Origin of the sequence: Nakamurella endophytica, assembly GCF_014646215.1 — a bacterium.
In the GTDB taxonomy this organism is placed as follows: Bacteria; Actinomycetota; Actinomycetes; order Mycobacteriales; family Nakamurellaceae; genus Nakamurella; species Nakamurella endophytica.
This window is the reverse complement of record NZ_BMNA01000015.1, coordinates 1-57,671: the sequence shown is the minus strand read 5'-3', so window position 1 is coordinate 57,671 and position 57,671 is coordinate 1. Positions and strand designations below refer to the sequence as shown.

The 57,671-nt window shown below is 67.8% G+C and carries 44 protein-coding genes (1 of these 44 running past the window's edge); 27 read left to right on the top strand and 17 right to left on the bottom strand.

What is annotated here, in order from left to right; all coding sequences use genetic code 11:
- From IEY37_RS19750 to IEY37_RS19740, 3 genes are all read left to right on the top strand, one after another.
- On the top strand, positions 1-54 hold the final stretch of the coding sequence (locus IEY37_RS19750) for a DUF5655 domain-containing protein (RefSeq protein ID WP_188944647.1). 1,308 nt of this gene lie to the left of the window's left edge; 54 of the gene's 1,362 nt are visible here — the last part of the coding sequence; its start codon lies beyond the left edge, outside the window; the stop codon is at positions 52-54.
- A gap of 261 nt (positions 55-315) precedes the next feature.
- Positions 316-720: a hypothetical protein gene (locus IEY37_RS19745; protein WP_188944646.1), complete on the top strand. Its 405-nt coding sequence runs from the start codon at positions 316-318 to the stop codon at positions 718-720.
- A 475-nt stretch (positions 721-1,195) separates the two neighbouring features.
- A complete protein-coding gene (locus tag IEY37_RS19740) occupies positions 1,196-2,038 on the top strand; it encodes a DUF7019 family protein (RefSeq protein ID WP_188944645.1) in 843 nt (280 codons plus the stop codon).
- 257 nt (positions 2,039-2,295) lie between these two features.
- Here IEY37_RS19740 and IEY37_RS19735 read toward each other — a convergent pair whose 3' ends face one another.
- Together IEY37_RS19735 and IEY37_RS19730 are read right to left on the bottom strand one after the other, a co-directional pair.
- Positions 2,296-3,504, bottom strand: a complete 1,209-nt coding sequence (locus IEY37_RS19735) for a hypothetical protein (protein WP_188944644.1) — start codon at positions 3,502-3,504, stop codon at positions 2,296-2,298.
- Between the two features lie 1,187 nt (positions 3,505-4,691).
- Positions 4,692-5,654: a hypothetical protein gene (locus IEY37_RS19730; RefSeq protein WP_188944643.1), complete on the bottom strand. Its 963-nt coding sequence runs from the start codon at positions 5,652-5,654 to the stop codon at positions 4,692-4,694.
- Positions 5,655-5,854: 200 nt separating this feature from the next.
- Here IEY37_RS19730 and IEY37_RS19725 point away from each other — a divergent pair, with 200 nt between their 5' ends.
- A complete protein-coding gene (locus tag IEY37_RS19725) occupies positions 5,855-6,385 on the top strand; it encodes a hypothetical protein (protein ID WP_188944642.1) in 531 nt (176 codons plus the stop codon).
- A 278-nt stretch (positions 6,386-6,663) separates the two neighbouring features.
- Here IEY37_RS19725 and IEY37_RS19720 read toward each other — a convergent pair whose 3' ends face one another.
- The 5 genes from IEY37_RS19720 to IEY37_RS19700 form a co-directional block, all read right to left on the bottom strand.
- Positions 6,664-8,550 (bottom strand): hypothetical protein, encoded by a 1,887-nt coding sequence (locus IEY37_RS19720; protein WP_188944641.1) that lies wholly within the window; start codon positions 8,548-8,550, stop codon positions 6,664-6,666.
- 722 nt (positions 8,551-9,272) lie between these two features.
- Positions 9,273-9,881: a phosphatase PAP2 family protein gene (locus tag IEY37_RS19715; RefSeq protein WP_188944640.1), complete on the bottom strand. Its 609-nt coding sequence runs from the start codon at positions 9,879-9,881 to the stop codon at positions 9,273-9,275.
- Complete coding sequence (locus IEY37_RS19710; protein WP_188944639.1) at positions 9,878-10,945, bottom strand: MAB_1171c family putative transporter; 1,068 nt, start codon at positions 10,943-10,945, stop codon at positions 9,878-9,880. Before IEY37_RS19710 ends, IEY37_RS19715 begins: the two co-directional genes overlap by 4 nt.
- On the bottom strand, positions 10,942-11,376 hold the full coding sequence (locus IEY37_RS19705) for a M78 family metallopeptidase domain-containing protein (protein WP_188944638.1): 435 nt from the start codon (positions 11,374-11,376) through the stop codon (positions 10,942-10,944). The genes IEY37_RS19710 and IEY37_RS19705 overlap by 4 nt, the downstream gene beginning before the upstream one ends.
- 147 nt (positions 11,377-11,523) lie before the next feature.
- A complete protein-coding gene (locus tag IEY37_RS19700) occupies positions 11,524-11,982 on the bottom strand; it encodes a helix-turn-helix domain-containing protein (protein WP_229674679.1) in 459 nt (152 codons plus the stop codon).
- A gap of 273 nt (positions 11,983-12,255) precedes the next feature.
- On the opposite strand from IEY37_RS19700, the gene IEY37_RS19695 reads away from it, so the two are divergent.
- From IEY37_RS19695 to IEY37_RS19635, 13 genes are all read left to right on the top strand, one after another.
- A complete protein-coding gene (locus tag IEY37_RS19695) occupies positions 12,256-12,480 on the top strand; it encodes a hypothetical protein (RefSeq protein WP_188944637.1) in 225 nt (74 codons plus the stop codon).
- A gap of 23 nt (positions 12,481-12,503) precedes the next feature.
- Positions 12,504-13,415, top strand: a complete 912-nt coding sequence (locus IEY37_RS19690; protein WP_188944636.1) for a P-loop NTPase family protein — start codon at positions 12,504-12,506, stop codon at positions 13,413-13,415.
- 655 nt (positions 13,416-14,070) lie between these two features.
- Complete coding sequence (locus tag IEY37_RS19685; protein ID WP_188944635.1) at positions 14,071-15,114, top strand: hypothetical protein; 1,044 nt, start codon at positions 14,071-14,073, stop codon at positions 15,112-15,114.
- Between the two features lie 25 nt (positions 15,115-15,139).
- Complete coding sequence (locus tag IEY37_RS19680; protein ID WP_188944634.1) at positions 15,140-15,424, top strand: hypothetical protein; 285 nt, start codon at positions 15,140-15,142, stop codon at positions 15,422-15,424.
- Between the two features lie 7 nt (positions 15,425-15,431).
- Positions 15,432-15,665, top strand: a complete 234-nt coding sequence (locus IEY37_RS19675) for a hypothetical protein (protein WP_188944633.1) — start codon at positions 15,432-15,434, stop codon at positions 15,663-15,665.
- Positions 15,662-16,231: a hypothetical protein gene (locus IEY37_RS19670; protein ID WP_188944632.1), complete on the top strand. Its 570-nt coding sequence runs from the start codon at positions 15,662-15,664 to the stop codon at positions 16,229-16,231. The genes IEY37_RS19675 and IEY37_RS19670 overlap by 4 nt, the downstream gene beginning before the upstream one ends.
- A gap of 50 nt (positions 16,232-16,281) precedes the next feature.
- Positions 16,282-18,723, top strand: coding sequence for an ATP-binding protein (locus IEY37_RS19665; RefSeq protein WP_188944631.1), 2,442 nt, complete (start codon positions 16,282-16,284; stop codon positions 18,721-18,723).
- Positions 18,720-19,166 carry a hypothetical protein gene (locus IEY37_RS19660; protein WP_188944630.1) on the top strand — a complete coding sequence of 149 codons (447 nt, stop codon included), beginning with the start codon at positions 18,720-18,722 and terminating at the stop codon, positions 19,164-19,166. Before IEY37_RS19665 ends, IEY37_RS19660 begins: the two co-directional genes overlap by 4 nt.
- A 212-nt stretch (positions 19,167-19,378) precedes the next feature.
- Positions 19,379-21,691 carry a hypothetical protein gene (locus IEY37_RS19655; RefSeq protein ID WP_188944629.1) on the top strand — a complete coding sequence of 771 codons (2,313 nt, stop codon included), beginning with the start codon at positions 19,379-19,381 and terminating at the stop codon, positions 21,689-21,691.
- The gene (locus IEY37_RS19650) at positions 21,688-22,950 is read left to right on the top strand and encodes a hypothetical protein (RefSeq protein WP_188944628.1); all 1,263 of its coding nucleotides are present in this window, start codon (positions 21,688-21,690) and stop codon (positions 22,948-22,950) included. The genes IEY37_RS19655 and IEY37_RS19650 overlap by 4 nt, the downstream gene beginning before the upstream one ends.
- Before the next feature lie 2 nt (positions 22,951-22,952).
- Positions 22,953-24,800: a C40 family peptidase gene (locus IEY37_RS19645; RefSeq protein ID WP_188944627.1), complete on the top strand. Its 1,848-nt coding sequence runs from the start codon at positions 22,953-22,955 to the stop codon at positions 24,798-24,800.
- 108 nt (positions 24,801-24,908) lie between these two features.
- Positions 24,909-26,906, top strand: coding sequence for a type IV secretory system conjugative DNA transfer family protein (locus IEY37_RS19640; RefSeq protein WP_188944626.1), 1,998 nt, complete (start codon positions 24,909-24,911; stop codon positions 26,904-26,906).
- The gene (locus IEY37_RS19635; protein WP_188944625.1) at positions 26,903-27,373 is read left to right on the top strand and encodes a hypothetical protein; all 471 of its coding nucleotides are present in this window, start codon (positions 26,903-26,905) and stop codon (positions 27,371-27,373) included. The genes IEY37_RS19640 and IEY37_RS19635 overlap by 4 nt, the downstream gene beginning before the upstream one ends.
- A 53-nt stretch (positions 27,374-27,426) precedes the next feature.
- Here the strand turns inward: IEY37_RS19635 and IEY37_RS19630 are convergent, their stop codons facing one another.
- From IEY37_RS19630 to mobF, 3 genes are all read right to left on the bottom strand, one after another.
- Positions 27,427-27,993 carry a hypothetical protein gene (locus IEY37_RS19630; protein WP_188944624.1) on the bottom strand — a complete coding sequence of 189 codons (567 nt, stop codon included), beginning with the start codon at positions 27,991-27,993 and terminating at the stop codon, positions 27,427-27,429.
- 136 nt (positions 27,994-28,129) lie between these two features.
- Positions 28,130-28,660 carry a hypothetical protein gene (locus IEY37_RS19625; RefSeq protein ID WP_188944623.1) on the bottom strand — a complete coding sequence of 177 codons (531 nt, stop codon included), beginning with the start codon at positions 28,658-28,660 and terminating at the stop codon, positions 28,130-28,132.
- Positions 28,661-29,479: 819 nt separating this feature from the next.
- Positions 29,480-36,181 (bottom strand): MobF family relaxase, encoded by a 6,702-nt coding sequence (gene mobF / locus IEY37_RS22595; protein ID WP_268238040.1) that lies wholly within the window; start codon positions 36,179-36,181, stop codon positions 29,480-29,482.
- A gap of 131 nt (positions 36,182-36,312) precedes the next feature.
- Here mobF and IEY37_RS19615 point away from each other — a divergent pair, with 131 nt between their 5' ends.
- Positions 36,313-36,747 carry a hypothetical protein gene (locus IEY37_RS19615; protein WP_188944621.1) on the top strand — a complete coding sequence of 145 codons (435 nt, stop codon included), beginning with the start codon at positions 36,313-36,315 and terminating at the stop codon, positions 36,745-36,747.
- Positions 36,740-37,372, top strand: coding sequence for an HNH endonuclease family protein (locus IEY37_RS19610; protein WP_188944620.1), 633 nt, complete (start codon positions 36,740-36,742; stop codon positions 37,370-37,372). Before IEY37_RS19615 ends, IEY37_RS19610 begins: the two co-directional genes overlap by 8 nt.
- 885 nt (positions 37,373-38,257) lie before the next feature.
- Here IEY37_RS19610 and IEY37_RS19605 read toward each other — a convergent pair.
- Complete coding sequence (locus tag IEY37_RS19605) at positions 38,258-38,998, bottom strand: hypothetical protein (RefSeq protein WP_188944619.1); 741 nt, start codon at positions 38,996-38,998, stop codon at positions 38,258-38,260.
- A gap of 210 nt (positions 38,999-39,208) precedes the next feature.
- Positions 39,209-40,219, bottom strand: a complete 1,011-nt coding sequence (locus IEY37_RS19600) for a DUF932 domain-containing protein (RefSeq protein WP_188944618.1) — start codon at positions 40,217-40,219, stop codon at positions 39,209-39,211.
- A gap of 155 nt (positions 40,220-40,374) precedes the next feature.
- Here IEY37_RS19600 and IEY37_RS19595 point away from each other — a divergent pair, with 155 nt between their 5' ends.
- From IEY37_RS19595 to IEY37_RS19565, 7 genes are all read left to right on the top strand, one after another.
- A complete protein-coding gene (locus IEY37_RS19595) occupies positions 40,375-40,575 on the top strand; it encodes a DNA-binding protein (RefSeq protein WP_188944617.1) in 201 nt (66 codons plus the stop codon).
- A 60-nt stretch (positions 40,576-40,635) separates the two neighbouring features.
- Positions 40,636-41,928 carry a PDDEXK nuclease domain-containing protein gene (locus tag IEY37_RS19590; RefSeq protein ID WP_229674678.1) on the top strand — a complete coding sequence of 431 codons (1,293 nt, stop codon included), beginning with the start codon at positions 40,636-40,638 and terminating at the stop codon, positions 41,926-41,928.
- A 908-nt stretch (positions 41,929-42,836) separates the two neighbouring features.
- A complete protein-coding gene (locus IEY37_RS19585; protein ID WP_188944616.1) occupies positions 42,837-46,859 on the top strand; it encodes an Eco57I restriction-modification methylase domain-containing protein in 4,023 nt (1,340 codons plus the stop codon).
- Complete coding sequence (locus tag IEY37_RS19580; protein WP_229674677.1) at positions 46,856-50,242, top strand: helicase-related protein; 3,387 nt, start codon at positions 46,856-46,858, stop codon at positions 50,240-50,242. The genes IEY37_RS19585 and IEY37_RS19580 overlap by 4 nt, the downstream gene beginning before the upstream one ends.
- Positions 50,243-50,667: 425 nt before the next feature.
- Positions 50,668-51,489, top strand: coding sequence for a hypothetical protein (locus IEY37_RS19575; RefSeq protein WP_229674676.1), 822 nt, complete (start codon positions 50,668-50,670; stop codon positions 51,487-51,489).
- Positions 51,490-51,771: 282 nt separating this feature from the next.
- Positions 51,772-52,152, top strand: a complete 381-nt coding sequence (locus tag IEY37_RS19570) for a histone-like nucleoid-structuring protein Lsr2 (protein WP_188944614.1) — start codon at positions 51,772-51,774, stop codon at positions 52,150-52,152.
- A gap of 256 nt (positions 52,153-52,408) precedes the next feature.
- Positions 52,409-52,648 (top strand): hypothetical protein, encoded by a 240-nt coding sequence (locus IEY37_RS19565; RefSeq protein WP_188944613.1) that lies wholly within the window; start codon positions 52,409-52,411, stop codon positions 52,646-52,648.
- Positions 52,649-52,726: 78 nt separating this feature from the next.
- Here IEY37_RS19565 and IEY37_RS19560 read toward each other — a convergent pair whose 3' ends face one another.
- The 3 genes from IEY37_RS19560 to IEY37_RS19550 all read right to left on the bottom strand — a co-directional run bounded on the left by IEY37_RS19560 (position 52,727) and on the right by IEY37_RS19550 (position 55,183).
- On the bottom strand, positions 52,727-53,833 hold the full coding sequence (locus IEY37_RS19560; RefSeq protein WP_268238039.1) for a MucR family transcriptional regulator: 1,107 nt from the start codon (positions 53,831-53,833) through the stop codon (positions 52,727-52,729).
- Positions 53,834-54,026: 193 nt separating this feature from the next.
- Positions 54,027-54,863 carry an IS3 family transposase gene (locus IEY37_RS19555; RefSeq protein ID WP_229674683.1) on the bottom strand — a complete coding sequence of 279 codons (837 nt, stop codon included), beginning with the start codon at positions 54,861-54,863 and terminating at the stop codon, positions 54,027-54,029.
- Positions 54,864-54,898: 35 nt separating this feature from the next.
- Positions 54,899-55,183, bottom strand: coding sequence for a transposase (locus IEY37_RS19550; protein ID WP_188944610.1), 285 nt, complete (start codon positions 55,181-55,183; stop codon positions 54,899-54,901).
- 895 nt (positions 55,184-56,078) lie between these two features.
- On the opposite strand from IEY37_RS19550, the gene IEY37_RS19545 reads away from it, so the two are divergent.
- The gene (locus IEY37_RS19545; protein ID WP_188944609.1) at positions 56,079-56,387 is read left to right on the top strand and encodes a hypothetical protein; all 309 of its coding nucleotides are present in this window, start codon (positions 56,079-56,081) and stop codon (positions 56,385-56,387) included.
- A gap of 337 nt (positions 56,388-56,724) precedes the next feature.
- Here IEY37_RS19545 and IEY37_RS19540 read toward each other — a convergent pair whose 3' ends face one another.
- Together IEY37_RS19540 and IEY37_RS22890 are read right to left on the bottom strand one after the other, a co-directional pair.
- Positions 56,725-56,937 (bottom strand): hypothetical protein, encoded by a 213-nt coding sequence (locus tag IEY37_RS19540; protein WP_188944675.1) that lies wholly within the window; start codon positions 56,935-56,937, stop codon positions 56,725-56,727.
- A gap of 234 nt (positions 56,938-57,171) precedes the next feature.
- A complete protein-coding gene (locus IEY37_RS22890; protein WP_188944608.1) occupies positions 57,172-57,429 on the bottom strand; it encodes a DUF3892 domain-containing protein in 258 nt (85 codons plus the stop codon).
- Positions 57,430-57,671: the final 242 nt, after the last annotated feature.

The following is a 57,671-nucleotide window of genomic DNA, read 5'->3' as shown; positions in this document are numbered from 1 at the left end:
CTAACCTCACTCAAACCGCTACTAAAGCAGGCTTACCGCCGTGCCAGCGCCTAACACCGGCTAACGAGCTGCTAGCAACCGACTGCCACATTGACGCGCGAGAGGAACAGCCACTAATGCAGCCAAGGCAACCACCACGGCGAGACAGGTACTCCACCGGTGCAGCGGCACCGTCCGCGACGCCTACCTCAGCGGGCACTTCGCCAGTGCCACTCAACCGCGAAGTGGCATCAGCCCCTATACCGCAGTAGCCTGAACACGACGAATGCGCCGCCACCACTGGACGGTCGCCCCACACGCCACTACAGTGCCCCGATGGCCATATTTCGCAAACAAGCGCCCCAAACTCCGCCCCTCCAAATACCCGATCAATTGGCGACAAGAGCACACACTCTCTATACGCAGCACAAGTTCGGCGGCGCCCTAGAACTTTATGCAGAAGCAATAGACAAGATCCACACCATGTGCGTTGTTGCGAAGCCCGAAAGTCGCATCCGGACGCCTTCAGAGTCGGATGCCGCCATCATTGACGGCTTTGTGGACGCTTTGGGTGCAGCGTTGGCCACAAATCAATCAGCGGATGCCGTCTCAATTGCCAGTCGCACTCAGGGATATCTAACACAGATAGGGCAGGAGGCGGCGCGTCAAGGGATCAACGCTACTGTTTACATAGCCGGGTGCGAAAGTATCCGTACGGCACTCGCAGTGGGTGGCGCGTGACTTTGCCGTCTTCCGGAGGAGTTAAGTGGCACTAACCCGATGCCACGAGCGGCGTGGTTGCGCACAGCGGCCCGGTCGGGGGTGATGCAACGACCCGGAGGCGATGGCTCCGGGCAGAGGTCGAGCAGCAGCTTGGTGTACCCAGCCCACGCATGACGGGTTGGCGCTGAACGCGGTGGCCCGACAGGCCCTTGTGCCGCTGCGCACCGCGAGGCACGTGGCCGGCTGCTGCCTACGTGCGGGCAGCCTGCTAACGGATTGGGCGCGCTGACCGTCAAGACCGCGCAATACCGGGTAGCTACGCTTTGCCGCTCGGCGTGTGCGCAGCTCCCTTGCCACTCAGCGCCGGGCCGCTACTCCGAATCCGAGTGTACGACGTAGGCCAGCATCGCCACACTTTGATCCTGGTACAGCGGGGCAACTCCCTGGTAAAACTGCGTCCATGAGCCCGCGGCGGACACGGCGTCGTCCAGTCATGAGGAACTTTCTCTACATTTCGGAGGAGAAGATCGAAAACCTGCATGCTCAGCTAATCGCTCAAAGAAGGCCCTCGCTGAGGGACCGGCTTGCCCCTACCGTTGGCGTTAACACGGGAGTTTTCAGCTTAGGCGTAACCGCCAGACAGATAGATCTCAACCTTTATCACAAGCTCGAACGCGTGTGCCACGAGCTTCAAGTCGATGGCAAGATTCATGACATATCGATTGAACCGGCTGAAGGATATATCCGCGGGACCTGTATAGTCGCCTGGGGATTTTGGCCGCGCCGACTCCATAACTATGCCGAAGTAGCATTCTTTATCGGTTACCCTGATTCCCGCACGATTCTAGGACTTGGCGGTTCGGCTTACCACACGACCGAAAGGCAGGGTGACCGCGGATCAAAATTTGCCAACTCGAGTCAGGGAGCGCTCATGACCTTCTTAAAGGAGCGATCGGAGCCACATGGTGACAGCGCTTCGAATGGCGCGCCCGCCTGGTCCGTCGACATTGGCGAGGCGGACTTTTTCAACCAAGACTTGACGCGCCTGGCTGAGATTGAGTTCGTTGCAAAGGTGCTCGAGTATGAGCCAAGCGATTATACAGGTTATCGATGCATTCTTGCGTCGCCGATTTACATCGCTGAAACAGAGCGTCCCGTTTCCCCGCTCATGAAGATGTCCTTCAACCATCAGCGTGCGTCGTACGCTCGAGCGCACGCTCTTCAGTCGGGCTTCGGGACATTTCGTCATTCGCTTATGCGGAGCCGGTATCAACCATCACTATTGGCGCCGCCATCCGATAAGGTCTGGTTGCCGCCCGAACCAACCGACAAGTAGTTCTCTTGAAAGAGCATCACCAAGCGGACGAACCCGTGTCGGGCGACTGAGCTTGACATCGCCTCATCAGGTCGCCGGTAACGTGGACACCGCCCTGGTCCTGCGGGGCCCCGGCTCCGACGTCCCCACGAGCTCTGGCCGCCACTTTAGCCGACACGCGCCCGTTCCTCCCAGTCACTTCGCTCCCGCAGCACACCCCGACTCCCTGCAGCTAAGCCGCCGCCGTTCCCAGCTCCGAAAACTCGGGTTGCTGACGCCTAACGGGCTCTTCTGAGGGCGGCTAGAAGCTCGTCGTGCGCCGTGACAAGATGCGTCCATACTGGTCCCTTATTGTGCAACTTACCGACCCAGCCTAACTTGTCGTTCCGGCGTAGCAGTGCGTCTACAATCAGCCATGGATCTCGCTTCACCTCAGCTACCAACGGCGAATCATCGTTCTGCAATTCGTACGCCGATTGAGCACCTGGCCCCCGAACAGCCCGGATATCAATCGGTGGCGGGACGGGCAACAGTCCTGTCCGCGACACGAGCATCAAGCCTAGTGCCTGTTGGCGTAGCCGAGGATAGTCGCGAGCAGTCACAAGCGGATGCTGCATCAAGTGCAGGTAGCCGTCGACCAGCGCCAACCACAAGTCGGCCCCCGTCGTCACGTGGCGTATCCCGCCCTGGGTAACGGACCAATCAACATGGGTGATTTGCGCCCGCCAAGCGCGTTCGGTAAACAAGTTGGTCCGTAGACATGCGAGCACGCCGGTGAACGCGCGTAGTTCCAGCAATCGAGTGTTTATCTCCCATAGAGGCACAGCCAGGCGACGCTGCTCGTCCCATCTGTTCGCGGGTAGATTGCTGCCTAGTTGCTCGAACAGTGCAACGGCCGCCGACGCCCAGAGCTGAGCCCTCGCTGCTACTCGGATGATGGGTTCCGGTTGTCTGTCAGGCCACCTTGCGGTGAGGTACTCCTCTAAGCGCGTAACGTAGAATCCTGCGTGCGCGAGATAATCCTGTTGTGCAAGGTCCCAGCCTAGGTCGCCTACGGTACTGAGGATTGCGGGGTCGTTTTGCCAGCGCGCCACAGCTCGCTCGCCGGCATCGCGGGAAGCGCTCAACCAGCTCCGCGGACCTTTTCTGAGGGCTACGGCTAATGCGCGGTCCTTGTCGTCCTGAAGCGATTGGAGGGTGAAGTATTCACGTTTACTTAGGGAGGATCGGTCGACGCGCTCTAACGGACGGAAGTCGGAGAGTTGGCCGAAGAGGGTACTCATTTCAGCCTGTCCATATGTCGTGGCCGCATCCCAAAGCAGTCCTTGACGCTGCACCGCAAGCTCGATTGCCTCGTCCGGGCCGAAGCGCTCGTCCGTTGCAAGTGCATCAGCCTCAGCGAGCCAACTCTTGATGACGTACTGCCGTACCGATGGCTGGGTTCGCGACACCTGCGTGCTGTCCCGAAGACGGGCGAGACGTTCCAAGATGTCACCGCTAGGTCCTCGCGCATCGGGCGTTCGCGCAACTTCGTTACCCAATTGTCGAGCCCCGTCCCGACTCACTACAATAAGCCTTGGGGGCTGCCGGTGGCGTCGATGTCCCATTTGCTCGTCAGTGAGGCCGCTGGTCGCCTCCGTGAGTGCCTTGTTCAGAAACTCGACCCGGTCCCTACCCGCCACGAGCGACCAGAACGTTCGACTAAGTACTGCTGCGGCAATGTCCACCCACGAGTGTCCGACATCATCTAGCGGATCCCCGATATCCACGGTGGCCGGGATGAGCGGGCCCGTGCTTCCCCATTCGGGCAGAATGTACCGAATCAGGCCACCAGCAGAAGCAGCAGCGGCCGGCGACTGAGGATTGGTCAAAAAGTACTCTAGTGCGCGTTCCCCGGCTACTTGCCGGAGCAAGAGCCACGTCAGCTTTGGATCTAGTCCTCTGTTCGTCGCAGTCGTCGATGCAACAATTTTGTTTGAAGCGTCAAGCTGTTGCAGGACACCTTTTGCCGTTGCTGCCAACGGGGGATCGTATTGAATTTGACGATGCCGCGGCTGACCCTGAATTAGCTGCCTGAGCATCATTGCTCGCAGGTCCTGCGGCGGCCACTCAAAACGCAGACGACCTCGGCTAACTCGGGTAGTGTCATTCAAACGCCATGTTGTCCAAGACACAGGCGGGCGGAGCGGAAGGGCCACTGTGGGGCCGCCGTCCGCCCTGATCCATTGTTCCGCAGCGCCAGTCATCCTGGGGGCATACCGCGAAACGTGGCCGCTTAGAGTATCGCTCTTCAAATCCGACTCATACTCCAGCTGATCCCATTGGTGGGGAAAGGCGTTGGTTCCGTAATATTTGGCACATGCTCTAACGACGCGAATGATTGTGGTTGGTTTGTCGCCAACGTGCGGCTCGCCGCCGTAGTGACGTACGTGGAGAACGTCCGTCAAGAACGCATGTAATCTAAGCTCAGCGGTTGGCCTCCAAGTGGCGTGCAATCCGCGTCCGGGCTCAGCGACGACCGAAGCAAGCGGGCCGAGGGCGGCTACAGAGTCCGGGACCACATCTTTGCCCAACACGTGGTCACGGTGCATATTCAGTGCGGCGCGGATATGTTCGCCGGTGACCGTCAATGTCTCCATGTAATTCCCTAGTATGACCGTCGCGCCGGCATGGGTTACCTCAGGACCGCCAGGCTGCTAGTAATCATCGAGCGCAGCTCTTGCAAGTACCAGCTCGGTCCGAAGGATCGCCGGCTGTTAGCTCCCGACTCTGTGCCGTACAGCTCAATGGATAGCTCGCACGGCCGACCGAGAACACGGATGGCGTCCAGCCATTGATATCGATAGATCCTGGATGTGACCAGGAGTATGTGCGCTCCGGAGCCAGGGGAAAGCTCGGCAACTGCCGTGTGGTACGTATCCGCGGTATTTGCAGCACGCTTCTGGGGCTCACTCGAAGCAGAGGCGAACGCATGAACGTTCAGGCCGTGCATCCCTTCAGCCGAAGCCCGAAAGGACGCCCGGCGTGGATCGCTCACCAAATTCCCGGTAAGCTGTTCTGCCCAGTCGGCAGTGTGTAGCCATCGGTCGGACGCTGCCTGGAGCGTGACGACCTCTGTTAACGCTTCAAATGACTCGTCGGACAACGTAGCCAGTTCTTCGTCTTGCAGCTGTCGGAAGGAACCAAGAAGCGCAACACCGTCGACTCTGGTGCCGGCCGTTATGAGGGCGGACAGAGCCTGGACGCGGGACAGGCAGCCCGTAGCTAGACCACCAAGTACGAATGCCCAGTCGTAGCTTCGGCGTTGTAACGGGGGTTGCACCACTAGGCCAAGTTCCTGCGCGGCCTTCAGGACAAGATCGGCAAGCTCAGCACCCTCGACGGCCTCCACGATGTGAAGCCGGCTCGCACCCTGGCGCCGATCCCACACGACGCTGAACTCGTGCAGCGCTTCCAGTCGGTGTACGACGCCGCCTTTGCTCGGCCACGTCCCACCGAATCGCTCGACCAGTAGTCGCAGCGCGGGCCGCTCCAGCCACTCCTCGACGATCCGCGTGGCTGAGTCGCCCGGCTCAAAGACTAGGGGGTCATGTCCGACGTTGGGTTGGGCGCCGGACTCGTCCTCGGGGATGCTCACGCTGCACAGCTTGAGCTACCGACATGCGAGACACCAGCTGGCCCCGCAGACTCGGCAAATCTCTCGCACCGCGGGCCTCTTCCTGCTTCTACCCGTCAAGGTGTGGTCCCCGGTCACACGCCTTGATTGGTTGAGCCTGCCGGTCAGCGCAAGACCGACGGCACGGCCCACCTGGGGCACCTACCTGGAAGGAGCGACCGATGTCGGTCGTCAAAGAAGTGGATCGGCCCGGGCTCGGCACTCGAGTGCTGATGACCGGGACCGGCGTGTTGGTAAGCAGCGCGCTTGTGTGCGGCTTGGGCCAAGTGGCAACGTCGACCGAGGCGGTCGGACAGCCCACTGTGGCCCACGAGGTCAGCACCACGACCTCCACCGGGATCGAAGACTTCGTGATCAACCCGGTGATCCGTCAAGGCGCTGTCAGAGACGCGGAGAACAAGGTCGCCGCGCCGGCGGCGGTGATGCAGTCCGGCCTGGCAGATCGACGTCGGGCGGCAACGATCCTGCCGGCGTCATTCTGGGGGCGCACCTGGGACTACACCCAGTGCATCGTGGGGGCCGGAGTTCCGCTCGGCGTGGCCATCTACTTCGCTGCTGAGATCGGAACCCGGATCGCGTTCAACGCGCTGCTCAACATCAACCGATCGATCATCCCGGGCGTGTCAGGCCCGATGATGCGCTGGTACGCACAACAGGTCTGGAACGCCTGCAGCCGGTTCATCAACTCCTGATCCCTGGTCGGTGGTGCCGCCTGCGGAGTTATCGCGGCGGCACCACCGGACGGTGAGGATGCACTCCACACGGGTGACAGGCAGCCGCCGGGAGGTTCGAGGCCCCGGCACCCACGTCATGCTGCAGTGCGGTGTCAACACACCAGAGAACAACTTCGTCGACTATCCAAGACGGTTGGACCAACCCGAACGCTTCCGTCCCGGCCGAGTCACGGTGGGCTTACTCGTGGCGGGCGGTAAGACCGCCGACGATACGCCTGGACCGGTGTCCGATCTGTTCAGCTGGCCTGGCGGTGTAGTTCGTTACGCAGGTGGGCCAGGGCGGCGGCATAGTCGGCGCGGCCGCGGTGCACGGGGTGCGGGCCGTGGCGCCGACGCGGCGCCGGCAGCTCCGGAAGAGGTAATGCCGCTTGGTCGGCGCCGGGGGTGCGGCGGCGGCGGGCGGGGGACAGGCGCCGCCAGGCCAGCTCGTCCAGCCACCACGCCCACGCGGTGCGTTCGGTCTCGTGCCGCACCGTCCGCGCCGCCAGCACTCCCGCGGCGCCGATCGCAGTAGCGGCAGCATCGCGTTGGTCCCGGCCCGGTCGCAGCCAGTGCCCGGCCGGGTCGGTGCGGGCGAGCCGGTGGCGGTGTAGCCGTTCGAGGTAGGCCAGGGTGCGGGGCAGGGTGTAGCCGAGCCGGTCGGCCAGGATCCTGGGGCTCTCTTCTGCGGTGGTGAGGGCTTGGTAGGTGCGGGCGCAGTGATGCGCCAACCCGTGGTTGGCGGTGAACACGTCGTGGGCAACAGCGGTGGTGCGGTGCCGTAGGTGGGAACGCCAGGCGTTGCGAGCAGCAGGGACATCGAGGGGGAGGTGGCGGTCGGGGCGCGTGTCCGCTTGTGACCGACCTGAGGTCACTTCTGGTGTGGACAACGTGGGCGGGCTGGTGTGGATGGTCCAGTGGGCGGCGTGGACTCCCTCGGCGGGGCGGACCTGGACGATCCAGCCGTCGGCGGCAAGGCGCAGCAAAGCGATCCGGGCGGTGTCCCGGCCCAGGCCGGTCAGCTGGGATAGCCGGCGGATGTCGGCCTCCACGCCGTCGGGGCGGACGGCGTCCAGCTGCAGCAGGCACAGCACGTCCAGCACCCGCCGATCGGCCGGCCCGCCCCCGGTGGCCCAGCGGCCGGGGGAGGCGTCCGCGCGGCGCTGCACCCCGGCGACCGCATCGGTGACAGCGGTACAGCGCGGCAACCACGTCGGGTCGGCGCCGGCCGTGTCGGTCGGGTCGGTCGGGTGCGCGGCGATCCAGGCGACCGCCCGGCGCCAGTTCCGGTCCAGCACCTCCCGCTGAACCCGCTGATCGCGTGCGACGCGCAGGGGGCCGTGCCGGCGAGTCCGGACATGCTCCAACCCCGCCGCCGCCGCAACGTGGACGTCCAGGTCGGCGCGGCGCCAACGAGCCCGGGCGGCCCCGCACAGCACCGTGAACAACACCCGGCTGGCATCCGCCTCGGCCGGCAACGGACTCGTCAGGGCCGCTTGCGCGGCTGGCGGCAGCGGCCGCCGGTCACCGAGCAAGTGTGGATGGCCGTGCTCGTCCCGGCCGACCGGCATCGCCCCATCGGTCGTGGCGGTGGACCGGGGTGGTGGGTCGCCGACCAGGCCGGCAAGTGTCAGTACGGCGTGGACGCCGGCGGTCGGGGACAGCAGCGCCGACACGTCGCCGGCCAAGATTTCGCTGCGCCCACCGAGGCGGTGCGGAGCCCCTGGGGGGCGCAGCGCACCGGTGGCCGGGTTCAGCAGGGCGCTGACGTCCAAGCTGGGCAGCAGCTGCCGCAGTCCGCGGGCCAGCCGGGCCACCACCGGCGCTGGCACCGGCTCGCCCACCGCGGCCCACACATGCCGGCCGCCGCCCGGCCCGGACCGGCACACCACATGCGGCACACCGGCCCGGCCCAGCAGCTGGCGCAACCTGGCCAGATCCGACTCCACCGGGCCGGCCTTGGCGTCCAGATCGAACCCCAACAGCCGGAACCGGCCACGGGCATCGGTCAGATACACCGCCCACGGCACCACCGGCTCCGCGCCCGACACCGGCGCGGTGGACGGATAGCGGTTCTCCACCCGGCCTTGCGCGTCGACCGACGCCACCCGCACAGATCGGCGCGGCGACAACGCAGCCGTCAACGCCCACCCTGTGGGCGGGGGGACGGCGTGTGCGCGGCGGCCGCGGCGGGCCGCCGGACCGCTCACCGGACGGTGAAGCGGCGGCTACTCGCAGATGTCGGCGGGGACGATGCAACGGCATCAAGACACGCCAAGATGGCGGCCCGAGACCGGTACCCCCGCGCGGGGGTCGGCATGTAGACTTCTCCTCGTAGTTCGACGGAGCCCCGCACCCGTTCAGCGGCCAAACTGATCTTCAGGGTGTGGGGCTTCGTGCTGTCCAGGCCACGGTTGCGGCCCGGTTACTGCCTTACGCGGTCTTGAGCGGGAGCTCGTCCTGCCCTTCGTGCTGGGTTCGAGGCGTGAGCCAGAGCGGGCAGCCTTGGGCGTCGACCTCGTCTCGCCGGATCAGCTCTTCGAGGTAGAGACCGAGGGAGACCCCGGCCGCGTCTGCGGCGTCGTTCGCCTTGCGGTGCACGTCTGCGTCGACGTGTCCCTGGAGGAGGCGTCCTCCGGCTCGAGTGCTGCGCCTGATGCGCCGACCTGCGACTGCTGGCATGGGTTGCATGCTGTCAGCCCAATGCATTGATTTGTCGCACGACACGCCCGAGCTTCGGGGCATCAATGGATGCAGCTCGACGAAGCGCTGCCGTCGTCGTGACGACACCGCAGATGCCGCTCGACGTCGCGGCCGTCGCCGCGAGGGCACGGTGGGAGGCGCTACTCCGGGGCGAGCGTCGCGGTTAGCGGAGCGGGATGAACAGGGCGACTGTCATCAAGGCACCGAGGATGCTTCCGGCGATGATCTGTGGCCAGGTGTGGGCGCCCAGGACGGTGCGGGACCAGCCAATGGCGGCGACGAGGAGTACCGCGAACATGGCCCAGGGGCCGAACAGGGCGACGAGGACAGCGACGAGGCCGCCGGCGACCGCGGCGTGGATTGAGACCTTCCACCAGTGGGTGACCGCAATAACGGTGAGCAGGCCGCCGAGCATCGCGATGACCACGGCGGTGAGCTCGCGAGGGGCGTGACCCACGACAAGGACGATCACGGCGAGGGTGACCGAACCGGCGGCGATGAGCAGTGGTGTGCGGCGTTGGGTGCGGTCGGCGATGTGGTGGTCGCTGAGCTTGCCCTTCTTGACGCTGTGGGCGATGTAGCCCATGGGGATGACCGCAACGAAGGTCGCGGCGAAGACACCCCATGCCGCGCCGGTTGTGGTGTTGGCATTGCGGATGACGATTACGAGCAGGGCGGCCAGAGCGCACACGGCGGGCGCGGCGACTTCGGTGATGATGCGCGCCGCCCAGTGGCGGACGTTGGTGGGTTGCTGCGTGGTGGTGCCGGTCATCGTGGTGAGCGGGCTCTCGCGTCGATAGGTGCCGGGATTCGGCTGCGGTAGGCGGTGGCCAGCTGCAGGATCCGGGCGCGCTCGGCGGCGGCGTCGCGTGGCTGCGCAAGTGTGGGATCGGCCGCTAGGTGGCGCAGTCTGGTGGTTGCTTCTTGCTCGCTGCCGTCGTGGTTAGAAGCGGCTTCGATCATGGCCAGCCCTTCGGCGACTTCGATGATGCGGCGGTCGTGGCGCAGCTCGGCCCGGCGCGGGGTGATTGGTAGTGGGGTGGGCAGTGTGGCAGCCGGCGCATGCGCGGTGACCGCCCGCCATAGCGGTCCAAGTCGGCGGATGCCGGCCAGTGTGGTCAGCCATCGTCGAGTGGCGGGTAGTAGCTGAGGAACGAGCAGGCCGATGGCGAGCATGCCCAGTCCTATGCGGGCGGCGAGCGAGCCGAGATCGTGCAGGACCGGGACGGTGCGGTGGGCGGTTTGTTGGATCACGATGTAGGCGATGTTGAAGACGGCGTAGCCGACGCTGATGACGCACCCCCACCCGAGCAGGGCGAGACTGGCCCGGCGGCCGAGGTCGCCGGGGATGCCGGCGTAGCGGCGGCACAGTCGGACGATGTCGACCAGGACGTAGGCCAGGTAGGCCTCGAACACGGCCCGGTAGATGGCCACGGATGTCAGCTGCACGTAGTTGGGGTCGACGACGAGGTCGAGCACCGCTCGTTGGTGTATCGGAGCGGCGGCGAAGGTGATCGCCATGACGGCGAGAACGACGCAGGCGATGACGACGCCGGCAGCGGCGGCGCGGACGGGCGGTCGGCTGACGCGAATCCCAAGTACCAGCATCTGGGCAGACACCGCGCCGATGACGACGAACATGTGGCCGACGAGGTCGGTGGCGTTGGCGCCCAGCGCCGCGTCGATGAGCGGAGCTGCGGTGACGGCGGCGAAGCCCACTGCGGCGGCGATGACGGCGATGGCGTGGCTGATGTTGACCCAGTTGGGTTGCCGCCGGACTAGCACCAGTCGATACGCGCAGGCCACGGCCAGCAAAGCGATGGCTGTCCAGGTCACCGTAGTGAGTCCGTCAGTCGCCCGAGTTCGTCTTGTGGCTCCTGGCGGGTTTGGAGTGTGGCCCCGAATCGGATGAGCGTGGTGCCGAATTCCTCTACCAGGGCCTCGTCCTGCTTCTCGTAGCCGGTTCTGGCCATGGCGAGCATGTCGCGGGCCAGGTCCTGCGGCAGAGCTGGTGTGAGAGCCGTGAGCAACTCGGGAGGGGCGTCACCTAGGCGAGGGGTGTGCCCTAGGAGCAGGTGGCCAAGTTCGTGGCCGATGGTTTGCTCGCGGGAGATGGCCGTTGCCGTGTCGGAGTAGAAGATCCAGTCGGCGCGGGCGGAGGGGATCCACAGTCCTGTGGGTCTACTGCTGTCTCGCTGGGTCCAGGTCCCGAAGTCCCAGCTCTGGAGGGTGACCGGGCGGCGTCGTTGCTGCGCGATTCTGTCCACCAGGACGGTGATGTCCCAGGGGGTAGGGATGAGGGGCTGCAGCTGGGTCAGGACCGCTTGAATCCGCCGTCGTGCTGTAGCTGGCATGCAGCACCTCCGCCCTTGCTGTACTTCAGCCCACACAGTAGCGATCGGAGTCGGGGCTGGTTACTGCTCCGACGGCGGCGGAGGCTGATCGGGGTTCGTGGTGTCTTCGAGGCGCTCCATGCGGCGGATGTGTTCGATCATTCCGGCGATGCCTGACAGGCCGGTAGCCGACAGCCCGTGGGCTCGCAGAGCGATGCCCTGGACGTTGGCGTCTCTGACGGCCACGAGTAGGCGAAGATCGGCGTCGATCTGCTTGCTGACTGCTGGGTCGAAGAAGTAGTCCACCGGGACCCGGAACAGTCGGGCAAGGGCGCCGAGGTGACGAGCTGACGGGTTGTCGCGTTTGCCCGTCCGCAGTTGGCTCAGGTAGGCGGCGGAGATGTTGACTCCCGCCTCGCGCATGGCGGCCGCGGCGTCCTCGTTGTTCCACAGCTGGCTTGTGCCGGGCCGCGGAACGGTGGCGAAGAGGTGGTTCAGCTGAGTAGCAAGGCCCGGCATCCCGGCCTCTCGCTCCACCACCCTGCACACCTCCAAGGCCAAGCACTCGGGTTGGAAGGCACCCTAACGGCCGGCGTTTACGCACTGTAGCGAAGCCGCGAAGCTCCCTGCACAGCTACAGCAGAGTTCTCCTTGCTTCAGCTATCCGGACGGCTAGGCGACTTGACGGCAGTTCAGAGGCTCGCATACGGTCTCAGCACTGGCTTAACTACAGCAACGCTATTCCTGTTGCTGCCTGGCTGACGCCAGTTAGCGGGACCGGTTCGAGCTGTCGGTCAACAGGACGGAGCGACGATGACGCAGAACGGCTTCTGGTTGGGCGCGGTGCTGGCGACCCAGGACGCTCGTGCAGCAAAGCTGCGGCGGCAGTTGCGGGCGGCGCGGCGGGAGGCGGCCGCGGCCCGTCGCGCCGCCCGCACGGAACGCTCCCCATACGAGTTGGGCTGGCTGATCCTCGGGCTCGCGACAGGCGTGTTCGCGCTGCTCGGTTCGGTGGCCGTGCTCCGGGGTGGCCGGTGAGGACGACGCGCAGGACAGATGCGTTGGCGGTCGAGTTGACCGAGGCGGCGCAGCAGCAAGCGCTGTGGGGCGAGGTGAGTGCTGAGTGGTCGGCGTTGGAAGCGGCGGCGTATGCCCGGATGCCGGGTGTGGCGTCTCGAACCGTGACGGTGGTCAGTGGGAAGGGCGGCGGCAACTCGACGACCACGGCGGCGGCCTTGGTGCACTTCCTGTCGTTGGTGGTGCCGAGGTTGACCGTCGGGGTGGATCTTGATCCGACCATCGGCAAGCTGCGCCGGCGCCTGGCCGGCCAGGCCGACCCGGACGTCAAAGCGCTGACCGAGTTCGTCGCTGATGCCGAGCAGGTGGTTTTTCCCAGCGAGCTGATGAGCTACCTGCAGGTGGCTTCCGGTCGGGTGCACCTGATGCACCACGACCGGGCTCGCCGCGCTGCAGTACGGGCAATGAGACGACCAGAGCTAGACGTCAGCCTGGCCAGGTTGTCGCAGCTGGCGCAGCTCGTGGTGACCGATCTGGGCAAGCAGCTCCTCGACGACTGTGCTCAAGCCGGTTTGCACGCCGCGGACCACCTGGCGATCGGCGCGCTGTCCACGGTGGACTCCTTGGAGTCGACGCATCAGTTGTTGGAGGAGCTGCGCGAGGACGACCTGGACGACTTGGTCGCTGGTGCGACTGTGGTGCTCGGCGTGGAAAACCCAGGCGTGGACCTGGAGGAGCTGCGTCCAGCGATCGACTGGCTGGCCGAGTCGTGCGGCGGAGTCTTCGTCGTGCCGTACGACCCGGCTCTGCACGGCGGCGGCCTGATCAACTGGAACGAGCTAACTCGAGAGTCGAACCTGGGCTTCCTTCGAGCGTGCAACCACGTCGCCGGTTGCCTGGCACGCCCGGCGCGGCACACCGCCGGTGTCCCGGCGCGTCCCGGACGCGCCGCGTGAGGACCTGTCGGTGACCGTCAATGCGCCCCCGACCGACCCCGGGCGCCGGGCTTCGCCGCGGGTCCGCCCGGTCGCCAGCGAGTTGAACTTCCTACAACCCGGCGGGCCGACCCACGCCACGGCGACCGGACTGGTCCCGACTTCGGGCATCGAGGACCGACCGCTGGCACCGTTTGCGTCGCCGTCCAGCCCCACCACGCCGCCGGCCGCACCAAGCGCGAGGCAATCCTCGCCGGCGCAGTCGGAGCCGGATCCCTTCGATTGGGACGCCCTGCCGGTTCCGGCGCCGGTTACGCCTGCTGCACAGCCGGTCGAAGGAGCAGCGGTGCCGCTGCCCGGCCGCGGCGGGGCTTCGGTGCGGCCGGCCAGCGTGGTCGCAGTGCTGCGCAAGGTGGCCGGCTTGGACCGCGGCGAGCGGCGCCGCCGCGAAGCCGGCCACCGGGACCGCAGAGGTGCGACAACGCCGGAGTGGCTGGCCGGGCTCGCCGAAGCCGCGTCGCCGACCGCCGCGGATGGACCCGCGCCGTCGATGGTGCCGACCGACCGCGCGGAGCCGGCTCGAACTTCGCCGCGGCCTTTGAAGGACCGACCGAGCCGGCGGCGCCGGCGGTTGAGGTCAGGGAGCTCGCCGATACCGGCGGAGGTCGAGCCGGAGGTGCCGCTGACCCCGTCACCGGGCGAGCTGCGCGCGGCAGGGTCGGCGCCAGATATCGAGGTGTTGCGGGCTCCGCGTGGGTTCTCCGCGACGCTGGGCCGGACGGCGCTGTTCGTGGTTGTCGCAGTGGTCGCGGTGGCCGGGGCGAAGCAAGTGCTGTGGAACCCGCTCTTCGGCCGCAGCGGCCCGTCCGCGGCCGCCCCGGCGGATGCAGCGTTCGACTCGGCTGAGGCGTCGCAGGCGGCGGCCCGGTACGCGCTGGACTACTTGTCCTACAGCCCGGCGAGCAGCGCCGCTGGCGTTGCCGCCTTGGCGGCCGATGTCAGTGGCGGGGTGAGCGGGCAACGGTGGAAGGGCTCGGGGTACCTGCGGGCGGAGGCTGCGCTGCCGGGCACGGTGCTCGTTGTCGACGCCTCCCATGCTCTCGTCGCGGTCACGGTGCGGGTGCGAGTCGCGATACCGCCCAGGACCGCCGGTACGGCGCAGCCAGAACCGCAGCAGGAGACCGGCCCGGCCGGTGCCGCAGCCGACCCCGGCCCGGTTCCGGCCGGGTGGCATGTCCTGGGTGTGCGGTGGCTGACCTTGACCGTGCCAGTCACCCAAACCACAGGCCCTGGCGGCTCAGTGTCGGTGAGCGGCGGAGGGGCGGTCTTCAGCGGGGAGGCTCCGCAGCTGGTTTCCGCTCCGACCGACGCGCAGAACGATCCCAATTTGGCCAGGGACAGCCAGGCCACTGCAGCGACGCTGCTCGGCGACTACGGCAGCGGCGACGTCGCCTATGTGACCGCCCCTGGGGTCACTGTTCGCGGCCTGGCCGGGGCGGTGTCCCTGGTGTCGCTGCCGGACTGGGTGACCGCGACGCCGAAGCAGCCGGCCGGCTCCACCGCCACGGCGATGTCCGCCACCGGCACCGGCACCGCGACCTGGCAGCTCACCGGCACTGATCTGCAGATCGCCCAGCGGTACGCGTTGGCCCTGACCTTCTCCCAGGACCGCTGGTACATCGCCGCCATCGGCCCTCAGCTGACCACCACCGCCCCGTAGACCACGCCGGTTTCAGGAGGATCCGATGTCCGTGCTGCTGTCCCAGGCCGCCGCAGCGGCACACATGGCCGCCCCAACGACGACACTGGCGTTGCCGCAGTTCGACTCGCTCAAGAACACGATCATCACGATCTTGGTGTCGCTGTTCATGGTCATCCTGATCGTGCGGATGTTCACCGCGTGGGCGCAGAAGCGGTGGGGCGAGATGATCGCCGAAGGAGCCGCCGCAATCTTCGCCGGCTGGTTCGTCTTCGCCCCCGATAACGCCCAGGCCACGATCGTGGCGATCGTCCACCAGATCTTCGGCTGAAGCGGCGATGACGGTGGGGTGCCTGGCGGCCGCAGCCGCGGCCATGCCGCTGGCCGGTACGTGGTCGGTGCTCGGGATTGACCAGGCGGCGGCGGTCGCCGCGGACGCCGTGCTGTGCGCTGTGGGGGCGGCGTTGCCCGACCGGTCCCGGAACGTCCGGCAGCTGCTGTGCGGGTGGCCGGCCGCGCCTTTGGCCTTCGGCGGTGGCGGTTCGAGGGATGTCGCGGCGGTGCTCCGGTGAGCGGCGAGTCTCGGTTCCCGCTGCCCTCGGACACCGCGCATGTGCGGATCGAGGCCCGCCAGTACAACGTCGGCCGGTTCGATCTCGGGGAAGGGGTGGCACGGCGCAAGCTGCTGGTCGGCGCGGCGATCATCGTGCCCTGCTGGCTGCTGCTCGGCGTGGTGTTCGGGGTGCCGGTGCTGCGGTACGCCTGGGCCTACATCGTGCCGCCGGCGTTGCTGGCGCTGGCAGCGTTGCGGCCGGATGCCGGCGGGCGGCCGCACTACGTGCTGTGGCTGGACCGTGCCCGTTACCTGGCGCGTCGGCAGGTGCCGATGCTGGATTCGATGGCCGCGCGTGAACGGCCGGGACGGCCGTTCCTGGTACGGGCGCAGTGGACCGTCGTCGACCCGGCAGCCTCGCGGCGGTTGCGCCGCGCCGCCCGCAGGGCCGGCGTCTCGCTCGCACCGTTCACCCTGTCCGCCGCCGCCGTGACCGCCGGGTCTGGCCGTCGACCCGGACGCAGGAGAGACGCCGCGGCGGGCGAGCACGCCAACCATGCCGCCACTGAAGGGATCTGGACCTGATGGGCCTGCTGCGCAACGCCGGATCCCGTTGGCGCCGTGATGGCGGCCCGGTGGCCACGCCGACCGCTCTGGCGCAGGGCGTGTCGACCGGCCCGGGTGGGACGTGGGCGTGGGCGGTCATCCCGCCGGCGGCGACCGACGAGCTGGACTCGGCGCGGCTGGTTGCGGCGACGGCGGAGAACGCCGCGGACTTGGGCCGGTTGTTGCCCCCCGGTGCGGACTTTCACATCAAGGTGCAGTGGGGCCGTTGGTCCGGGCAGGACTACCTGGACCAGGAGTGGCGGCCCGATTTGCCCGACGGGGCGCAGCAGTTGCTGGCGTTGCAGGCGGACCGGATTGATGCCAATGACTTTCCCCGGCGGCAGGTGCTGATCGGGGTTCGGATGGATGTGGCGGACACCAGCCTGCCGGCGCAGCTGACCGCCCGCGCGAAGAAGGCGACAACCGGCGCGTTGTCGTCCGGGGACGCCGCGCAGGCGTTGGCCGTCAGCGTCAAGCGGGTGTCGGGGTGGTTGCAGCGGATGGGCGAATCCAGCTTCCGGGCGCGGCCGGCGACGACGCAGGAGCTGGCGTGGGCGCTGCGGCACGACCTGCGGCGGGTGGTGGACTGGCTGCCCGACACGCCGATCGCTTCCGGCGGGCAGCTGGCCCGGCTCAAGTCGGCGCAAGTGCTGCCCGGTGCCCGGCACACCGAGATCGGCACGGACCTGGGCACCCGCTACCTGCGGCTGGTTATCCCCACCGAGACAGGGTTTCCAGCAACAGGGTTGGAGCTGCCGGGCGGGGAGTGGCTCAAGCATTTGGACGTGTTGCGCAGCGACGACGACCCGACCGCCCCGCCGGTCGAGGTGTCCATCCGCGGGCGTCGACCACCCAAAGCGGAAGCGGTCAAGACGCTGTCGGAGGCGTTGGCGCTGGCCAAGGAGCAGGAACGCACCGCCCGTGAAGGACTGGCCGAGGAAGCCCCCGAGCAGGTCGCGCTGGCCCGTTCCACCCTGTCGGCGCGACTACTGGAGGTGCAATCCGGGCTCCTGGACATGGTGTGGGACACCCCCACGTGGGTGGTCGAGGCCGAGGACCTTGACGTGCTGGACCGTCGCACCCAGGCGCTGATCGACCGGTACGCCGGCCGCGGAATCAAGCTGTGGGCGCCGCCGCACCTGCAGGACCTGCTGTGGAAGGAAACAGTGCTTGGAGACCGGCGGCGGGTGCTCGAGTTCGCCCAGTTCCGGCCCCTGTCGACGCTGGTGGGGTCGTGGTTTCACGGCGGCTCCCAGGTCGGCTCGGCCACCGGGTCGTACGTTGCGGCGAACACCGGCTCCACCCCAGGTCCGGTCCGCACCCGCATCACCAACGCCCAGCTGACCCGCGACGCCGTCACCACCGTGCTGGTCGGATCGACCGGCATGGCCAAGTCCACCTCGATGTGCCTGATGCTGGTCGCCGAGCAGCTGGCCGTGCCGAGCTGGGCCGCCCTGCCGGACATGAAGGGCGACCTCGGCGGTGTCCCGGACTACTGCGAGATGTACGGCGGGACAGTGTGGCGGCTCTCGGCAGAGGAGCAGGCCTCCGGTGCGCTGGATGCGTTCCGCTACCTGCAGGACGACCCGCAGACCGCCGCATCCTATGCGGTCGATGACCTGACCCTGATGCTTCCGGTGCAGCGCCGGCAACTGGTTGAGGCGCCGCTGCGGGCCGCCGCCGACTCCGTCGCCGCCCTGTCGGACCCGGACCAGCGGTCCACCCACGCGATCATCGAAGCCCTGCACAACAGCACCGACCCGCACGAGCAGCAGCTAGGCCGAGACCTGACCAGCCTCGCCCGCGACCCGCTAGCGCGCGCCGTCGCCGGCCCGCCGGACCTGTCAGCCACGCCGATCCCCACCGGGCCCGGATTCGTCTACTTCAAACTCAACGCGCTGCGGCTGCCAGACCCGCACACCCCCGAGGAACTGTGGAAGCCCGGCGGGCGGCTGTCGGCGATGTTCGTCCAGGCCGTGTTCACCTACCTGGCGCACATGTCCAGCCAGGTCCGCGGGATCCCCAAACTGCTGGCGTTGCCGGAACTGCACCTGATCACTGGGTTCTCCTACGGCACATCGCTGCTCGAGCGGATCGCCCGCATGGGCAGCGCCAACGACACCGACCTGCTCCTGGACACCCAGGCCACCGGTGACCTACTCCGCATCCCCGGCCTGGTGGACCAGATCAACTCGGTGTTCGCCTTCGGTGCTCGCACCGACACCGAAGCCGCCGACCAGGCTCGCCTCCTGGGGTTGGAACCCGACCGGGCCGTGCTGGACCGGCAGCGAGGACTGCGCAAGGGCCAATGCCTGTACCGCGACTCGCAAGGGCAGATCGCCGCGATCCGGTTCGACCGGCTCACCCAACAGATCGCCGAAGTCCTGGACACCACCACCAAACGCCACCCCACCACGGTCGACACTTCCACCGACGGCACCACCGCCGACCCGATGGAGGAAGCCTCATGACCGCGCAACCCAAGACCATCACCGCCCTGGCCACCGTCACGGTCCTCGGCGGCGTGCTGCTCACCGGCTGCGGCGGCAGCAACACCCCCGCCCCTCCCACCGTCGACCGCACCAACCCACGCGCCGTCGCCGACGCCTTCGCCAACGCCTGGGCAGCTGGCGACCTCGCCACCGCATGCAGCTTCACCACGACGAAGGAACGCGCCGCGCTGACCAGCCAGAGCCTGTGCACAGGTAGCGCGAACTGGTCCCACCAGACTCCCCGCGCCAGTCAGCAAACCTGCACCTACTCCAACGGATCCGTCGGAGTCATCTACACGGTCGATCAGCCAGTCAACCGCTTCTTGATCTTCGAGCCGGGCCTCATCAAGCGAAGCGACGGCAGCTGGGCAGTGGACTCGCTCGCTCAACATGACCCTGGCGAGGTTGGCAGCACGTGTTAGGCGATGGCACTCCGTGCAAAAGGCCGTTGGGACGAGACCTCATGCGGCGAATCGTCGGGCCCGGGTGGATCGCGGTAGTAGTCCTCCTGCAGCCGCTCTGGCGGCCCGCTCGGTGGTTGCTCGGATCAAAGTGGCGGCTCACTGGCTGCGCTTGGTTGGTCGGCTTCTTCTCAGTGGGACAAGGAGTTGCCGCGCACGCGGACGGGCTGATCGTGGGACCGGACCTTGGGTCGGCCGGCGGCCAGACGGTCTTCGAGCGGCTGGATCCCTCGGCGTTCACGGTGCCGATTCAGCTGTCAGACAGCCACCACGGTGCTCCGTGGATCGAGGAGTCGATGTGGAACCTGCTGCATGCGCTCGAGTCGGTCGTCTTGATCTTGCTCGCGTCGATCGCCCGCGGCGCGATCGTGTGTATGCAGTGGCTGCTCAACCTGACCCTCTACGCCGACAATCGCATTGAGATCGACGCCGCGGTCCGGCAGGTCGCTGTACAGGTGTTCTGGCCGCTGTTTGGTTCCACGCTGGCGATCGCGGGGTTCGCTGCCTACGCACGGATGAAGCGCTCCGGTGGCGGATCGCTCTTCAGTGACGGCGCATGGATCATCGCCGCGTCGATCTTTGCAGCGTCCTTCGCGCTGGCACCGTCGGCGTCGCTGACTACGCTGGATGATGCCCGCACATCGATCACCACAGCGGCGTTGACGGGCTACTCCAGCGTCTCTTCGGCCGGGCAGTCCGCGGCCGGCTTTCCGGCGGTGCAGCTACCCAACGACCTACCCGGCGCGACGCGGAAGCTCTCCGACGCGATGTTCAACACCTACGTCGTGACACCGTGGTGCTACGTCGCTTTCAACTCGGCCGACATCTGTAAGGACGTCGGCAAGGACTACCTCACCCAGGACCAGCGCTGGCAGGACCTGTCCGAGAGACTCGCTGGCAAGAATGGCGGCAACTCGAACGACGCCACAGGTCAGTACTGCCCGAACGAGTTGAACGCCCAGTGTGACTGGATCCGCGGGCAGAGCTTCGGTAGGGCCGGCGCAGTGATCTTCGTGGCGGTGGTGACGTTGCCGTTGGTGGCGATGCTGATCGCGTTGGTGGTGTTCGGATTGATGGCCGTCATCGGGTTCCTGCTGTTGATCTTGTTGGGGTTGTTCTTTTTGCTGACCTGGATGATTCCGGGCCGGCCGCGCGAGATCGGGGTCCGCTGGCTGGAGGAGTTGCTGGGTGCGCTGTTCCAGGCGGTGATCATCACTGCGGTGATCGGCGCCGTGATGGTGCTCTCGTCGATCCTGAACCTGGGTGTGGGTCGCTACGGGTTCTTCGTGGTCGGCATGTTCAACCTGGCCGTGTTCATCACCGGGGTGCGGATGCGGGGCCGGTTGGAAAACGTGGTCGGGCTGGGCGCCGGGGCAGGGGCCTCCCCGTTCTCCTCCTACATGGCGATGCGTGGCCTAGGGGCGATGGGCCGGCAAGCGTTGAAGCTGACGAAAGGCAGCGCCAGGGCAGGAGTCTCGGCGGCGCCCGTCCTGGTCGGCGCGGGGCTGGGGATGGGCCGCGCGGCCGGGCAGGCCGCGGCCGGTTTGGGTCGGCTGTACGGGCAGGGGTTGCGGGCCTTGGCGCCGCTGGACAACCGGCCGCCACCGACCCCGACGACGGTCGCGACGCCGTACCGACGGCCGGGTGGCCCGGCCGGGCCGGGTCGTCGAGTTGTCGAGCCGGTCCGCGCTCGTGCGCCGCGGCAGTTGCCGCCCACCGCGGGGGACGCGGCGACCGGCCGTGGCCGGCAGCTTCCCCCGGCCGGTCCGGCACCGGTCGAGGTGGTGCCCACCGGCAGCGGCGACGGTGAGGGCCGGCGGTTCGTCGCCGGCGAGCCGGCGACCCGGCGCTCGTTCGCCGCGGAGACCCGCACGGTCGACGGAGCGGCCGTCGTGGAGGAGCAACGTCCGGGGTTCGTGGCGTCGCCGCCGCGGCAAGGGCGTCCGGCGCGGCGGGTGGTGGAACATTCGGCGCCGTCGTCGAGCCCGACCGGCGCCCGCGCCACTAACGAGGCGATCACCGCGGGCCGCGCCGGCGGCCGTGGGCCGGGGCCGGTGACCACCCGCGAACTCAAGCCGCTAGCCAACACTCCACCCCCGGCGGCGGGCAAGCGGGCCGCCGGCCCGTCCAGTCGGCAGGGGACGCCGCCAGCGGCCGCTGGTGCTGCGACGACACCGCCGGCGCGGCGACGCGGCGACGCGGCGACGGTTGCCGGGCCGTCACTTCGGGTCGAATCGCCGCGGCGGCTGCCACCGTTGGCCCATACCCCGCCGCCGCACCGCGGGACCGGAGACACGACGGGGCAAGGGTCCACGGCCGCGGCCAGCGGTCCGAACTCCGCAGCAAGGCTGTCAAAGCCGCAGGACTCAGGGCCGGCGCGACCGCCGAGAGCCGGGTTCGCAGCGCCGCCGCAGCGCACCCGACCGCAGGCGGGGTCGCCGAGATCTCCCGACCAGGACGGCCAGCAGCGCGGGAGCCGGGGATGACCGGCCGATACGGCAGCGACAGCGACAGCGATGTCGACGCGGTCGAGGAGGACCTGCTGGGCGAAGTTGAGGACGTGGGGCCTGGGTGGGCGGCGCGGGTCCGGCATGTGCCGTTCACGGCCGATACCGCCGACGTCGCCGCGCGCGGTGGGGTGTCCTCGCGGGCGGCGCGGCAGGAGGACCCGTTCCGGGCGGACCCGGACGAGCAGGACGCGGTGGGCGGGCCGCGGTTGCGGCCGCCACCGGCCGGGATGCAGCGCCGGGACCGGCGGGAGTGGCGGATGTTGGAAGCAGCTCGGCTGCACCGGTTGCTGGCTGCGGACCGCCGCGCCGACCCGGACGGCTCGTGGCGGGGTGGGTTTTTGCAGCCAGCGCCTGGCTGGATGAACCGCAAGGCCCGCAAGGCGTGGCTGGCCGCGGAGCGGCAGGAGGCCCGGCAGTGGTGGCAGCACCGCCGCACCGCCGGCGGCGATGCCCGGGAACGGGCCACTGGCGCGTTGCTGCTCGCGGCGGTGATCGCCGTGGTCGTCGCCGCCCTTGCCGCCGGCCTGCTGATCAGCCGGCTGTCCGGGCACGTAAGCAGCTCGTCGACCTCTTCGCTTGAGCCGACCGGCGCGTTTGTCCCGTCGGTGACTTCGAGCCGGTCCGCGTGGTCGGACGCGAGGACGGGGACACGGATGTCACGCCCGGGTCCGGCGGGAGAGCCGGGACGGGCGGCTGGGACGGCGTTGCTGGGGTCGGGTTGGGAGCCGACCCCTGCCGGCGGTGTCATCGCGGTGAAGCCCAGCACCGGGCGCGGTTTGCGGGTGGACGCCGCCGCCGTCCGGCCGGCGCCGATCCCGACGACTGCGCCGACCGACCGGGATCTGTCGACACCGACCGGGGCGGTGCGGGCGTGGCTGGCCCGGACCTGCGCGGCGGACTGGCGGCGCCCGTTCGGCGCGTCGGTGACGTTGGCCCGGCCGGCGATGACCGGCCGGGAGTGGACCGTCGAGGACCCTGCCCGGGACCGGGAGGGCCGGGCCTGGTGGGAAGCGCAGGTGGTGCCGGGCCGGCAGCTGCTGATGTGCGGCGGGTTTACCGCGGCGCTGTCGGACGGGCACCAGGCCTCGTCGACGTTCGCTCGGGTGGTGTTCACCGCGGACAAGGTCCTCACCGAACCCGGGAGGTCGGCGCGGGTGTGGCGGACCGCCGGGGTCCGCCAGGTCGTCCTGAGCGACGGGCGGTGGCTGGTCGACGCCGCCGTCGTCGGGGGTTGAACGTGCGCACGGGGATACGCCGCACCGACGGCGGTGGGTGGTGGCTGTTGCTGCTGGGGACTCCGGTGGCTCTGCTGGCCGCCGTGCTGGTGCTGCTGGCGTTGGGCCTAGTCGGGGCGGTCGGGACGAGCACCGCGAACGCCAACTCGCAGGGCGGCGGCGGTGCCTGCGCGCCAAATCCCACCGCCCCGGTCAGCAGGACCGGCAGCGCACTCGGCGCTGCCGCATCGACGTCAGTGACGGGCGCGCCAACGTTGGCCGACGACGAGACCGCAGCAGTGAGGTCCGCGGTCGCCGCGGCGACATCAGCCCCGCTGCCCGCGTCAGCGCAGGCGAAAGTCGCAGCAGTGGACGGCTACTCGCTGTCCGCGGCGCAGGTGCAGTCGGCGCAGTTGATCGTCGCCGTCGCCAAGGGCCTGCGTCTGGATCAGCGGGCGATGCGCACGGCGCTTGTGGTGTCCTACGACGCCGTGGTGCTGGTGCCGTCGCCGCTGGTCTATGACCGGGGTGGGGAGACCGCGGGGCTGTTCGGGCAGTGGGTCAGCGACTATCCGGGGGTCAACTTGATCGACCCGGTGCAGTCGGCGACGTCGTTTTACGAGCATATGAGGGGGATGGCGGCCTACCAGGATCCGGCGCGGCAGGTCGGTGAGGTCGCAGCCGCGGCGACCGCCCCGCACGGCAGACCAGCCGCTGTCTACCGGCCGCGCGAGGCGTGGGCGGCCGCTGTGGTCGGTCTGCTGGCCACGGGTGACACGCCGGTGTCGGACACCGGCGGTACCGGGACCGGCATCGACTGCATCACCGGCGCGACCACCGGCCCGGTGCCCGGGCTGACCCCGGCCCAGGCCACCAACGCCTCGATCATCGTGCAGGTCGCCGCCGCCCGGCATCTGCCGACGGTGGCCGCGCAGATCGGCGTCGCCGTCGCGATCGCCGAGGCGACGCTGCTGAACTACGCCAACGACGGCAGCAGCACCGACCGGGGCTACTTCCCGGACGGGCACCGCCAGCTCAACCCGCAGGAGCGGTCCGTGGCGGCGCAGTCGATGTCGTTCCCGCACGACGCGGTCGGGCACAACCTGGACTCGATCGGCCTGTTCCAGCAACGCCCTTCAGCTGGGTGGGGGACTCCGACGGAGTTAATCGCACCGGCGGTGTCGGCGGGCAAGTTCTACGACGCGCTGGACAGGGTCGCCGGGTGGCAGTCGATGGACCCGTGGGTGGCGGCGCAGACCGTGCAGGGCAGCCCGTCCTCCGACGGGGGGATCTACCAGGCCGCCTACAACCAGGCCAAGGGCATCGTCGCCGCGCTGACTACCCCGGCTCCTGGTGGCGGGCAGGGCGGGTCCGGGGTGGTGGTGGTCAACGGTCCGGCGATCACGTTGCCGGCCAAGGCAGGGGTGGCCGGCACCATCACGGCCCCGAACACCACCGTCGCCAAGGCAATCTCGGCGGGACTGTCGTGGTTGGGGGAGCCGTACTCGTGGGGCGGCGGCAGCCCCAACGGCCCGACCCTGGGGATCTGCGGCCCTGATGGCGCCGAGAACGACTGCCACATCGTCGGGTTCGACTGCTCCGGGCTGATGCAGTACATGTGGGCGCAGGTCGGCATCACCTTGGACCACTTCTCCCAGGACCAGTGGGCCGCCGGTCAGCAGATCCCCTACGCCCAGGCGGTGCCCGGGGACATGCTGGCCGACCCGGGCCACATCGCCATGTACCTGGGCAAGATCGGCGGTGTCGACTACCTGCTCGAGGCGCCGCAGTCCGGCGACGTCGTCCACCTCAAACCCGTCTACGGCGGCTTCTACCCGACCCTGTCCCGCGTCTGGGCCGACACCCCATGATCGACAACCTGTCCACCGCTGACACAGCCGGCACAGCTGGCATTGCTGGTAGCGCCAGCACCGCTGGCTGTGCCGGTAGTACTTGCCGCTGCTTGAGAGGAGATGGCGGTGCGCACTGACCAGCATCGGGAAGGTGTCACCCGGATCAGCACCTCCCGGGAGACCTTCGCCCGGATCCGCACCGGAGCCGCTGCCCTGGCCGGGGCGGTGCTGTGCGTGGAGCTGGGATTCGGAACCGTCGGTGTGGCGACGGGCCGGGGCTGGCACCTGGTCAAGCCGCGCTGGCGCGGGTTGTTCGTGGGCGGCGGTCCGCTGCTGGACCTGGCCGGTCAAGGCAGGTCGACGCGGCGGGTCCAGTTTCCGCTCACTCTGGTGGTTCCGCATGTGCCACTGCCGGCGGTTGCGGTGGTGGCGGCCGTGCTGTTCGCCGGATGGCTGCTGATGTTGCGCCGCTGGGGGTCTCATCGCCGCTACCCCGGCGCTCAGCGCTACCGCGGCCTGGCCACGGTGCGGCAGATCCGCGGCAAGTACGGCGCCCGGGCGGTGCGCCGCACCGGCAGGTTCACACTGCCGGGCACCAGCTGGTGGCGGCGGCTGTGGTTGCCGACGACCAGCATGGGCTACCGGTTCGGGCATCCCCTGCAACCCAACGCTCCCCGTGAGTCGCTGTGGTTCGGCTACGAGACACGGCTTCGGATCGTGGCGCGCACCGGCTGGGGCAAGTCGTGGCGGCTGCTGATCCCGTTGATCCGGCAGCTGCCCGGCGCGGCGGTGGTGTCGTCGGTGGAGTCGGAGATCTTTACCGCCACCGTCAAGGCCCGCGGCTACCGCCTGCCGCCGGTCCGGTACCGGTGGATGCGGCTGCTTCGCAGACGCTGGCGCATACCGGTGAAGTACCCGGTTGTGGTCGCCGACCTGTCCGACCCGTCGACGCGGATGGCCGCCGGGTTTCCCCGGGTCCGGTGGAACCCTATCGTCGGCTGCCACGACTTCAAGGTCGCCACCAACCGGGCCCGCGCCTTGGTGCACGCCGGCGACGGCGACAACGAGTTCGAGTCCTCCACCGACAAGTTCTTCCGCGACTCGGCCACCCAGGTGCTGGCCGCCTGGCTGCACGCCGCAGCCCTCGACCCCGCCCTGGACGTCGACGACATCGTCGACTGGCTGCGTAGCACCGACCTGGGCACCCCGGCCACCGCGCTGGGCGGTCAGACCGGGGACGGCTACACCGCCGCCAAGACTGCGATCATGAACATGCAGGTGCACCTGGACCCGGCGGCCGGGCGCACCACCTCGGGTGTGCGCCGGTACCTGAACTTCGCCGTGTCCTCCCTGGGGTCCGGGCAAGGCCGGGCGTTGTGCGGCAGCCGCGACGACCCGCAGTTCGACATGGCCGCGTTGATCGCCGCCGGCGGCACCGTCTACCTGCTCGCCGAGGTCGACGAGATGGAGCTGGCGCGGCCGCTGCTGACCCTGTTCGCGCAGGAGATGTTCCTGACCGCCGAACGCACCGCACGGCTGCTGCCACGGCGACGGCTGCCGCAGACGTTCGTCGGCGTGTTCGACGAGCTGCTGGCCGGGGTGCGGGTGCCGATCCTGCCGTACGTGGCCTCGGTGCAACGCAAGTACGGCATCTCGTTCGCCTACGCCGTGCAGTCCTCGGCCGACGAGGAACAGCTCTACGGCAAGGCCGCCGCGGCCCGGCTGCGCACCCAGTGCCACTCGATCATCGGCGGCTACGACGCCGAGGCCGCCGACGAGATCACCCGCCGCGCCGGCCGCGCCCACGTCGTCACCGCAAGCCGCAACCGCGGCCGCACCAGCGGCGGCCAGCGCACCGAACACGCCGAGCTCGTCGACGTCCTGCCCGAATCCGACCAGCAGAACCTGGCCGACGGCCAGTCCGTCGTCCTCGGCATCGGCATCCCCGCCTTCCTGGCCACCACCCATCGCGCCGACCACCGCCGCCACGACGACCGCGTCATCCACCGTGAGATGACCCAAGCCGACGAGTTTGTCGCTGCCCGCCGCAGCGAGCAGCTCGCCAACGTTGACGAGCTCGCCGTGTACGCCGGCACCGCCACGAAAGGACGGACTAAGCCGTGAACCCCGCGACACTCTCCAACAACATGGATACGGACCGGTTCTTGGCGTTGGCGACCCGCGCCGATGGCCGCAAGGTTGGGACACCGCCGTGGGCGTGGGCCAACCTGTCCACCCAGGACGCCGCCTGGCTCGACGTCGCTCTAGACGGCTTCGTGGACGCCTACAACCGTGTTTACGCCACCAGAGTCGATGAGGTGATACCTCGCTGCTGGCGGCTACATCCACCGCTGACCCACGAACTGCCCGTGCAGTACTGGGCCTGGTGGGCTGCTCATACCGACGAGGACTCGACTGTAATAACCGCTTTGGACTACTACAACCGCAACTTGCCGGCCTTCCAGGATCGTCTGCGTATCCGGCTGCTCGGACCGGGCGCCACGGCGTGCCGAAAGGGGCAACACAACGTGCGAGACGACCGCGAGCTTACCGACGCCATCCGCCATAGCACGCAACCCGCCGAAACGTGACCTTTCTCAATCACCACTCAACTACGCTGCTGACAGCGGATGCATTCCCTTGCTCACTTGGAGCTTGTTAGAGAGGCAAGCGCTACTGGATCCGAGCAATACTGGAACCCGTCGAGTTGCTGGCCGCTACTGGCGCTGAACGCAAGAAAAAGGTTGCAGCTATATGTTGGAGATGTCGACGTTGCGGTGGTGCTAGCAGTACGCCCGGCCGGAACCGAGATACCGTCTGTTTTTACCTTGTCATATTCGGCCAGCCACACCAACTGTCTCGGTACGCTTGGCGTTTCGGATCCGTCCTCTTCCTGCTTGCCGAATGCATTTTCGTACATCACCAACGACACGGAGGTTGGCTCCTGCCCTTCTCGAGTCAAGCCAACCACAAACGGGTTCGAGGCAAGCCGCTCAATAATCTGATCCCTCGGGATGTTGGCCACCTCGCCGGTATCCGCCGGATAATAATCCGCGCCTACACCCGGATAGGACCGGGTACCTCCCGCATTGGTCGTAGGAAGAGATCGACGCGTGTCTCGCGTTTTGGACGCCCACGCTTCCGTACTCTCAGTGGTTGTTTCAACCGTTGCAGAAGTTGTTGTCACTTCGGTGGAGACGGTTGCTGCCACGCTTGACGACGACCTCGAGCGCGACGATCCGGCGACGACTAGGGTCAGGACGGCGACAATCGCGACGGCCGCCGCAACGGAGGCACCTGCCAAGCGCTGGGAGGACTTATTGGGCATCTTCGACTCCGCATCCGTCTCAGTTGGTGGCCCAAACATCTATGTTGACGCAGCCGCTCGACGAACGACCTGCGTAGGTTGCTTGAGGTGCGGCGATACTTAAGGTGCAAGGCTCAAGCACAAAGGCATTATTGCTGAATTGCTGGACGCCGATTGAAGTAAACTTCGCGTGCGTGCTGGGGTCTCCTTGAATTTGGCTTTCCTGATAGGTTTTTTCGGCTGAGTACTGCGGACTCCAACGCGGAGGCGAGGTAGGGCCGCCTGCGAAGTTGCCGAACGGGTTAAAATCGGTGTCCGTGACGCGAGTGCTGTCGACGAAGCTTTCCTCGCAGGAGTGATTGGTTGGAGCAGGACAACTTGCAACCCACTTCTCGGTGTACGCGTGGCGAACGCCGTAGGTCAACGGACTCCCGATGAACCTGTCGTACCGTTCATCAGGTGAGCCATTATTCCAATGGAGGACAACCTCCGCCCAAAAGTACTGATCCAAGTTGTAGCCGGAGATGGCGCCTACCTGAGACCAGCTATTTAAGTTATAATCGGCTATCATAACCCACACCGTTGTAAAATTGTTTCCGATAGTTCGATTGGCAGGACTTGGGCTTTCTGGATCACCTTCACACGTGCTAGCGAACTGATTAACTATGTACCCCGAAGCTCCCTCGAAGGTGTCCGAGTGTGCCGACGGCACGTGAAGGTAGCCGTCGAAGTAGTTGGCATGCTGTTGAGCACAGGTTCCAACGGCGTCGGCCCGCGGCGTGACGACCAGACTGGCGCCAAGCGCGGCAGTCGCAACCAATATTGCGCGGATCCTGTATCGCACAGTTTCCCCCTCTTTAGTAAGGAGTTCGAAACGTAGCGCTCTAGACGACCCGGACATAGCGCCCAAATGGGTGACACTTGCCGAACCGAAGGACTTGCGTTGTACGCCCACGTGGCGTGCCTCTTGCTGCCGGCGCGCTTCGCCCGTGACCACATCACGGTCCGACCCTGCATTCAGGCAGGCGCTTCAAGGGCCGATCGCAAGACAACGGTCGAACGTTCTATCGTGGGCATGGCACTCCTACTGTCGTGGCAGGTGGCTGCTCATCTGGACGGGGAAGGGCACCGGACAGGTTGCACCGGGCCCCGACTTTTGTCCGCACGGTCGGCCGACGGTGAGAGCGTGAACGGAGCTGGTTGACCAATGCGGCCGGCTCCAGCTCTAGGTGCTTAGTGCTCCGGTAGTCCGCATCGCGACGTCTACCCGGATGATGCGGAGCTGGCAGTGCTCCAATCGATACATCGCCGAATGGTGGTCATCCCGGGCTGGGCTGGGCCGCGCGAGTATCTAGTGCGGATTCATGGATCGAGTCACGGGTCACCCCGGTCATCGCTCGATCTGGTTTGGGGTTGACTGCGGTTGCCCTACGCATGGCATGTCGGGTTTCGGCTCATCAGTGTCACGTCTGCGGAGCGCAGCATCGTAGGCAGCGGTGCGCCGTTCGTCGGCGCCTGGCTGTTCCGGGTGCTCGGCCCGGTACCGCCGCTCGGCTGTGAGGTGATGCCACCGCTGGTCGGCTTGTTGCCCGTGGGTGCGGAGTTGGTCGACCAAGCGGGCGGCGCGGTGCACGGCTTGCTGGTCGTGTTCGGCGGCGCGGGCACGCAGCTGGTCGAGTTCGGCGTGGTGCGTTTTGGCGGCGTCCAGGTGTTGCTGTTGCTGTTCGGGGGTGCCGAGCTGGTCTCGGAACGGGCTGACGCGCTCGCGGGCTTGAATGATGCGGGCGTGTAGCTGTTCGTCGCTGGCCTGCAGGTCGAGCAGTCGCTGGCGCAGTTCGGCTTTACGGCGGCCGGAGAAGGCACCGAGCTGGGCGAGTTCCCCTTCGGCGTGGGAGCGTTGACCGGCGTTGCGTCCGATCTGCGCCGCGATGTCGCGGGCTTGGGCGTCGGTGTCCTGCAGGGTGCGGATCTGTTCGACTCGTTCACGGTGGAAGAGGTGGACGCGTTTGAGCTCGGCGGTCGCGGGGCCGTCGCCTCGGGCCACGTCGCTGCGGATGCGCTCGAGGTCAACGATGGCGTCCGGCAGGTCCAACTCGGTGACGGCGCGCTGCGCGTGCGCCGCGTCGATCTCCCGATTGAGGACCGCGTCGGGCAGGCCGGCGTAGGGCCGCGGCTCCGGCGTCGTATGCGCTGCGGCCGGGACGAGGTCGGCGGCAGGTTCGGCGTGGTTGTCGGCGGCGGGTGCGGTGCCGTGCGCGGCGGCCAGGACGGCCTGGCCGTAGCTGGACAGCACCGGCGGTTCCGGCAGCCGCAGGGCTGCCGCCAGGTCACCGGCGTTGCCGCCGATGTCGCCGACGCCCGGGTCGGTGTGGCGGGGGTCGTCGACGGTGGCGTGGGTGGCGGCGGTGGCGCGGCGGTCGTAGGTGAGCCGGTCCAGCACGTCGATGGGTTGCATCCCGAGCTGGTCGGCGATCCGGGCGGCCTGCCGTTGGACGGCGTGGTCGGGCAGGCCGGCCAGGCGCCGCTCGAGGGCTTGGAACGCCTGGACCCGGAAGGTGATGTCCTGGGCGGCCTGGGTGAGGGTGTGGCCGCCGGGGCGGTCGCGGAAGGTGTGCGCGCGGACCTGTTCCAGGGTGTCGTCGACGACCAGGTCGGTCAGCTGCCGCCGGTCGTTGACCGCGTCGCGGACGGTGTCAGGGCCTGCGTCGGCGAGCAGGTCGGCGAGGTCCTTGCCGGGGTGGGTCAGGAGTCCGCGGCTGTCGTGGATGCCGGTGTGGGCGAGCAGTTGGTGGGCGCGGACTGCGGCGGCCCGGCCGGCGGTGTCCTGGTCGAATGCCACCACGATCTGCCTGGCTGTCAGGCGGCCATCGGTGACGGCGTCGAGGGTGGCCAGGTGCTCGGCGGTGAGGGCGGTGCCGCACGGTGCGACAGCGACGACCGCCGGGTGGTGGCCGGCCGGTTCGCGGTGGGCGGCGTTGACGGCGGCGGCGTCCATCGGTCCCTCGACGATGACCAGGTCAGCGCCGTCGCGTAGCGCCGCCACGGCGTCGGGGGTGAGCCCGTAGAGCAGCCGGCTCTTGTCGTAGAGGGCGGTGGTGGGGGTGTTGAGGTACTTGGGTGTCTCGGTGTTGGTGTCGGACGGGTTCTTGCGTCCGATGAAGCCGGCGACCTGTCCGTCGGGTGTGGTGATGGGTGTGACGGCGCGGTCGCGGAGCCGGTCGACGATGCCGCCGCGGCTGGTGGTTTGGACAAGGCCGGCGGCGAGAAGCTCGGTGTCGCTGAATCCGAGCCCGTGCAGGTGGTCACGGGTGGCGGTCCACGCGGCGGGGGCGTGGCCGAAGTCGGCGGCAGCCGGGGTTGCCAGGCCGCGGCCGGCGAGGTAGCGGGGCACCCACGAGCCGGCGGCCTGTTGGTGGTAGAAGGCGGCGGCCGCGGTGAGCGCTGCGCGGGAGCGGTCCAGCGCCGCCGCCTGCGCTGCCTCGTCGACGTCGGCCAGCACCGGATGGTCGGTGGTGGGGAAGCGGTCTGGTTCGGCGGGCGGCGGCGGTAGGGGGTCGTCGTCCGGGGTGGGGAGGGCGTCGTCGCCGTCGACCGGCCGATCCTGCTGGTCGTCGACGGGCCCGTACTCGTCGGGCTCGACCAGGTCGTGGATGTGGGTGGCGTGTTGGGCGTCGATTGCGGCGGCGTCCGCGGTGTGCAGGTCGAGGTTGAACGGGTCCGCGGCCGGGTCGAGGGTGGGGTCGGTGTCGTCGACGGGCGGGACGGTGCGGGTGGTGCTGCGGTCGGTGCCCGGGTCGAGGTCGGGGTCGCCCAGGAGCTGGTCGGCGTCGGCGGGGCGGCGCCGGTCTGCCTCGTCCGGGTCGGGCGCGTCGGGTTCGTGGTGCGGGTCTGGTGGTTGCGGGTCGGTGAGGGTGCCGATGTGCCACAGCAACACCGCGGCTTGTTCGTGGGGGCGGACGGTGTCGCAGGCGGCGGCGAGTAGTTGCGCGGCGTCGGCGGCGATCTGCTCGGGTCGGTGCCCGTCGACGGTGGCGGCGGGGGTGCGGGCGTAGCTGTCGACGGCGCCGACGATGGTGGGCCACAGCCGGTCGGTCAGGATCCGGTCGGTCGCCTCGCGGCCGAGTGCGTGTTGCAGCCGGCCGACCCATGGCGGGCGCAGCCGGTGTCCGGCCGGGGTGGGGGTGTAGGAGTCGGCGCTGATGTGCGGGGCGAGCCGCCACCACAAAGCCCCGGCTGTGCCCTCGGTGGGCAGCGGGGTCCGGTCGGCGATGGCGTGGTCGAGTAGGTGCCGCACCGGTAGCCCGGCCGTCTCGGCTAGGGACAGCCGGCCGGCGATGACGGGCCAGTAGTCGTCGCTGGTGACGTTGACACCGGCGTGGGCCAGCATGTCGGCCCAGCGGTCGGCGCCGTCGGCGGGGTCGCCCGCGACCGTGACGGCCCGGTCGATCAGGTGCCGGCGTTGCTGCTGTTCGGCGATCCGTTGCGGCTTGTCCCCGGCGGGGCGTGGGTCGTCGGTGGGTGTGCTGTGCGCGGCCCGCCACACCGCCAGGTCGGCGGTGACGTCCCGGTCGGGCAGGTAAGGCATGGCCCACGCCGGGGCGGCGTCGACGGTCCACACGCGTACCTGTTGGCGGATTTGGCCGGCGAGGTCGTCGACCAGCTGGCGGCGGGCGTGCAGGTAGTCGCCCCATTGCAGGTTGGCGGCCAGGACGTGGGGGATGGCGGGCAGCCACGGCAGGGGCCTCGGGACGGGGCCGGCGTGTTGGGAGTGGTTGCCGGTGGGGTCGAGCCGCCAGTCCAGGGTCGCGGCCGGGTCGCCGGCGGTGTCCAGTTCACGTGCTGCGGCGGCGGCCGCCAGCTCGGCGGCGGCGTCCCGTCCGGACAGTTCCAGGACGGCTAGGTGGCCGCGCAGGGTGTCCCATGCTGCGGCGTCGGTTACGCCGGGCGCGGCCTGTTCCGCGGCGTCAGTCAGCGCGGCGAGCCGGTCGGGTCCAAGGACCGTTTCAGCGGCGGTGGTGACGGCGTGCAGGTAGGCGTCGGCGGCGGGGCCGAGCCGGTGGGTGGGGTCGGCGGCGTGCCGTAGTTCGGTGGTGACGGATCGGGCGGAGCCGTCGCGGGCGAGGATGCCGGCGAACACCTCGACGGGGGTGGGCGGCGTAACCGCGCCGGGGGTGACGACGTCGTGTGGGTCGCCTGTTCCGGGGGTGATGACGTAGGCGTGGCTGCCGTCGACGGCGCGGGTCAACGCCGGGTAGAGGTCGTTGCGGGTCATGCCGTCGGCAACGACGACGTGCGCAGTGCCGCGCCGCCGGTTGCGGCCGGTGGGGGAGCCGACGGTCATGCCTTGCACGGACGCGGCGGTATGGGCGTAGCCGAGCCGGACGAACCCTTGCTGCACATACCAGGCGGGGATGGTGCGTTCCACTTGGCGGACGGTTTCGACGGCACGCAGCGACCCGTCGGGGTGCACGGCGGTGACGGTCCACCGGTAGTTGTTGCGGACGAAGTCGGTGCCGCCCAGGGACAGGCTGCGCTTGTTCCGTTTGGTGATGATGACGTCGCCGGCGGCGACGTTTTCGCCGTTGGGCAAGGTGAGGTGGGGGCCGCGCAGGGCGCCGGCGGCGGCCCGCGCAGCGCGGGCGCGGGCGTTGAGCGCGCCGACCATGTCCAGGGTTGGGGCGATCATGACCGAGTCGGCGCCAGCGGCGGTGTCGGCGGCCCAGGCGGTGAAGGCCTGGTCGGCGGCGGTGTCTGGGGTGGCGGCGTGCAGTTCGCCGCGGTCGGCGTAGAACCCGGCGACGCTGGGGTCCCCGGCTCGCAACGCCAGTGATGCGTGGCCGAGCACGGGGTCGGTGAACCGGAGCACCTCGGTCAGGGTGACGGCGCCGTGGACGGCTTCGAGGTCGCGGAGCAGGCCGCCGGCGCCGGCGGCGGCGCGTTGTTGGTCGTCCCCGACCAGCAGGACTCGGCCGCCGCGGCCGGTGATGTAGCTGATGGCGGTGTCCAGCTTCGGTGTCGAGGCCAGGCCGGCTTCGTCGATGATCACGAGGGTGTCGGCGTCGACGCGGCCGATCCACGGTGCCCGGTCGCTGGGGGCCAGGCGGCGCAGATCGTGGACGAGCTTGTCGAGGGTGTCGGCGTGCACGCCGGGGATCGCGGCGGACAGTTCCTGCGCGGCGGAGGCTTGCGGGGCCAGGCCGAGGACGGTGCCGCCGCTGGCGCGCCACGCGGCGGCCAGCACACCCATGGCGGTGGTCTTGCCGGTGCCGGCGGGTGCCAGCGCCAGCTGCACCCGCCGGCCGGTGGTGGCCACGGTGTGCACGAGAGCTTGTTGGCCGGTGTTCAGGACGCGGCCGTCGTTGTTGGCCGACCATTCCAGCGCGGCGATGTCGATGTCGGAGGCGGCGAGGGTGCGGCCGTCGAGCAGGGCGGCTTGGGCCAGGATCCGCTGTTCGGCGTGCAGGACGGCGGGGGAGGTGAACAGTTGCCCGCGGGCCATCCGGAACACCGACGACCCGTCCGAGCGCTGCAGCTGCGGCGGGACCGGGTGGGCGGTGTCGACGGGGTCGGTGTCGGCGCCGATGGGTAGGCAGTGCTCCCCGCCGGCGGCCAGGTCGGTGACCTGGGCAGCGACCGAGGCGGCTTGGGCGGGGTCGACGCCGGCGGCGCGGGCCTGCCGCAGGGCTTCGGCGGCAAGGTTGTGCCAGCGCCACTGGCCGCGGTGTTCGGCGGTCACCTGCACCACCGCTTCGGTCAGGCCGGTCAGTAGCTGCCGGGTTACCGGTCGGTACTGGTCGGGGTCGGGCGGCTGCTGCACCTGCTGCAGCACGGCGGCCAGTCGGTCTTCGCCGCCCAGGGCGTGGACCGCTTCGGTGTGCCAGGCGGCGCGTTGCTGAGCCAGGGAACGGGGTTCGTGCTTGGCCTGCCGGGTCGCCAGGGTGGCTTGCTGCGCCAGGCCGATGCGTTCCACGGCGGTGGGGACCCGGCCGTGGTCGGTTAGGAACTTCGCGTGCAGCTGCTCGGTCTTGGCCTCGATGGACTCGCGTCGGGACGACCACCGCTGGATCAGTTCGGTGGGGACGCCGACCAGTTCCCGCACTGGCCGCCGCCCGGGCACGTCTTGTTGGCGGGGCTGGAAGGTGCCGCCGATCCGCTCGGTGATGCCGGCCTCGAGCAGCGTGTTGTACCGCTCGGACGCTGCAACGGCCATCCGGTGCAGCATCCGCCCGTCTAGCGCCAGCCATTTCCCGGATCGGGTTTGGACCTTGTTGGAGACGGCGACGTGTGTGTGCAGGTCGGGGTCGCCGGCGCGGGAGTCGCGGTGGGTGAACACCGCTCCGATCAGTCCGGTGGTCTCGACCTGGGCGACGCCGCGGGTGCCTTCCCGGGTGTAGCCGGCCTCGGTCTCCAACCACTGCAAGGTCTGTTGGACCGCGTCGGCGTGGGCGGCCTCGATCTGAGCGGACACCTGCAACGGGGCCACCGCCCACAACGCGGACACCGATTTGACGGGGGAGAAGGTGAGGTCGTACCCGGCGACCGCCGAGGTTTGGGCGCGGGATTGCGCCGCGAGGAACCCGGACAGTTCCTGCCCAGTGCCCGGCGGCCGGCCGTGCAGTTCGGTGAACAGGTCGGTGGCGACCTGGGTGCGGATCTGGCTCTTCTCGGCCTCGGTGAGCGGTCGCCGCACGCCGAGCTCGGTGTCCAGGTAGGCCAAGCCGAGGCGGGCGCGCCACGGGGTGTCGCCCGGGTAGACGGGGAACGGCCGGCCCAGTCGGCCCGCCTTGGTCAGGTGTCGCAGCTGCTCGCGGCGGCGTCCGCCGTGCGGTAGTTCGGTCAGGGCCTGCTCGATGAGCTGGTCGGCGTTGGGGTGCAGGCCCTCCCCGAACAGGTTCCGCATCTGCTGTTCGGTGACGGTCCCCGACACGTCCAGCCCGTCGAGGCCGCGACCCCACCAGTGCCCCGGCGCCTCACCCTTGGCCGAGTAGTAGCTCTCCAGCGAGTCCGTGCCGCGTTCGGTGGCGTCCTGCGCGGCGACCTGCCGGATCAGGTACGTGTACCCGTCCCCGGCGGTCAGCTTGTGCAGCGACATCACTTCCCGCACTCTACGGTGCCGGAGTGCAAGAGGTGTGACTGCTTCGAGGGTGCAGGCTTGCGGCTGACGCCAGTAGGCGGTGGCGTGGTAGGTATGCGGTGTCGGTGCGGGTCGCTACGGTCAGCGACATGGGGTCGAAGACGAACCGGGCGGTCACGGCGCGGCAGCAGGCGCGGCAGCGGTGGGCGGCGTTGACCGCGGACCGGGCAGCACGCGATAGCCGGATTGAGGAAGCTGCCGCCGCGGTGATCGACGCGGCCGAACAGCTCGCCGCGATCACCGGCCACGCCGCCGAGGAACGCGCGGCCGCCCACGCCGCGTACGACGCGGCCGTCGCGAAGATCGACCGCGCTGAGAATGACGCGCTGGGCGCCGCGGAACCGGCGCTAGCCGCGGGCCTTGCCGCGCTGACCGGCGAAGGCGTCAAGGCGGCCGACATCGCATCGCTGACTGGCCTGCCGCTAGCGGACGTGCGACGACTCACCGTCAAGGCAGCAGCGCCCGCCGACAGTGGGGCCCCGGCCACCCGTGAGGGCGCCGGCGCCGGCGCGGACAGTGAGTAAGTCCCACGGTGAGCCGCTGTACCTGTCGGCCGGTGATGTGGCGCGGCTGCGCCGCCGGGTCGTGGTGACGGCGACGTGTCAGGTGTGGATGGGCGCGGTCGGGTCCGACGGGTATGGCCGGTTCGCCGTCCCCAACGGCACCCCGGTCGGTCGGACGGTCACCCCGCACCAGGTGGCCGCGCAGCTGGCGTCCGGGCCGGTGCAGCTGGGTTCGACGGTGCTGCATGATTGCGACCAGCGGCTGTGCGTGTCCACCCGGCCCGGTCATGTCCGGGTCGGAAGCCAACGGGAGAACATGCGGCAGGCGGTGCAGCGTGGCCGGGCGGTCGGGCCACGGCCAGGCCGGACCGATGTGCGCGGCAACCTCGGCGCGTCCCTGGCCATCCAAGCGGCGCTGCGGGACGCGCTGCGCACCGACCCGCACGCCCACCCGGACACGCTCGCCGACGTCCTAGCGGCGGCGGTCGCGGTCGGTGACCCACTCGCAGCTCTGCTGCCGCTGTTCGGTGAACCGGCCCGCACCCCGGTGCCCGGGTGGGACGACTTCCCGGTCGACCTGTTCGACCCCCGAGCCACGCCGGACGATCGACCAGCAGCAGCGCCGGCGGCGCCAGCCCTCTTCTGACTGGCGTCGAAGTTGGCGTGAGCGGACCACGCGACCGGATTCCCGTGGCCTGACGCCCACCGGGTACGCAAACCCGTACCAGCGGCGCTAGGCGGCCGCCGCCGGTGCCGCAGCCCACTCGGTACCGGTCGGTCACACCGCAGTCTGACGAGGAGGTTGCCCCGCCCCGGAGCCGGAAGCGGGTTGGTAGCGGGGAAGCCTTCCCGGGATAGGCGGCCGCGCTAGGTCCGGTCGGTTCGAGCAAGAGCCGGCCGGGCCGTTCCGCGTTTGCGGTCTCGAAGCGCCCGTGCGGGTGTACCGCGGATGGCTGCGACCGTGCGAAGGTCGGTCGGCGTTCGTGAGCCTTCCCGGGGACTCACGACCGTCTGTCGGGGTCCGGCCGCTCAACTTGTTGATGCGGCCGGATCCGGCATTCGACACGCGGCCCGCCCCGACCGACGTTAGCCACCCGCGCTGACAACGCCCGTGGCCACGCCGCTACACCGCGCCGCCTCGCATCGACGGCTGCTCGACCCCGTCGGCGGCTGCAAGGTGCGCGCAACTCGGCGTCGACCCGTCACCGACGATCGGCAGGCCAAGACCCGGACCGCTTCCGCGGGACGGTCAGGAGCGGATGGCCCGCTGCGCGGCCGGGGCACGGTGCCGCGGCGGAGAGGTCGGTGAAGCTGTAGGCGCGGACGTGCGAGAGGACGCTGCCGTCGGGCAGCACCAGCCGGAAGCGTTCGTCGCCGAGGCCGTCGCCGTCCCACCGCCCCGTGGCCCGTTCGCGGCTACGGCCGGCGAGGTCGCGGCAGTCCGGGCACGGGCAATACCCCAGCCGCACGGCCGGACCGTGCTGCTCGGTCAGCGACCCGTGGTAGCGGACCCGATCGTCGTGCATGCCGGTCACCCGGCCGTTCGGCGCAGCGGCCAGCCCAGCGGGCCGAGCGGGTAGATGCCGGCGTCGCCGGTGGGGTCCGGGCGCAGGGTGATGCAGCGGCCGCCGGCGTCGATGGTGACCGTGCCGTCTCGCCACCACTGGGCCTCGACCTCGGGCGGCCGGGTCGGGTCCGCGGCGGCGTGATCAAGCATGGCCTGCAGAACCTCGATGGTGACCAGCGGCCGCGCATCCCCGGTCGCGCTGTCCGGCTCCCAGCCAGCGGCCGGCCAGGTCACGGCCGGATCGTCGTCGGCCAGGTGGAAGCGGCCAACCCCACCCGTGTGGGCATGGGCCAGCGTGGCGACGGTTTCCCCGCAGTCGCCGGGGCCGATAGTGAAAGCGACCCGGACCGGGCGGGCGTCGGGATGCTCGTCGGGGTGGACCCGGCCGGGGGTGCTGGCATCGGCCAGAGGCCCCGGGATCCGCCAAGCCACGAACGTCTGCCGGTGCCGGCGGCGCGGGTCGGTCTCGTAGACGGTGCGGGCCTGCCACAGCAGCGCTTCGAGACGAGCGCGGACTTCGAACGGCAGCACCGGCGGCGCGTCCGGGGCCGGCGGCTGTGGGTAGGTGGCGGTGGCGACCGTCTCGGCCCACAGTTGCGCGGTGACGGCGGCCGGCCCCGGAATGCGGAACTCGGCCCACAGCTGGCGGGGCGTCTCGATCAGTAGCCCGTCGGCGATGGCGTCGGCGCGGGAGTAGATCGACACGAGCGGCCGGTCGTGTTGCGGGCCGAACATGGGGCGGGCGCGGCGGGCCGGGCATCGGCCGGGGCCGACCGGTCCGGCCGGTGGTGGTGCGGGGTGGCTGCGGCGGCGCGGGGCAGGGATCATCGGGGGGCCTCTTCTTCGGCTTTGAGCGGTTGGGGGAGGGCGCCCGGTGGGCCAGGAGCTGTGAACTCCTGGCCCACCACCTGGCGGTTACAGCGCGGCGATCAGCTCGAACGCGCGGGTCTTGACGGCCGGGCCGGTGCCGGTGACGGCCCGCTCGGCACGTTCTGCCTGTCCGGCGCGGCGGCTGCGCATCGGGGCGGTGAAGTCCACGTACTCGGTGATGGCCTGGTAGGCGCCCCACCTGCTGCCGCGGAAGTCCTCGGACAGGGTCGGGGAGTAGCGGCGCAGCCGGGACAGCTCCCGTAGCCGCTCGTCGGCGGCGTGGGTGCGGCTGCTGGTCGCCTCGGTGGGCCACACCTGGGCGATGACCTGCTTGAACTGCACATCGCTCAGCGGCTGCTCGATCAGCCGGTCCGCCTCGGCCTGGAACGCTTCGGCGTAGGCGAACGTGAGCCCGAGGGCCTGCCGGGCCTCAGCGATCCGGCCGGTCGCGCCGGCGGTGTGCCGAATCGAAAAACTCGACTTGGCTGACCGGAGCGCGGCGGCCTGGGTGTTGGCGCACACCACCCGGACCGGGGAGACCAGCAGCCGGAACGCCGACGACCCGTCGTGGCTGTTAAGCGCCACCAGGTACAGGTCGACCGGGTCGACCCCACCGATCCGCATCGTGGTCGGCAGCTTCATCGTCATGAACACCTGACGGCCGCCCCGTAGGCTGCCGGCGGTCTCAAAGTGCGCGCCGCCCTCGTCCACAACGGCGTTGAGCACCTCGGCGTGTGCCTCGTTCTGCACCGGCCGGTACCCCGAGCCCACCACCCCCAGAGGTTCGACCTTCCCGGTGGCTGGGTTGGTCCGCACCGTGGCGAACGCATCCGGCACGTCGATCCCGGCCGTAACGCCGTCGGCGTCGATGCTCGACGCGGTCTGCAGCGGTACCGTCCGCACGTCCCAGCCGCCCAACTTGGCGTACTGCATGGCCTGAGCCGCGTCGAACGCTTTGGGCAGCACAGTCCCCAACCGGTGCCAGGCGTGCTGCCGCGCCGACACGAACGACGCATCCCCCGCCGCGCCGCCCAGGTTCTCCAGCATGTGAGCCATGACTTTGTCCTCCTGTCGACAACCGGCCCGCCCGGTCTGTCACTTCCTACTGTACTATTGTGTAGTGTAGGAAGCAAGAGGAAGGTTGTAGAGTGCTGGGCATGGTTACGGTGGCTCCCGTGCGGCTACGACTCGCGGGACGGACAGAGCTGGCAATGATGCTGCACGTCAGCCGCAGCCGCGCGGTTCAACTGTCCAACCAGCGCGGTTTCCCCGAACCCCTGGACGTACTCACCATGGGCCAGGTCTGGGCACTGGACGACCTCATCACCTGGGCCGACGCCAACGGACGGACACTTGACCTCCAAGCACTGCGCGCACCTCACCTCGAGGCCGACGCCGACTCGAAGCCGTAGGGCAAGAGACCCCCAGGTTGAACCTCTCGTGCGCGCTCATGTGCTCGCTCCGTACCAAGCATGGAAGCCGATGAAGTCATGACGTCCGAGGTCTTGCCTGAGGGCTATCCGGAGCTGCTGGCGCAGGTTAAGGCAGACGTGTTGGCCACGCGACTGCGTGTGGTGCGCGCGGCGAACACGGACCTGGTCGGGCTGTACTGGCGCATCGGCAAACTGATCCTGGACCGCCAGCACGAGCAGGGCTGGGGCACTCGAGTGATTGACCGCCTGGCGGCAGACCTGCGAGAAGAGCTCGGGGAGCAGCGCGGGTGGAGCCGATCGAACCTGTTCTCCATGCGGGCACTTGCGGCTGCATGGCCGGACCCTGCAATCGTCCAACAGGCTGTTGGACGATTGCCCTGGGGCCAGGTGACGGTGCTGCTCAAGGTGCAGGACCCCCATGAGCGGGAGTGGTACGCCCAACGCTCCGCTGTTGACGGCTGGTCCCGCAAGGTCTTGGAACACCACATCGCCACCGACCTGCGCAGCCGACTCGGGGCGGCGCCGAACAACTTCCCCGCTCACCTAGACGCCGCCGACGCTGATCAGGCGCGAGAGATCTTGCGCGACCCGTACGTGTTCGACTTCCTCGGCTTGGACTCGAGCGCCTCTGAACGCGACCTCGAGGACGGTCTACTGAGCCGGCTGCAAGACACGCTGCTGGAGTTCTACGGCTGCGCGTTCGTCGGCCGCCAGGTCCGTATTGAAGTCGGCGGCGACGAGTTTTTCATCGACCTGCTGCTCTTCCATCCGGAGCAGCTCCGCTACGTTGTCGTCGAGCTTAAGGTCGGCAAGTTCGAACCCGCCCATCTCGGTCAGCTGCAGTTCTACGTCGGAGCGATCAACCAGCAAAAGCGCCGACCTGACAAGCACGCTTCCACGTTGGGGATCCTGGTGTGTAGCTCCGGCACCGACGAGGTCGTTCGATTTGCGCTGGGCTCGGCGAACTCGCCGATGGCCGTGGCCACCTACACGTACGACACCTTGCCAGCCGCCGAGCGCGCAGTGCTGCCAGCAGCTGAGGACATCGCCGCCGCCATCACACCTACACCGCCTTTGAATGGGCACCTTGCCGACCGGCTACTAGATCAGCTCGCTGCAGTCCACCAGAACCTTCGTCACCCCCGCAGTATCCGCCGAGCCCGCAACACGCTCCTCGACATTCGGCAAGGCAAGGATCCAAACACGCTCATTGCTAACGTCAAGGCTCGATTTTCCAACGGCCAGGACGTGCAGCTTGACGACGAAGCGGCGGTGCGCGTACTTGAACTTGTCCGGACGTTGTACAAAGAGCAGGACGGCAGCAGTACGTAACTGTTTCACATTTAGTACCGCCGGTCACTGGCTGAGGTGTCGTTGAGGCGCTTTAGAGACCATGCCGTTGGCTCGAGCCGCCGACGATCGCACCCGCACGCTTCGTGCAGTACCAAGTCGCCTACCGGCACGCCGATTGAGGCGGCCAGCCTTTGGCTCGCTACGCCGGTCACCGTTGACCGTCTCGCCGATCGGCCGCCTTCAAGCCATCGGGCAGATCGCTGCGACGACGAGCCCAACCAGAGTCATACGACCGACTTCGATACGCAGAGGTGCCAGTAGCTCGTGTCCGTCCGCTTCTCGGATCCGGACGTCCTGGACGAGGTAGCGCTGAGGTAGCGCACGACGCCGATGGGACATGAGGCCTGTCGGGTCACTCGCCGCGGATCTGGTCAAGCGAGTCGCAAGACTTCGCGGAACCCTGGACTCCCGAACCCACCGACGACGCGACGCTGCTCCTGCTCAAGCTCAGGCAGCGATGACCTGCGACATCGTCCTCACCCTTGAGGAGGAAGCCACCTAGCGACGCACGGTCGACTGGATCAACACGATGTGGACCGGCTCCGCCCTCCACCGCTGGACGTCCTGATGTTGCAGGCGACACCCGATTCGCCTATGGCTCCAATCTCACCGTTGCCTTGGCGTGCGGAACCCATCGACTTCGGCGTCGCCGAGACTCGGTTCCCTGCTGCACCCGTCGTTGAGGTGTCCCGAGGTAGTCAGTCGCAGATCGCCAGCACCCGCAACGTATAGACGCCAGAGCAACCGCCGCGCTGCGACGGGCAGCCATGACCTGACCGGTCCAGTGCTCGCCCGAGTGGGTAGCGATCAGCAGCCCCTACGTGTCCGGTCGCATCCGATGGGAGAAGATCGAGGGCGTCTTTTCCAGTGAGTAGGGGGCCGCCGACGTGGCAGCGTTTTCCATCGATGACTTCCTGGCCGACACAGAGACGCAGGAGATTGACTGGATGCGACCCAGCGGGGTTCCCAGCTCTCTGGAGCCGCTTCGCGTCGCCATCGGAGCCGGCTCAGACGCCCTTGAGGTCGCCCTCGCCGTCTCGCCGAACCCGCCCAGGATGGACGATGTCCGCCGACTGTGGTCACTACGCTGGAATCGCCGCGCCGCTCCGGTGCTGCTGGTGGTCGCCCATCAGGGCAGCAGCGGATGGCAAGCTACCGTGTGCGGACTCAGCGGTGACCCGGCGGCCATCGGAGGCCTTGACCTGAGCCAGGTCGAGCGGATCTGTGCTGCTGCACTGGCGGAGCCCACTGCGGCCGCCGCTAAGCGGACGTTGCAACGGCTCTTGGTCGGACCGAAAGACCAGCTCATCGCTGGTCTGACCAACCAAGGGCTCTTCGCCTCCCACGAGCTGCGTCACGGTGTCCCTGCCCGTGTCGACTGGGCAGCCGCCCGCGCCCGCGGCATGGCAACGCTGGGCAAGACCGGCGCTGCCTTGATCACTGCACTCGGCTACACCACCACGGCCTACGGTTCGCTCGCGCACGTGCTGTCGGCCAACGGGACCCGCCAGGCAATCGCCGTCCTGCTCAACGAGGAGGAGCTTTTCGATCGACCCGGCGTGCGGTTCGGGGCGGTCTCGCCAGTCACACAGGGGCTGGCGATCGCCCAGGAGTACAACCTGCCCTGGCTCATCGTCATGCGGGGGACCCAAATGCGCCTCTATCCGGCGCGGCCGGACATCGGCGTCGGTCGGAAAGGACAATCGGAGACCTTCGTTGAACTCGACCTGGCCCTGCTCACCGAGGCGGATGCCGGCTACCTGCCGCTGCTGTTCGCACCGACCGCGCTCGATGCCACCGGCACTGTCGCCGAGATCCTGGCCGCGTCCATCGACCACGCCACCGCGCTGGGAGCGCGACTGCGCGACCGCGTGTACGTCGATGTCGTCCCCGCCTTGGCGGTTGCCGTCGCCAACGCCATGCGGAACGCCCAGAACGCCGAACTGAACGAGCAGGACCTGCACGAGGCCTACCACCGGACCTTGATCATCCTGTTCCGGTTGCTGTTCGTGGCCTACGCCGAGGACCGCGGCCTGCTGCCGTATCAACGGAACCCGCGGTACACCCGCAAGGCTCTCAAGACCCTCGCGCGCGAGTTCTCCACCGACGGTGATTACGAGTTCGACGCCAGTTCCTTCGACCGCTGGGAGGACCTGCAGTCCGTCTGGCGGGCCGTCGACGATGGCAACCGCGAATGGGGCGTGCCCGCCTACAACGGCGGCCTGTTCGCCAGCGACCCGGAGATGCACCCGTCTGGTCACGCGATCAGCGAGATGCGGCTGAGCAACGCCGAGATAGGGCCGGCGCTCAAGTCCCTCTTGATCGACACGGGTGCTGACGGCGATCTCGGGCCGGTCGACTTTCGATCGCTTTCAGTCCGTGAGTTCGGCACGATCTATGAAGGGCTGCTCGAGTCGTCGCTGTCCGTCGCGCCAGCCGACCTCACCGTCGCCGCGAAGACGGCGACATATCTACCTGCGAAGCCGGGGGATCTCGTCGTCGTCCCCGCCGGCGGCGTGTACTTCCACAACGCCTCCGGCAACCGGAAGGCCACCGGCTCCTACTTCACCAAGGCGTTCGCGGTCGAGCATCTGCTCGACGCCGCGCTCGAGCCGGCTCTGGCCGATCACCTGGCCCAAGTCAAGTCGATGCTGGACGCCGGCGATGACGCAGGCGCTGCCGAAACCTACTTTGACTTCCGCGTCGCCGACCTCGCCATGGGATCGGGGCACTTCCTAGTGGCAGCGATCGATCGCATCGAGAACCGCTTCGCCAAGTTCCTCAGCGAGCACTCCATCCCCGCCGTCACCGATGAACTGAGCCGGCTGTCCGCCGCCGCCGAGGAGGCCCTTGGCGATGCGGCCGGACACATCGAGATCGAACCGTCGATGCTGCTGCGACGCCAGATCGCCCGCCGATGCATCTACGGCCTGGACCTCAACCTAATGGCAGTCGAGCTCGCGCGACTCGCCATCTGGATCCACACCTTCGTACCCGGCCTGCCCATGTCGTCCCTCGACCACGGCCTACGGGTCGGCAACAGCCTGACCGGGATGGGCACGGTCGACGAGGCGCTCACCGTTTTCGAGCCCAGGGCAGCCGCCGGACAGGAAAGCCTGTTCGCCGAGGGCATCAAGGCGACCCTGGAGGTGGCCCGCGACCGCCTGCTTCGCGTCGCTCGCACCGCCGAGGCCACTAAGGCCGAGGTCCGAGAGTCCTCTCGCGCCCACGCCAAGGCGATGCAGGAGGCCGCCGGCGCTCGGTCCCTGCTGGACAGCGCAGTCGCCGTCCGGCTCGGCGAAGCGAAGTTGCCCGCCGGCCCTGAGGAAGCGGTCGCCCTGGGCAACCAAGCGAGCACCCAGGCGGCGGTGCAGCGGCTCAACGCGCTGCACCTGCCCGTGCTGTTCCCTGAGGTCTTCATCCGGCCGCAGCCCGGATTCGACGTCATCCTGGGCAATCCACCGTGGGAGAAGGTCCGCTGGGAACCGGCCCCGTACTGGGTTGGAATCAGTCCAGGTCTCATAGCGCTCCCCGACAAGAAGCGGACGGACAGGATCAACGAGCTCCGTCGGACACATCCAACCGAAGCAGCGCACGAGCGATCGGAACAGAAGCAGCGCGAGGAGCTCCAGAGCTACTTCAAGGAAGGCTTCCCGCTGCGCGGCGGCACCCACCTTGAACTCGCCCAGCTGATGCTCGAGCGCGCCATCAAGGTGCTCCGTCCCAGTGGCCGCTTGGGCCTGGTGCTGCCCCGTCAGAGCATGGTGCTCGCTGGCTGGAAGAAGCTTCGCAAGCACTTGGTCGTGAGCCACGACCTCGCAGTTGTTCAAGGCAGAAACCATGCCGAGTGGCTGTTCGAGGACATTCACCAGTCGTACGCCGTGGTTCTGTTGGCAGCCGGTCCTCGAACCGACGCACCAGTGGCCGTGTGGGTGGCCACGACCGCTGAGCAGATCCAAGCCGCCTCTAAGGAAAACGCCATCACCCTGACGACCGATGACCTTGCGACGTACTCAGAGTCCCACGTCATTCCCTGGTTTGTCGATGCGGAGGACAAACGCGTCTTCGACAAGATGCGAGGACATGCCCGGCTTTCAGTCCAAGGAGGGTGGATATCCGGGCGGAGTGACACCCGTTGGGACTTCACCGGTTCGGGACCGGACAATGGACTGACCAAGCATGCTAGTGAAGCTGGCGCGTGGAAGGTCTTGATGACCGCCCACGCCGACGCATACAACTACGACGAGTCGGTGCCCTACAAACAATTTATTGCCAATTTCCCAGCGCTCGTGGCCAAACGACGCGGTGTCTCCCTTGACCACGGAGTCGTACGCCTGGATGCCAGCCACCCAGTAGTGGTCTTCCGTTACCCCAGTCGGAGCGACGACACTCGCACAGTGATCGCGACTGCCCTGCCGGAAGCGGGCTTGCTCCCCAACGCGGGATACGTGCACGGGGTGGCTCACGCGCCGGACTCGACCGAAGACGCGCGACTGGCCCTTCTCGGGTTGCTCAACACCAACACCCTCGACTGGTGGTCACGGCGCTTCGTCGACCGTCACGTCACGGCGCCGGTCGTCAACCAGCTACCAATTCCCGGGTGGTCCGAGGAAGACGTCAGCTACGTCGCGGAACGCGTCGCCGCTGTCCTGGTGCGTCAAGGGTTCCGGCGGCTCGCCGGAGGCATCGACGTACTGGCCCGCTCCGCGGCCAGCATCACCGACCTGTCCGAGATGCCCGTGCCGCGGCTCCTGGCCGACATTGAGGTTGCGACACTACGCGGATACGGTCTCAACCTGGACGACTTCGACACCATCGCCAAGGACTTCAAGGAACTGGGTCTCCCCCGAGCGCACCGAGACAACGTCACCGCGGCCTACCACGCGGCGCATGAGGAAGCCGAGGCATGACCGTTCCGGCGACCATCAGGCCCGAGTTCGCGACCAACGACCTGTCCAGCGGGCAACAGGTCGCCACGGCCATCAACTCGCTGCTGGGGTACCTGCGCGGCAAGTGGATCGAGCCGCCGGCGCTGGCCATCGCGACCGCGTACTTCAACCCGGGCGGGTTCAACCTGCTCGCCGAGGAACTCGAGCAGGTCGGCGCCGTCCGGCTGTTGCTGGGAGCTGAGCCCGTCGACGTCGACGAACGCTCCCGTATCCGCCCGTTGGGGCAGCGGCAGCGTCGTCGTGGGCCAAGCCCGGAGGTCCGGCGGGCGCTCGAGGGACACGTCCGCGCCCTGCAGGAGGACCGCAACCTCTTGGGTTTTACACGGGAGGCCGACGCGGCCGCGCGCCGACTGGTGCGCTGGCTTGAGGAACACCCCGCGGTCGAAGTGCGGCGCTACGAGCAGGGTTTCTTGCACGGCAAGGCGTTCATCGTTGAGACCGACAACACCGGAGTCCTGGCGGGCTCCTCGAACTTCACCTACGCCGGACTGGCCCGCAACAACGAGTTGAACCTGGGCCACTACCAGCCGACTCCGGTCAAGCAGGTCGTCGACTGGTTCAACGAACAGTGGGAGAAGGCGACGCCCTACGATCTAGCCTCGCTGTACCGGTCACGCTGGGAGCCCCACCAGCCGTGGGACATTTTCCTGCGCATGCTGTTCGAGAACTACGGCGCGGACCTTGACGATGCCACCGCCGGCTCACGGCTCGGGCTCACAGCCTTCCAATCAGACGGCGTCTGGCGGGCCAAGCGGATCCTGGACCGCCGCAACGGCGTGCTGATCGCCGACGAGGTCGGCCTGGGCAAGACCTACCTGGCGGGTGAGCTGATCTACGAGGCCACCGTCCAGCGGCGGCAGAAGGTCCTGATCGTCTGCCCGGCGACGCTGCGCGACTCCACCTGGTCAGGCTTCCTGCGAGACACCAATCTTCGCGCCGACGTCATCTCCTTCGAGGAGCTGGTGTCCAACATCGACAACGCCGGCACGAGGAGCTCCGCGCTGCAGCACATCGACGAGTACGCGATGGTCGTGATCGACGAGGCCCACGCCTTCCGCAACAACCTCACGTTGCGCGCCGAGGCACTCCACCGGATTGTCGACTCCACGGTGCCCAAGGATCTCGTGCTGCTAACGGCGACCCCCGTTAACAACAGCCTAGAAGATCTCTACAACCTGATCATGTACTTCGCGCGCAATGATTACGCGTTCGCCGACATCGGGATCCCCTCCCTGCGGCAGTACTTCAACCTGGCCATCGCCACCGATCCGGACGACCTGACCGCTCAGCAGCTGTTCGATGTGCTCGATGCGACTGCCGTGCGCCGCACCCGACGCTTCATCAAGAATCACTACCGAGGTGACCGGGTCCGCATCAACGGTGTCGATCAGGAGATCTCCTTCCCGACGTGTGAGGTTCGCCGGGTCGACTACGACCTGACCAGGGTGCTGCCAGGTGTGTTCGACGACCTGGCCACCGCGCTGGGGGCGCACGTGGACGACGACAGCCTGGGCGACAGCGCCGGCGTCATCCTCGAAGACCTCGGACAAGTGCTCACCATGGCCCGCTACGTGCCGTCTCAGTTTCGCCGTATCGGCGAGCCCGAACAGTATGAAGCCCAGAACGCCGGACTCCTCCGCTCCGCACTGCTCAAGCGCTTCGAGTCCTCGGCATACGCCTTCTGCCGGACCGTCGCTAAGATGATAGAATCCCACGACCGGTTCTTGCACGCCCTGGACGCTGGCTACGTCCTGACCGGTGAGAGCCTGCGTGACTTCGTCACCGTCGGCATGGACGATGCCGCCGACTTTCTCGCCGAGCTCGAGGACGACGACGGCACCATCGCCGCTGGCGGCTACCACGTCGGTGAACTCCGGGAGGCCGTTGAAGCGGATCGCGCCCTGCTGGCGCGGCTGCATAAACGGGTCCGACACGTGGACCACACGACCGACCCTAAAATCGCCCGCCTAATCGACCAGCTCGCAACCATCGCGGCCGAGGCCGACGACCAAGGCATCGGAGAGGATGACACCAGGAACAAGCGGAAAGTCCTAGTGTTTACCTACTTTACTGACACCGCCGAGTACATCCAGACGGCCGTCAAGGACGCCGTCATCACTGATTCACGCCTGGCCTCCTTCCGCGATCGGTACGCCCTGGTGTCCGGCCCCGACAAGATCGACCGGACCGCGCTGATCGCCGGTTTCGCACCGAACACCGCGGGAACCGGCGCCGAGGACGACGTGTACGACATGCTGATTACCACCGACGTCCTCGCCGAAGGCGTCAACCTGCAGCAAGCCCGGCACATCATCAACTACGACCTGCCTTGGAATCCGATGAAGCTCGTGCAGCGGCACGGTCGCATCGACCGCATCGGCTCACCCCACAGCCGGGTCTTCATGCGCTGCTTCTTCCCCGACGAGGATCTCGATCGGCTCCTGGGCCTAGAGGAACGGCTCCAGCGCAAGCTCAAGCAGGCCGCCGCAGCGGTGGGCGTCGGCACTGTCCTGCCCGGCGTCGATCCCGTGGAACGCTCCATCACCGAAACTCGCGACATGATCGAACAGATCAAGCACCAAGAGGCAGGCTTGTTCGAAGACGGCGGATCGGCCGCGCTGTCCGGCGAGGAGTACCGCCGACAGCTGAGCAACGCCTTCAAGAACCCCACCACCAAGAGCCGCGTCCGCGCGCTCCCCTGGGGTGCAGGAACCGGCATCACCAGGAACTGCGCCGATCCAGGATTCGTGTTCTGCGCCCGCGTCGGCGACCACGACAAGCCGTTCTACCGGTACGTCCCACTCCACGCTGACCTCACTATCCGGACAGTGCACACCGGCACCGGCGAGCCGACTCCCGAGGTCATCCGGGAGACACTGTCCTGCCTCTCGCACGCCGACCCTGGCGACGAGACCACGCCGCCCGGCGAGCTGACCGACGGCATGTACGACGCTGCCTTCGATGCCTGGGACGTTGCCCGCCGTGACATCCACCTGGACTGGTCGCTCCGGACCGACCCAGGGCGGTTGGCCCCACCCCTGCCCAAGGTCATGCGCGATGCCATTGACTTCGTCGAGCAGCACGGCGCCTACCTCGGTGAACGGCAAGACGACCTCGCCAACCGGCTAAAGGCGCCCTACACCACTCGCGTCCAGCGTGCGGTCCGCGCAGCCCTGCAGACGGCCACGCACGGCCCGCCGCGAACTGTGATTGAACGCATCGCCTACGTCGCGGAGGAGTACGGCCTGTCCGTACCGGAGGCGCCGATCCCGCTGCCGCCAGCGCAACTCGACGACATCTACCTGATCTGCTGGACCGCCATCACACCAGCGTCCGTGTCTTGATGCCCGACCAGGCCCCAGCCGAGCGATCAGCTCCGCTGGCCGCGACCGACGTCCTGAGGTGTCTCCGTGCCGCATTAGACTTGTCGGTGACAAGTCGACCTGGGTGAATGGCAGCACCCGGCCTACTGGGCCACGGACGGCCCAGACGCGTGTGCGCCATCACCGAAGGCGGGCACCGATGGCACATCGCATCATGTTCTTTGCGCTCGCGACGACTTCACCGCGACAAGTGAAAACGGCCAGGGCCGGCCGGTGGCCCAATCGGTCGGATGGGCTCAGATGCTGGCAGCCGGCCTCACGGCACCTCGCTGGGCTGGACCCAGCGCCACCATTGCAAGCAGGTCGAAGGTAGGAGCGGTGTGCCCCGCCCGGACGTGACGTGGACGGGGGTGACTAATCCGTGCTCTCCATGCTGTGCTTGGGACGTGTCAGATCGGTTCCAAGGCTTGAGTGAGCAGGAACGGGCGGCGTGCCTGATCGCTGAGCGTGTGCTGGGGGTGGTCGCCGAGCCGTGGGACGTTGACGGCCGGCAGGGCGTCGTCGATGCCATGTTGACCTACCCCACCGGCCGCCGGGCGGCGTTCGAAGTGACTGCACTGTCCGGGGACGGCGCGCTGCAGACCCTTTCACTGCTCAGCAGAGACCAGTTCCAGTGGCCACTGCCGGGCCAGTGGACCTGGACGGTTGAAGTCGGTTCGGCGGCTGATCTGCCGCAGCTCAGGGGCAGGTACGTCCGGATTGCGTTGCTGTGCGAGGCTGCAGGGCTGTCCCGACCTGAGCAGCTGTGGCAACGACAGATCAGCGTGGATCCGGACCCCGACATCGCCTGGCTGTTGGAGCACTCCACCTCGGACATGGTCGGTCATCCCGATCTACCAGCCATAGACGGTAATCGAGTTCGAAGTGCCACGGTTCTTCCCGCCTCCCGAGGCGGCGCCGTCGACGAATCCTTGAGCGGGCTCCGACAGGCCTTGGAAGACGCCTTCGCAGAACCGCACATGGTTCGCCACTTAGACAAGACCGCACGAGCCGACACCGATGAGCGCCACTTGTTCCTACCTGTGCACTGGAGCGTTCTGCCGTTTCCCGTCTTTTACGGGCTGCTGGACGATGGGCAAGCACTTCCTCCTGAACCACCACCACTTCCGCCGGCCATCACGCATCTGTGGCTTGCTCCTGAACTCGCTCGACGAGTGCTCCTGTGGACACCGCACGGCTGGCAAAATCACTACCCCTACGACAACTAGCCACAGTGACCGTTGAACAGTTCTCCGCCGGCCACCGACGCCGCCGGACAGATCCACGACCACAGCCCCCTGCTGCTGCCGGGCGGGGATGATTGACGACTGGCGCGACCCCGACTGACCGACGGCCAAGGTGCGCGAGCTCGTCGGCTGCGTCCCCGACCCGACGTTGGAGCTCTACCCGGTGAGCGAAATTGTTGCTGCTGTGTTCGCGGGTCAAGTCCCTTCCGATACTGTGGGTGAGTAGAGGGCTTCATTCGACGGGATAGGTGGACGGGGACAGGTATGGCATCGCAGGTGGATGTGAAGGTTGTAGACGACATCGACGGTTCCAAGGCGGCCGAGACGGTGCGGTTTGGTTTGGACGGTCGAGACTACGAGATTGACTTGAGCGCCCGCAACGCAAAGGCGCTGCGTAAGGTGATGGCCGAGTTCGTCGACGCCGGCCGTAAGATCCGCCCTGACCGAACCACCCGACGAGCAGCGGCCCGACCGTCGCGTAGCACCGGCGACTCGGCCGCGGTCCGCGCGTGGGCGGCTGACAACGGCATCGAGATCTCCGAACGCGGCCGCATCTCCCGCCAGGTTCTCGAGCAGTACGCCGCCGCCACCAACCCTGCCGGCACCCCGGCCGCGAGCACGTCGGAACCGGAGTTCGCCGGCTGAAACAAGCCAGCAGTTCTGGTAACCGCCACCTCGCGGTGGCGGTCGGCAGCCCGTTGCTGGCTGCGTTTGATCGTTGCGTGGGCGATACGACAGCGGGATGATGGTGAAGGCCCACCTTGACCGCTCATGACGGTGGCGCTGGCGTCCGAGTGACCGGCACCATGAGGTATCGGCGTGGCATCGACGTCGCGCTGTTGCCGGTCGCTCGGATGCCTGCTAGATCAGTTGCATGAACATGTCGAGTCCGGACCCGGGCGTGTCATTCTCCGCGAAGGCGTCCAAACCGGTGTTCGTGGACGAAGGGGGTTCCCCGGCTCCGCTCATTCTGTATTTGGTCGGCGCGGCAGTGTTCGTTGCCATAGCGATCGGGATTTACCAGGCGCCGCTGTTGGCTCCTTGGACGGTTCCTGCGGCAATCCTTGGCGGCACGCTGATAATCCTGGGCGGACTGATGTCGATTAAGGCGGCCGTTGCGGAGCTATTGGGCCGTCGGTAGGTACGCGCGGGTCGCAGTGCCTGGCAGAGACGACGACGGTCGACCTAGCAGCTACGGGGGAGCGCCGGCCGCTGGCCTCTACCTGGTGCGTCGTTGTCCGGGTGGGCCGATGAGGTAACCGGCGCCGTGGGCGCGTAGGCGGCGGGCCAGCCATACGTCGGATCGGCCAAGCTCGGCGCTCATTCGTTGCACGGTCCAGCCTGTGCTGGTGCGGGTGGCGGCGTAGTCGACCAGCGAGCCGCGGTAGCCAATCCCATCCAACGTCTGCCGTTCGACGTAGGCGGGATCGGTGCGGCGCTGCACGCCGGCCGCGGTCAGCAGTGCGGCCAGCTGCTGCGAGTGCAGCCCCGTTTCCTGCTTGAGCTCTGAGGTGGTGGCGCCGTCGGCGTACCGGTGGGCCAGGTACTGGCCGGCGTCATCGAAGCCGGCCTGGTGGGCTGTAGCGGTGATGCGTTGCAGCGCGGTCGGTGCCGGTTGCAACCGGTCCGCGAGGCCGTCGCGTTCGGCGCGGACTTTGAGCCAGGGCACGCTGTGCCCGAGCGCTGCGGCCAGCTGTTTAGGACCAACATCGGCTGGCTGGGCCGCCAGGAACTGAAACAGCGTGGCGTGGCCGACCCGGCCCAGCGCCGCTTGTTCGATCGGATGCTGACGGTCCAACGGCCCGGGCAGGTCCAGCTCGGCCAGCAGCGCCGTCACCGATTGGCGTGACGAGCCCAGTTCAGCCGCCATCTTGAACACCGACCAGCCACGGCCGTGTCGATCCCGCAGATACGACGCAACGTCCAGGAAGCCTAGGTCGGCGGCCCGGGCGTCGCGCTGGTCGCGGCTGCGCTGTGCGGATCGGCGGGAACCTTCCTGCGCGCGGGACACCAGCTGCTCACGCCGTTCGGCGCGCTGCGCGCTGCGCCGGCTGCCCGCGGTCATCGCGTCCCGGTAGGCGGTGGCGAGCTCGCCGCTCTTGGCTCGTCCCACGGCCCGATCGACCAACGCCTTCAGCCGTGGTTCCCGCTCCATCCGCTGCCGGGTACTGGCACTGCGCTGCGCCCGCCGCTGCGGGGCCTCCAACACCCGCCGCAGCTGTAGCCCGTACCGCTGGCGGTACTGCGCCACCGTCAACCCGTGCCGGGCGGTCAGGTGAGATCCAGACACCGTGTTCAACCACCGCCCACAAGCTGCGCACTGCACCGTGCCAGCAGCTTCGTCGACGGCGAGCACCCCGAGCCTGCCGTACAGCGGCTCCCCGTCCGGCAGCCATCCATCCGGTGCCGATGCGGCTCGAGCAGCGTTAGTCACGACGACTCACCTCCTACCTACACTAATCGCCCTACTCAACCATGGGGAGCCTGACCCGGTTTCCCGGACGGTTCTTGTGTGTTGATCATGCCGCGATTTCTGCGGCGGTGTGAAGGGCTTCGTAGTCGGCGGGGCTGAGGTTGTTGAGACTGGTGTGCCGGCGGCGGGGGTTGTAGAACGCCTCGATCCACTCGAACATGGCCGACGCCAGCTGCGCCCGGGTGTCCCATGCCGTGCGGTCGAGGAGCTCGCGTTGCATGGTTGACCAGAACGACTCGATGAGCGCGTTGTCCACCGACGAGGCGACGCGGCCCATGGAGCCGAGCAGGCCTGCTTGCCGGAGCCTGTGGCCGAAGAGCCAGCTGGTGTATTGCGCTCCACGATCCGCGTGGACGATGGTTCCGGGTTCGGGCCGGCGGCGCCAGCGCGCCATCTCAAGCGCGTCCACGACGATCTCGGCGGTGATCCGGTCCGAGATCGACCAACCCACGACGCGGCGGCTGAACGCGTCGATCACCGCGGCGCAGTAGACCCATCCGTCTCTCGCGCGGTGCTGCGTGATGTCGCAGAACCAGAGCCGGTTCGGCGCGTCCGCGCGGAACTGCCGCTTCACGAGGTCCTCGTGCGTGGCCGTGTCAGGTTTCCAGCCGCGCCGCTTCCGACGGTGCCAGACCCCGACCAGACCGTCGAGTCGCATGAGCCGGGCGACGCGTTTCCGGCCGACGTGAACGCCGAGCCCGAGGCGCAGCTCGGCGAGCACGCGCGGAGCGCCATAAGTCTCGCGGGAGTCGGCGTGGATGCGTCGGATCGTCGTCGTCAACGCCGCATCCGCGACCGCTCGCGGCGACGGTGGCCGGTTCACCCACTCGTAGTAACCGGAGGTCGAGACGTTCAGGAACCGGCAGGCCACCGCGACGGGGATCCCGTCCGCGGCGAGCTCCTGGACCAGCCGGAACCCTATTTTGGGAGCACGTTCTCCCTGGCGAAGTAGGCCGACGCGCGCTTGAGGATCTCGTTCTCCATCTCCAGCACCCGCAGCCGGCGCCGCAACTCGACCAGCTCCTTGTGCTCCTCGGTCGTCAGCCCGGGCTTGCGGCCGCTGCCGACCGCATCTCTGGACATCCAGTTCCGCAGGCAGGACTCACTGATCCCGAGGTCACGGGCGGTCTGACCGACCGGGTTGCCCTGGGCGACCAGATCGAGGGCTCGACGCCGGAACTCCGGCGGGTGGGCAGCAGGCATCTCACGGACTCCTTCCGAGACGATCATCGCCTCAACTCAGGTGTCCGGAAAAGCGGGTCAGGCTCCTGGCGTACATCGCACAGCTTTAAGACAGGCGGCCGTCAACCTCCCGGGAGACGTTGCCCAATTACGGCTTCGACACCGTCGGGATATATACATGGCTCGCCACCAACACCTCGAGCGCGTTACCGGAATCCATCAGCGTAGGCTCAGCCCCGCCTGGGGAGTGATGCCGCCAATTCCCCGACTGGGGCTCAGCTTCATTTGCCCCCGTGCCTGTTCCATGTCGTTGGTCACGGAGGCTGAACTCCACCCCTGAGGTGCGTCGCGTGACGCTTCGTACGGCGAAACCCGGTCAGCGCGCTGTTGAGGCAGGCAACGGACCAGTCCGCCGGCCAGGGTGATCGAGGATCTTAGGGGTAAGTGGCTGGACCACAACTGCGCGGCGGCGAGGATGACGCTGGGTCGACCTCGTTGCGACGTTCGTACCGGTTGGCTCGCGCAACCGTGGCGACACCTGCCACAATTGGGTATGCCACTGACGAAAGAGATTCGACGAAGGAATGAAGATTACGTACCGTTCGTCCGTCTTGATGAGGCGGCCCTGCGTCTGATTGAGGCAGAGTTGAGCAAGCTTGGTGGGCTTCAAGTGTCGTGCGTTGGGTACGAGGACCCGGACACCCTGGATTACCTCCTGGACTCTCCGCCTGCGAGGATAAAAGACTTGACGCTTAAAGCCCCAGCCCAGGCCCCTTCCTGGCGTCAGGTGCGCGTGTACCTAGGAGGCGACGGTATTAGTCGGGTGGAGCGAGGCCAATCGCTTGACGATTGCGAGTCACTTGCTGTACATATACGCATCGGAGACATATTGCGGACATATTCTCGGCCTCGGTTGGTGGCGATGCGCCAGCGACTTGGCTACATCTACGCCGCCTGGATAGGCATTTTTGTGTTCTCGGTTGCCCCTGTGGCTTTAGGCCTGGTGCCTGGCTGGTGGCTATTGCTGTACAGTGCCGCTACATTAATAGGGCTAGTAGCTCAATTTGGCTACATCCTATTATCGTTCCGGCAGCGCGGCCGTGTTCTGCTCGATAAGCAAGTTGATGGCTTCTGGGAGCGGAATAGAGATGGTCTTCTAATCGGCTTTCTCAGTTGTCTACTTGCGGGTCTCATTGTCTTATTGTTAACGCCTATCATTATTTGATCTATTGGACGCTTACTCGCAGAACTTGGGGGTCGTGGGTACGTTAGGTAATAGCGTGCGCCGTCACCGGTTTGACCTGCGACCGTGACCTCGCTGACTGTCACAAGGCCTCGCGATGACGTCAGTGACGAAATACAGCGGTCACCTGGTCACTTTTCCGCTGCAGGCAAAGAGTGCGTGCCGCGGGCCGTGCGTTGAGTTGCACGGCCGGTGTCGTGTGGGCGTGGAGCCCGTTGAGGACTAGCTGAGCAAGTTGACGATCACACGGTAATTGCGATCGCGATCGCGAACCGTCGGCGCGTCACGGTTAATAGAGCCAGGCACCTTGTGTCCAACGCTACTTCTTGCTCTTCTTGGTTGACTCCGTGACTGTCGTCTTCGGGTTCTTGCGTGCTGTAACCCACTTGACGAAGCGACCGGTGATTGCGCTGCGGCTGCGCTTCCCGCCTTTCCGGGCCATGTCGATGTCCTCTCGAAGTAGGTGCTGCAGCGAGACGCCCTGCTGATAAGTTGAGTCTACCTGGCCGGACAGAACCACGGTGTTGACCATGGCGGCCGGTCTCGCGCGGCCAGTAATAGCTCAGCCCCTGCCTGTCGCGGTCAATGGTAGCGGGTGGTACGGGGTTGCTCTTGCGCACACGTCGCAACATCCAATCGCTGATGCCGGCAGCTGCGGGCTGGACCAACCGGCGGCACTGCGACGCTTGCCTTAAGCGCTGAAGGGCGCCGCTTAGGTACGTCGTTCACTGACTGCGCAGCCGTTGCGCGCACGCACGCAAAGCGGTCAGCTTGGGAGGTCATCAAGATTGTTCCGCTGTGAGCTGTCGTGGTCGGTCCGCAGGTATTTTCCTGTCGGTCCATTCACGACGTGGATGTCGGTTCGACCGACCTCCCGCCACAGGACGTAGTAGGAATTTAGTCCAGTTTCAATATCGTAGATGCACGCGGCAGCGGAGCGGCGCCAAGGGATCGCGTCGTTCCGCAGTTCCAAGGTTCTACCCCATTGATCCCTAGTCACGTGCGTCACTTGACACTCGGTCATATGGCTCCCCCACCGTTTCGCCCAGATGCGCCAGCCAGCACAAAGCGTACAAACCGGATGTTCGAGCCGCCAGCACATTCACTCGAACGAGACGCAGCATCACCCAAATCGTCAGTTGCGCCAGCGTCCATCTTCGCATTGCAGCCCACTGTACGGTCCGTCTAGTTGGAGATTGGGGGCTCATCGCAATCGACGGTGTATGGAGGGTCTGAAGCCGCCGGTTTCCAGCAGTGATCTGGCGA

Coding starts and splice junctions, on each gene's coding strand:
- IEY37_RS19745 (WP_188944646.1), top strand. CDS start 316: ATGGCCATATTTCGCAAACAAGCGCCCCAAACTCCGCCCCTCCAAATA.
- IEY37_RS19740 (WP_188944645.1), top strand. CDS start 1,196: ATGAGGAACTTTCTCTACATTTCGGAGGAGAAGATCGAAAACCTGCAT.
- IEY37_RS19725 (WP_188944642.1), top strand. CDS start 5,855: ATGTCGGTCGTCAAAGAAGTGGATCGGCCCGGGCTCGGCACTCGAGTG.
- IEY37_RS19715 (WP_188944640.1), bottom strand. CDS start 9,881: ATGACCGGCACCACCACGCAGCAACCCACCAACGTCCGCCACTGGGCG.
- IEY37_RS19695 (WP_188944637.1), top strand. CDS start 12,256: ATGACGCAGAACGGCTTCTGGTTGGGCGCGGTGCTGGCGACCCAGGAC.
- IEY37_RS19680 (WP_188944634.1), top strand. CDS start 15,140: ATGTCCGTGCTGCTGTCCCAGGCCGCCGCAGCGGCACACATGGCCGCC.
- IEY37_RS19675 (WP_188944633.1), top strand. CDS start 15,432: ATGACGGTGGGGTGCCTGGCGGCCGCAGCCGCGGCCATGCCGCTGGCC.
- IEY37_RS19660 (WP_188944630.1), top strand. CDS start 18,720: ATGACCGCGCAACCCAAGACCATCACCGCCCTGGCCACCGTCACGGTC.
- IEY37_RS19650 (WP_188944628.1), top strand. CDS start 21,688: ATGACCGGCCGATACGGCAGCGACAGCGACAGCGATGTCGACGCGGTC.
- IEY37_RS19625 (WP_188944623.1), bottom strand. CDS start 28,660: ATGATAGCCGATTATAACTTAAATAGCTGGTCTCAGGTAGGCGCCATC.
- mobF (WP_268238040.1), bottom strand. CDS start 36,181: ATGTCGCTGCACAAGCTGACCGCCGGGGACGGGTACACGTACCTGATC.
- IEY37_RS19615 (WP_188944621.1), top strand. CDS start 36,313: ATGGGGTCGAAGACGAACCGGGCGGTCACGGCGCGGCAGCAGGCGCGG.
- IEY37_RS19600 (WP_188944618.1), bottom strand. CDS start 40,219: ATGGCTCACATGCTGGAGAACCTGGGCGGCGCGGCGGGGGATGCGTCG.
- IEY37_RS19595 (WP_188944617.1), top strand. CDS start 40,375: ATGATGCTGCACGTCAGCCGCAGCCGCGCGGTTCAACTGTCCAACCAG.
- IEY37_RS19590 (WP_229674678.1), top strand. CDS start 40,636: ATGGAAGCCGATGAAGTCATGACGTCCGAGGTCTTGCCTGAGGGCTAT.
- IEY37_RS19580 (WP_229674677.1), top strand. CDS start 46,856: ATGACCGTTCCGGCGACCATCAGGCCCGAGTTCGCGACCAACGACCTG.
- IEY37_RS19570 (WP_188944614.1), top strand. CDS start 51,772: ATGGCATCGCAGGTGGATGTGAAGGTTGTAGACGACATCGACGGTTCC.
- IEY37_RS19550 (WP_188944610.1), bottom strand. CDS start 55,183: ATGCCTGCTGCCCACCCGCCGGAGTTCCGGCGTCGAGCCCTCGATCTG.
- IEY37_RS19540 (WP_188944675.1), bottom strand. CDS start 56,937: ATGGTCAACACCGTGGTTCTGTCCGGCCAGGTAGACTCAACTTATCAG.
- IEY37_RS22890 (WP_188944608.1), bottom strand. CDS start 57,429: ATGACCGAGTGTCAAGTGACGCACGTGACTAGGGATCAATGGGGTAGA.